The organism is candidate division WOR-3 bacterium (assembly GCA_039804165.1).
GTDB lineage: Bacteria > Hydrothermota > UBA3072 > UBA3072 > UBA3072 > JAFGHJ01.
The window spans coordinates 1-57,671 of the sequence record JBDRZZ010000004.1 but is presented as its reverse complement, the minus strand read 5'-3'; the positions used below and the strand labels follow the sequence as shown (position 1 = coordinate 57,671).

The window sequence follows — 57,671 nt, the reverse complement described above, 5'->3', positions numbered from 1 at the left end:
TTCCTTTTTGGAGAAACAAATATCTCTTATAACTCTAAGCTCTTTTATACTTATTATAGAGAAAGATTTAGAAAAAGTGGAGGATGGGATCTCGAAATATTAAGTGATTTTTATTTTTTATCCTTTATTCTAAGGTTTAAATATTTTAAGGTTTGCTTACTTGAAGGTATCCACACTTATTTTGGAAGTTTTAGAGGTTACCCTGGGATGCCTTTAAAAGAAGGAGCTGTTATTGGCCTTGAATATATAAATAAATTGGGTAGAATTGCTTTTTATCCTTTTATAGATGCTAATTTCTTTGAAGAAAGATGGCAATATTCTTATGGATTTGGAATTAAAATTAGAAAGTTTTCTCTGGAATATGGTGTTCCTTTTGAAGCCCCTTTTTCTGATGGAAGGGTGTATTTTAAGTTTAAAGAAAGATAACTATCTCTCCTTTTAATCAATTTAAAGGAGCTTTTATTTAAAAACACTCTTTGATTATATTTTTCCTTCTCTTACAAGTTCGGCGAACTTTTCGAAAGATCTATTATAAGTTCTCTCAACATCAGGTGGGAAGAAGCAAGCCGGAAGTTCCCTTCCGCTTAGATGGTAATGGAGACATTCGCAGCATCTTCCTTTTCTGGAACAGGGATTATAAGAGCAATTACATTTCTTTAAATTTGCTTCTTTTATACAATCCATTAAAACCTCCTTAAAGGTAATTATACTTCTTTATATTTTTTTACAATTTAAAAATATAATTCTAGGTTATATTCGCAATATCTTAATATTACTCGTTTAAGGTAAATCTTTAAGCTCTATATTTCCCCAATTTCTGTTATAATAAGGATTCCTCTTGAAATAAAAAAATTTTTTATTATTTTGAAAAAAGTAGATATGCTTTTTTTTATTATTATATCCTGGGGTTCTATAAGTAGTGAAAAATTTACAATAATTTATCCTGATGAATCATATTTGGGTTGTGCAAAAAGCCAACTTGCTTTGTTAGAAAGGTATAGAGAGAATGTTATAGATTTTACTCATAATAAGCCCATAAGGACTTTAATTTTTATTGATGATATTGGAGGAGTTGTTTCCGGATATGCTTTTCCTACTCTTAATACAATAATCTTAAATCCATATATCCCAACTCCTAACCCCGTTTTTGGGAGTTTTTCTTCTTGGTGGAGAGTTGGAGTTATTCATGAGTATACTCATATTGCAAATATGACAAGCGTAAAAGGCTTTCCTAAAATATTACAAAGGTTATTTGGGAAAATTATAGCTCCCAATGTTTATGTTCCTGATTGGATAGCTGAGTCTTACGCAGTTTATTCCGAAAGTAGGCAATTTCCTTTTGAAGGGAGGTTAAATGAGGGATTTTTTGATGCTTACGGTTTTGTCTGCGCAAGAGATGATAAATTTCCCGAAGTGGAGGATTTTACTTATAATCCCTACAAGTTTCCTTATAATAATTCATTTTATATTTGGGGAGGTTTTATTTCAAGATATAGAGGAGAAAAATATGGAGAAGAAAGAATCTCTGATTGGGCTGATAGATATGCTAGTTCGTTCCCTTTAATTGGATTAGAGTTAAGTCATAGAGCTGCCTATAAGAAGTTTTCTTTTGATATATATAAGGAGCTTAAGAATAGGATGAAGGAGGAGCTTAAAGATTATAATTTTTCTCAGGAATCAGAAATAATATATTCAGGAAAAGATTTTTTAGAATTTTTAACAAGTGATGGGAGTAATCTTTATTTCGTAAGGGGAAAAGTTATAAAGAGTTCAATTTATAAAAGTGTTTCATATTCTGAGATTTTAAAGTTAGATCCAAAGACAAAAGCGGTTCAAGTCATCCTGAGGGAGCCTGCCATTTCTGATTTTCCTATACGAATAAGAAATGAAAAGATTTTTTATGGAAAACGGGATGTATTTATAAGTGGTAAAACTCTAATTGGTTGCCATTTTAAAAATGATATATATAGCTTTGATATGAATACTAAAGAAAAGAAAAAGATTTATTCTGACAATGGCACTTTGAAGAGTTTTGATGTTCTTTGGGATGGTAAATTAATAATATGTAAACAAAATGGATGGAGAGGTGGCTGTATTGAAATAGTTGATAATAATAAAAGGGAAGTTATTTTTAATTCGGAGTTAGAAGTTCCTCTTGATGTTGTTGTGGGAGGGGAAAAAATAGCTATTCTTTTACATAATGAGGATAAAGGAAATAAAATATTCTTTTTTGGAGGAGATACTGTAAAGATTGAAGAGTCTTATTCAAAATGTGGATTAAATTTCATTAAAGAAGGTCTTTTGTTTTCTTCAAACAGGTTAGGGAGTTGGCAAGCTTATCTCTGGAAAGATTTTTTATATAGGCTTACCAATCTTCCTTTTTGTTCTTATCCTGTTGTTTTAGATAGAAAGATTTATTTCATTGGGATTTCACCAATAGGACAGACTATCGAAGCAGTGGAGCTAACAGAAGGGGAGAAAATATCAACTTTAGAAGAGCTTCCCCAGGCTTCTTTACCTACAGATGAAAATTTAAAATATAGAGAGGGAGGCTATATCTATAATTTTAGAAATCTACTTTGGGATCCAATTTTAAGGTATCCAACTTTCTATAAGAAAGAAAATGAAATGATTGTTAGGCTTAATGCTTTAGGGATGGATGCTTCAGCAACAAGAATTTTATCTTGGTATCTTGGAGTAAAGGAAAGCAATTTGGAAGAATACGAGGCGAAATATATTGAAGGTTTAAGAGGAGGTCCTTTTTTGTCTATTGAATTAAAGAAGGAAATAAATGAGAAAATGATCAACTTAATTTTTTCAAAGCCAGTTTTTCTTTCTTGGCAAAATGGGCTCCAAGGGATTTATCTCGATTTTATTGCAAGTTATAAGGATAGTCTTAGTATGATAAATTTCCCTATTACTTTTTCTCCTGTTTTTTTATTTGGGGATTATAATAAAAAGCATATTTTGTCTCCATCTATATTATTGGAGTCCAGAAAGTTATGGAGTGATGTTGAGAGAAATATTTTTGATATTTATTTTAAGAGTGTTTTCTTTTTCCCTGGTTTATCTTTAAATTTTTCGGGGATAATGGTTTGTAATGTTGGGAGAAGAGGTTCTGTTTATTTAAGACCTATTTGCGGAGAAAAGAGAGATATGCAAAATGGTATAGGAGGAAGATTTGGAATCGATTATCAAATTCTTAGTATTGGAAAAGGGAATAGTTTGATTCCGTTTTATTTAAATGATGGATGGTTTAGACCGTTTTTCGAGGTTATCAATTCTTTTGAGTGGGAGAAACCTATAATTACTATTGGAACAGTTTTTACTATTGAGACCTCTATCTTTTATATCTTAAGACTAGAACCAAGTATTGGTTTAGGGTATAGAGTTTTTGAAAGGAAATCTTATCTTCTTTGGGGAATTAAGGGTGGTTTTAACTCTACTAAATTGGTAGTTGGTGGAAAGTTATGTCATAATCCAAGGATAAATGATTTTTTTGATTTTAATATAGGTAATTTTGAGTTTTCATTTGAAAAAAGTTTTAATATACCTTGGAATTTATAAATGATTTGATGGAATAAAATCTTTGAAATAAATGGAACCTTTCAAATTTTCCTTCGTCTTTATATATGAAACTTGAGTAAAAAATCTTAAAAGGAGGTGTTTATGTTTAGGAAAGATTTAGTTAGTTATGATCCGTTGGATAAGTTTTTTGATATAAGGGAGGACTTTGACAATGTCATCAGAGATTTTATGAGAGGTTTCAGAGAGCTGGTTCCTGGTAGGGGTGTCTATCCTCTAATGGATGTTAAGGAAGACGAGAGCAAGTATACAGTGACTGTGGAGATTCCTGGAATTGACAAGAAGGACATAAAACTGAAAATGAAGGATAACACTTTGTATTTGGAAGGAGAGAAGAAAGAAGAGACCAAAGAGAAAGGCGAATCTTATATTAGGGTAGAACGCTCCTACGGGAATTTTAGGAGAACCGTGACCTTTGATTCTCAAGTAGATGCATCTAAGGTAAAGGCTGAATTTAAGAATGGAGTTCTTACGGTGATTTTGCCTAAGGTAGAGAAAGAGAAACCCAAAGAAATTGAAGTGGAGGTGAAATAAGGGAAGTAGGGCGGAATAAGAAGCGGGGGTTCCAGAAGGAACTTCCGCTTCTTATTTTAATTCTAAGAGGAATTCTTTGAAAGTTTTGTAATCATTTGGAAGAAGTTTTGGCTCTTTAACTTTACTTTCGATACCGATTAAGGAAGGATGGGGATTAGGGATTATATTTAGAGTTTTTTCTATTATTTCTGGAAACTTAGAAGGATGAGCGGTTTCAAAACAGATGGCAGGTTTATCAATTTTTTTATAATGGTTTAGTAAAGCTGCTACACCTACAGCTCCATGAGGTTCAAGTAAAACATTATATTTTTCGTAAATTTCTTTAATTGTTTCAATTGTTTCTTCGTCATTTATAGAAACAGAATACAAATATTTTCTCATTTCGTTAAGATTCGGATTTCTGTAAATTTTTCCTTTTCTATCTAAGATTCCTCCGTATAGATCAAAATATCTTGCAAGATTGCTTGGATTGCCGACGTTCATTGCATTAGATAGGCATTTTCGAGATGGCTCAAGTTTCTTATAAATTCCTGTTTCTAGGAATCTTGGAAACTCATCATTTTCGTTTGTAGCAATTATAAGAGGTGCTACAGGTAAACCCATTCTTCGAGCGAATTCACAACCCAAAGAATTTCCGAAATTTCCTGAAGGAACGGAAAAAATTGCAGGTTCAAATTTTTCTACTACATTTACATAAGTATAGAAATAATAAACTATTTGAGGTAAAATTCTTCCAATATTTATTGAATTCGCAGAGGTTAAATTCAGTTCCTTTAGTTCTGGATCGCTAAAAGCTTGTTTCACAAGATGTTGACAATCATCAAATTTTCCATCTATAGCTATAGTGCTAACATTTTCTCCTATAGCGTTTAACTGTTTATATTGAATTTCGCTAACTTCTTCTTTTGGATATAGAATGAACACTTTAATCCCTGGAAGATTCTTATATGCATTTCCTATTGCACTTCCAGTGTCTCCAGAAGTAGCTACCAAAATAGTGATTTTTTCTTCTTTTTCTTTTAAGGCTTCCATTAACCTTGACATTACCTGAGCTGCAAAATCTTTAAATGAAGCAGTTGGTCCTTCGTCCATTCTTGCAAGATAAACATTTTTAGTTATTACCTCAATAGGTATGCTAAAAGTGTAAGCCTCTTCACAAATTTTCTTTAATGTTTTCTGGTCTATCTCATATTTAATGAATTCTCTAAGGATCTCAAATGCTACTTCAAAATAAGGTTTACCTTTTAGAGAAAGGATTTTTTCTTCTGGGAATAAAGGTAAATAGGTTGGCATAAAAAGTCCGCCATCCGGAGCTTGCCCCATAAAGAGAGCTTCTTTAAATGTTACTTCGCCTTTAAAACCTTTTATTTCCTTAGTGTTTAATTCTCTATTTGTGCTATAGTATTTTATCATTTCACAAATTTACACTCTTTTAATTAGGTTATACCCATTAGATTTTATAGAACTTAACTCGAAAGTCAACATTTAAATTTCTATTTCTTTTGGGTCTTCTTTTTTGAAAGTGACTTTCCAATCTTCTTGATAATCGAAATTTGCTATCTTTTGAATAGGTATTTTCATATATTTTCCGTAGCCCACAGCTGCAACTTTTCCATTGCTTAAGACAATCTTTCCTTGTCCTTCGTAAGTTCTACTTGTTTCTTTTGTGAGCCATGCAATTGTTCTTATTTCCTCATTAAGAGGAACGGGCTTCTTAAAATTAACATTAATTTCTAAGGTGAGGAACCAAACATCCTCTTTAGAATTCATAAAAATAGTTCTTCCTATTGTTTCGTCTATAATGGCAGTAATTATTCCTCCGTGAAGTCGTTCTGGATAACCTTGGTGTTCTTCTTTTGGTTTAAAAATCCCAACCAATTTCTTGTTTTCTAATTCGTAAAAATTAGCTTTAAGACCGAGGTTATTTAAAAGACCGCAGACAAAGCACATTTTAGAATTTGGTTGTTTTCTTTTGACTTTTTGCTTCATTTTATGTTAACCCTTTATAATTTTTGAATTAATAACTATTTGAAGAGAGTTGTCAAGACCACTTTTCTAAACCTTTTAATTTAATTATGCTACAGGAAGATAAATATAGAAAGTAGTCCCTTCTCCGAGTTTTGAATCTACTCCTATATATCCGTCGTGTTTCTGTATAATTGAGTATACAAGAGAAAGACCTAATCCACTTCCTTTTTGTTTTGTAGTAAAATATGGTTCGAATATTCTTGGTAAGTGTTTTTTTGCAATTCCTAAACCGTTATCCTTGATTGTTATTTTTACGTATTTTCCTTCTTTAAGAGGTAGATTTGAATCTTTCTCTACAGTTGTATTTTCAAGATTTATTTTTATTATTCCGCCTTCTGGCATTGCTTCTTTTGCATTATTGAGTAAATTATTAATTACTTGCCTAAACTGATTTTTATCCACACTTACTTTCCAAATATCTTCTGGAAAATTATAAAGTAATTTCACGGTGGAACCTCTGAGATTGGATTCTGTTTCTTCTTTTATTATTTCTGAAATTTTTGTAATTTCTTTATTAGGGGCTCCTCCACTTGCAAATGTAGATAGTTTTTTTGTTAGATCTTTTGCAAGATTTACTGTTTCTTGGACCTCTTTTAATATATTAATTAATTCTTCATTGTTTCCGCTTTTTGTTATTGCAAGCTTAACATTCAAAGTGATGTCTTTAAGAAATTTTTCAAAGTTATTTGCAATTCCTCCTGTAAGGATTGCGATAGATTCAAGTTTTTGAATTTTTTGTCTTTCTTGTTCTATATTTTTTTGTTCTGTAATGTTATGAGCAGATACAAAAATAACTTCTTTCTTACCAAAAATTTGATAATCTACATGAATGTTTACGGGATAGGTTTCGCCATCCTTTTTGCGATAAGAAGACTCAAAGCTTAAGTGACCTTTTCTTTTGAGAGTGTTTACAAATCCTTTAAATTTTTCTTCTGTAAATTCAGGACATATATTGTGCCATTTTGTTGTCAATAGTTCTTTCTCAGAATAACCTAGCTCTTTGAAAGAATATTTGTTTGCAAATATAATTTCTCCAGAAGGAGATAACCAAATAATAGATTCAGAGGCATTGTCAATAGAATGTTTTATTAGTTTAAGTTGTTCTTCTACTTTTTTCCTTTGGATCACGTTTTCTATAATTGAGGGTAGAAGCTTTAGATAATTACTTTCAGGATCTTTTATTATATAATCATAAGCATTTGCCTTCATGCAGTTAACAGCTATCTCTTCATTTCCAAGACCTGTTATTATAATAACAGGTTCTTTTAAATTTAAATTTAGCACGTCAAAAGCTGTTCCATCTTTAAGTTGGAAATCTTGGAGAATTACATCAAATGTTTTTGAGTTTAGAGCTTCTTTACATTCAGAGATAGAACTTGCCGTTTCAATTTCATAAGGAAGATTGTTTTTTTCTACAAATCTTTTTAAAGCCAATTGGTCAAATTTATTATCTTCTACTAAAAGTATTTGATATTTTTTCTTTTCCATTATGGTGTCTCCGATAGAGTCCAATACATCTTAATTGTTCTAATTACTTCAACGAAATCTTTGTAATTCACAGGTTTCATCATATACCCTGCAATTCCAAGATTAAAACTTTCCATCTTATCTTTTTCTTCTTTTGAGGTAGTTAGAATAACAATAGGAATGATTTTCAATTTATCTTTCCTTTTTACAATTCTTAGAAATTCTATTCCATTCATCCTTGGCATTTTTATGTCTAAGAGGATAAGCCCCGGGCGCTTATTTTTTTCGTTATTTAGATAATTTAAAGCTTCTTTCCCATCATGGGTTACAATTAAAGGATTTGTAATCCTAAGATCGCTAAAAGCTCTTTCTACGCTTTTTATATCTACTTCGTCATCCTCAACCAGTAAAATTGCTTGTTTTTTCTTCATAAAAAATCTCCTCCTTTTTAAGTTATTATTGCTTTGGTAAGGTAAAGAAAAATGTTGTTCCTTTACCTAATTTAGATTCTACCCATATTTTACCTTTATATAATTCTACTATTTTCTTTACTATGGTTAAGCCAATCCCTGTGCTTTCTTCTTTTTTATTGCCCAAAGTTTGGAATATCTCAAAAATTTTCTCATGATACTTTTTGTCAATCCCAGGGCCATTATCTGAAATACTGAATTTCCAATAGTTTTTTTCTTCGGTGCATCCAATCTTTATGATGCCTTTTGGCTTGTCTATGTATTTTATTGCATTGCTTAAAAGATTTTGGAAAATCTGGATTAGGCGTGTTCTATCAGCCATGTAGATTGGTAATTTATTTTCTATTTTTATTTTTATATTTTTTGGGGGAGATAATATCTCAATTGTTTCTTTTACCAAGCTGTTTAAATCGACTTTTTCAACTTCGCCTTCGGTCCTTCCAATTCTTGAGTATTCTAATATTCCTTGAATCATATTGTTCATTCGCAAGGTCCTATCTTTAAGAAGTTTTAAATTTTCTTTTCCTTTTTCATCAAGTTTCTCATAATAGTCTTCAATGATCCACTCAGATAATTGATTTATACTTCGGAGAGGAGCTTTTAGGTCATGGGAAACTATATATGCGAAACTTTCCAATTCTTTTGTTCTTTCTGCGACTTTCTTTTCAAGCTCACGACCATAGGCTACTATTCTTTTTACGCGAATCCAGAATATAAAATGAATAAATCCGCCAATGAATATTAAGATAATAAGTCTAAACCATACTGTTTTCCAAAAGGGAGGGGTTATGATAATTTTGAGAGAAGTTCCTTCTTCATTCCAAACTCCATCGTTATTAGAGCCCTTTACTCTAAATGTATAAGTTCCTGGAGCTAAATTTGTATATGTTACCTCTCTTTTATTTCCAACATAGTTCCAATCTTCGTCGAAGCCTTCAAGCATAAATGCATACTGATTTTTTTCTGGGGCTAAGAAATTTAATGCCGCATATTCAAGGGTGATTACTGAATTCTTATAAGATAATACGATTTCTTTTAAAAGACTAATATGTTTTTTTAATGGAGAATCTTCTCTTCCAATTGGAACTTCTTTATTGAAAAGTAGAATATTTGTTATAACTACAGGAGGAACAAAATGATTTCTTTTTATGCTATCAGGATGAAAGATTGTAAGGCCGTTATTTCCTCCAAAGAATAATCTTCCATCTTTTCCTCTAAGACAAGCTCTACTATTAAATTCATTTCCTTGAAGTCCGTCACTTACATCATAATTTTCAAAAATTGGTTTTTTTGGACGATTAATAGCATTAATGAATTTTGATAAGCCTTTATTAGTGCTTACCCAGAGATTCCCTTTATTATCTTCACAAATTCCTCTTATTACATTGTTTGGCAGGCCATCTTCTTCATTATAAAGGATGAAATTATTACTATCTGGGTTAAAGAGATTTAATCCATTTTCCGTTCCAACCCATATATTGTGTTTACTGTCCTCAAAAATAATAACAATTGCATCAGAACTAATACTCCTTGGATCTTCTCTATTGTGGATGAAATGGGTAAAAACTTCTTTTTCTTTATTAAAAACATTGACACCCGCAGTTGTTGCAACCCATAACTCTCCAGAATGAGTTTCTATAACCATTTTTACCCAATTATTTGTAAGACTCTTAGGATCATCAGGATTGCTTTTATAATGCTTAAAACTTTTTGATTTATAATCAAACTTGTCAAGCCCTCCTCCCATTGTAGCAATCCACAAGTTTCCTTCTTTATCTTCTGTGATTCCAAAAATGTTGTTTTTACTAAGGCTGTTTTCGTCTTTTTCATTGTGTAGATAATGAGTAAATGTTTTCTTCTTTTCATTTAGAATACTTAATCCTCCACCCCAAGTTCCTATCCAGATATTATTGTGCTTATCTCTTAAGATTGCCCAAACAGCACCTGGGCTCAAAGAGTTAGGATTTCTTTCTTCATAAAATAAGTGTTCCCATTTATTGTTTCTTTTATCAAATATATCAACTCCTTTTTGTGTTCCGACCCACAGACGATCCTCTTCTTCATAGATCACGTTAACATTATTATCACTCAAGCTATTTGGGTTATTTGGAATACTCTTTATATGTTGAAATTTGTATAAGAGTTTGCTATAATAGTTAACACCACCATTATAAGCCCCAATCCACATTGTGCCTTCGTTATCTTTATAAATAGAGGTAATTCCGTTATTTGAAAGAGATGAATTATCATAAGGTATATTACGATAGTGGTGAAATATAGGATAATTATTCTTTTCAAAAATTTTCAGATTCATTAGGTTTAATCCATCTTTTTCTGTTCCTATCCATAAGAATTCATTATTGTCTTCCTCTATTGTTACAATTGCTCCTGGACTTAGGCTATATTCATTGTTATTTTGATGATTATAATTTTTGAAAACAAATTTTTTGGGATTTTTTTTATCATAAGTCATACAAAATAATCCATCTTTTTCTGTTCCTATCCATATTCTCCCTTTCGTATCTTTATATATAGATCTAATATCTATATCTTTCTTTACAACAGTAAACTGATTTGTAGTAGCGTCTAAAGATAAAAGTCCAGCTCTTGTAGCAACCAAGAATTTGTTTTTTTCGTATTGGATAATCCCCTTTTTTATAAATACATACGGCAATTTCTGATCTTCACTAATTAAAAGAGAAAAGGAGTCTTTTTCGGGATAATAAATGGCAAAATTATAAATAGTGGTGATATAGAAATTACCATCTTCCCTTTCGTAAATTCCCTGGACATAGTCGTCAATGAAAGAATTGACAGGAATAAAACGATCTAGTTCTCTATTATATTTATTAAGCCCTCTTTTTGTTCCAACCCACAAAATTCCCTTTTTATCTTCATATATAACATTAATCCCATTATCACTTATAGTTCTTTTATCATTTGGATCATTTTTATATATTGTGAATTTGTAACCATCGTATTTATTAATTCCATTATTTTCTGTTCCAAACCACATATACCCATATTTGTCTTTTAAGATAGTGACAATCCAACTGTGAGAAAGGCCGTCTTGAGCTGTAAGATGTGCAAACCTTATTCCTAAATCATTACAATATATAAGATAAGGGATAATTAAAACAAATAATAAATTTTTCTTCATAAAACACCTTTATTTTAATATAAAAAAATCATTCCAAAAATTAAGATATTGATTAGTAATAACTTATATTTTTTAAATGAGCAAAATTATAAATATGAGTAAAAATTATTTGACTCTAATTTGGTTTATATTTTTGAATTATTAAGTTTCCGATTCTATTCCATCTAACTTTTTGTAGAAAAGAAGAAAAGGGAATCTCTGGATCCCAAGACCAATAAATTAATATTGGGGAGCCTGAGATGTTATTTATAGGGACTGGTCCCCAGAATCTTGAGTCATCGGATTCGTCTCTATTATCGCCCATTGCGAAAACGCATCCTTCTGGAACTACAACAGGTCCAAAGTTATCCCTTAGGTAGGGATATTTACTTAATTTTCTTTCTTCCCATAGTTTTTGGAAAAGCTCTTTTTCTATATTTAGAGGGGGGTATTCATTAGGATCTCTATTTGTTGCATAGGGAGCTTCTACTTCTTTGTTATTTACAAATAATCTTTTGTGTTCAATATAGACAGTATCTCCTTCTAAGGCAATACATCTTTTGACAAAATTTAAATTTTTGAATAAGCCCTTACCTCCAAGTGGATAACGAAAGACGATTATTTCTCCTCTTTTAGGTTCTCTTATTCTAATTAAGTATTTATCAGTGAATGGGAGTTTTATTCCATATTTAAGTCTATTTACGATTAAAAAGTCTCCTATAAGAATTGTGTCTTTCATTGAACCTGTTGGAACATGAAAGGTTTGCACAATAAAACCACGCAAAAACAATATTATGCCTATTGCAATTCCCCAAGATTTAATTTCTTTAAGAACTTTTTGTTTGTCCATCATTTTACCCACTTTCCATGGCATTTTTTAAATTTGTTTCCACTGCCACAAGGGCATTTTTCATTTCTTCCAATATCTTTTAATTTTTTCCCTTCTTTAGCCAATTTTAAGACCTCCTCTTTAAACTTTTTATCCAATTCTGGATTTCCTATTGTAGGTATTTCTTCCTTTGCAGTCAAGACCTTCTTTGGAGAAACTTCCCCAGAGTCTTTTTGTATAAATTGTCCTTTAAATTCTTCTTTAACTTCAATTCCCTCGACTTCCTTTGGTCTTTCAACTGTTCCGGGAATAAATCTATAAAGTAATTTAATGGAGTTTCTTCCTATATTGTAGAGAAGATCTTCAAACATAGCAAATGATTCTCTTTTATATTCAACCAATGGATCTTTTTGGGCAAAGCTTCTTAGGTTAATTCCTTCTCTTAGGGCGTCTAATTCATAAAGATGATTTCTCCATTCTTCATCTATTACTCTTAAAAGGACAATTCTTTCAAATTGTCTCATATTTTCTTCCCCAACAATTTTCTCTTTTGCTTCATATTTTGAACGAACAAGTGCTCTTATTCTTTCTTCCATTTCTTTTTTTTCAAAATCTTTAAATTTCTCTTTTTCAAGGTCCACCAAAAAAAGTTCCATCAATTCAGATTTGAATCCTTCGGAATCCCATTCTTCAGGATCTCGTCCAACCAAATAAGAATCAAACAGAGAATTAAGGATATCTTCTATCCATTCCATCACTCTATCTTTTAAATTTTGTCCATCCAAAATTTGGTTTCTTATGCTATAAATGACCTCTCTTTGTTTATTCATAACATCATCATATTCTAATAATCTTTTTCTAATATCGAAATTCATTCGCTCTACTCTTTTCTGGGCATTTTCTATTGCTTTTGAAATTAAAGGATGTTTTATAGGTTCTCCTTCCTTAATTCCCATTCTATCCATCGCTCCAGCTATTCTTTCAGTTGCAAAGACCCTCATTAGATCGTCTTCAAGGGAGATGTAAAAACGAGAAGCTCCAGGATCTCCTTGACGTCCAGATCTACCTCTTAGCTGATTGTCAATTCTTCTAGCTTCGTGTCTCTCTGTTCCAATTATGTGTAAACCACAAGGGACGTCTTCTTTACATTTATTAATGTCTACATTTTCGCAAGCTTTTTGATTTTTTTCCATTATAATACAACATTCTTTACATTTGATTACTTCTTTCGCCAATTTTATATCTGTCCCTCTTCCCGCCATATTTGTGGCGATAGTCACTTGGCCTTTTTCTCCTGCGTGGGCGATAATCTTTGATTCTTTTTCATGATATTTTGCATTTAATACTTGATGTGGAATTCCTTCTCTTTGTAACATTCTTGAGATTAATTCAGATACGTCTACAGAAACAGTTCCAACAAGAACAGGCAGTCCTTTATTGTGTAATTCTTTAATTCTATTAACGATTGCGTTATACTTTTCTCTTTTTGTTCTATATATTAAGTCATCATAGTCAATTCTTCTTACAGGTTTATAAGTTGGAATTTGAACTACATCCAAATTATATATTTCCATAAATTCTTCTGCTTCTGTAGCTGCTGTTCCAGTCATTCCTGCAAGTTTTTTATACATCTTGAAGTAGTTCTGGAGAGTTATTGTTGCAAATGTTTGTGTTTCTCTTTCTACTTTTACATTCTCTTTAGCTTCTAATGCTTGATGAAGTCCATCCGAATATCTTCTTCCCGGCATAAGACGACCTGTAAATTCGTCCACTATTACAACTTTTCCGTCTTGCACAATATATTCTACATCTTTTTCAAAAAGTGTATATGCTTTTATCAATTGGTTTGCAGCGTGAATTTTTTCTGATTTTTCTGCGTATTCTCTTTCAATAGCTTCTTTTCTTACTAATTTTTCTCTACTTGAAAGAGAGGGGTCTTTTTCAATTTCTTCAAATGCGATTGAAAGATCAGGCAACTGGAAGAAATTTTCGGACTCTCTTTGGACGATTAGCTCCTGACCCATTTCAGAGATATTTATTGAGTTTTCTCTTTCGTCTATTGCAAAATAAAGTTTTTCATCTATTTCATGTAGTTTTTTTTCTTTTAAGAAACGAGATTCTGTCTCTTGTAGGAGTTTTTCAATCTCTCCGTCTTGGAGAAGCCTTAGAAGTTGTTTGTTTTTGGGATTTCCTCTTTTTGCTATTAGTAATTTTTCTCCCGCTTCTTCTTTTTTATTCTCTTCTAACAATTTTTTTGCTTCAGCTATTATTCTATTTACAAGAAGGGTTTGTTTATGAGTTAAATTTTGGATAACAGGTTTCAAATCACTATAATGTCTACTTACGGAATGTTGAACTGGTCCTGAAATTATAAGAGGTGTTCTCGCTTCATCAATTAAGACAGAGTCCACTTCGTCAACTATTGCATAATTATGTCCTCGTTGCACTCTGTGTTCTGGAACAGTAGCCATATTATCACGGAGATAATCAAAGCCAAACTCATTATTAGTTCCATAAGTTATATCGCAGTTATATTCTTTTATTCTTTCTTCGGTGCTCATCTCTGTTAGAATAACTCCTACTGAAAGGCCGAGGCTCTCGTAAATGGGTCCCATCCATTCTCTGTCTCTTCTTGCAAGGTAGTCATTTACTGTAACCAAATGAACACCTTTCTCTGTAAGAGCGTTAAGATATAGAGGCATTGTGGCCACAAGTGTTTTACCTTCTCCTGTTTTCATTTCTGCTATTTTCCCTTGATGTAATACTATTCCTCCTAATAATTGGACGTCATAAGGAACCATATCCCATTCCCATTCCAAGCCAGTTACACTCCATTTTTTTCCAAGGAGAAGCTCACAGGTTCTTTTAACAAGAGCAAAACTTTCTATAAGAAGGTCATCAAGAGATTCTCCTTCTTTTAGTCTAATTTTAAATTCCTCAGTAAATTTTGGAAGTTCTTCTAATTTTAACTTTTTGTATTCGGTGTATTTTTTATTTATCTCCTCTACAATAGGATATAATCTCTTTAAAACTCTTTCATTATGGGAGGGGATAATTTTTCTTAGAAGGTTAAACACAGATTAAGTCTCCTCTTTCTTCACCTGTAGAAATATAGCGAACTTTTACTCCTGTGGAATTTTCTATAAATTTTATAAAGCTTTTAGCATTCTTTGGTAAGTCTTGGTAGGTTTTTATGTTTTTTGTATTATTCCACCCAGGAAAGCTTTTGTATACAGGAACTACTTTTTCTAACTGCCAAACTTCCGGAGGAAAATAATCTTGTTTTTTGCCTTCTATTTCGTAGGCAACACCTATTTTCACTTCTGGTAAGCCATCCAAAACATCTATTTTTGTAAGAGCTAATTCTGTTGTTCCAGTTATCCATATAGCATATTTTAGAGCAACGAGATCCAACCATCCGCAACTTCTCGCTCTTCCTGTTGTTGCTCCAAATTCGTTCCCAATTTTTCTTATAAGTTCTTCTTCTTCTTCTTCCATTTTTGTTGGTAAGGGGCCTTTACCCACTCTTGTTACGTATGCTTTTGTAACACCTATAATATTAGAAATCACATTTGGTGGAATCCCACAGCCTGTTAAAATTCCTCCTGGTGTAGGATTAGACGAAGTTACATAGGGGTATGTTCCAAGATCAATATCAAGAAGAGCACCTTGAGCTCCTTCAAATAGTATTCTTTTATTTCTTTTTAGTAGATTTTTTAGAAGTTCGACCGTATCTGTTACAAGATGTCCATATTTATCTTTGAATATTTTTAATATTTCTAAGTAAGAGGATGGAAGATTAAATTTAGCTAAATATTCTTCCGAGAAGATATCGCACAATCTGATTCCTTTCCTTAAGATTTTGTTTGCATAAGCAGGCCCTATTGCCCTTCCAGTTGTCCCAATTTCTTCTTTCATCTCTTTTTCTTCTTCAAAGTAGGATGGTAAAATCAAGTGGCTTCTTTTACTTATTTTTAAATTGTTTTTTATTTCTATTCCCCTTTTCTTTAAATTTTCTATTTCTTCAATTAATTCAGAAATTTCAATTACTACTCCGTTTCCAATTATAGAAATTTTATCAGGGTGAAAAATTCCTGATGGAATTAGATGCAAAGCTATTCTCTCTCCTTTATAAATTACTGTATGTCCAGCGTTTGCTCCACCTTGATATCTACAGACGACGTCGAAAGACTCTACAATATTATCTATTAGTTTTCCCTTTCCTTCATCTCCCCATTGAAGACCAATTATTGCTACATTTCCTTTTTTCATAATCTTTAAAAACTTTCTTTGTAAAAGATTTGGAGTTGTCTCCCAATTTCATTAGAGAATAAATTTTTAAGAGAAAATTGAATTCCTATGCTCCCTGAGTGTATTCTATATCCTAAACCAACTCTATGCTTTTCCTGGTCGTTTGTTCCCATTATATATTCTAAATGAAGAAAGTTTACTTCTCCCAAACTTAAGGCGAGATTTCCAAATAAATCCAAATTCTTTTTTTCTTTTTCGTAATTATAATTTGTTCCACAAGAAAGTAGAAGCATAGGGAAAAGATGAGTTCCTAAAGTTATAAATATATATTTTTCAGCATAATTTTCAATTGGTTCGTTATTAAAACCTATTACACTTTCTAATATTTCGTTTTTAAACAGTCTTATCCTGAAGTCAATCGTGGGTTGTTTTTCCCATTCAATATCTCCGAATCCAACAATATTTCTCCCTCCATAGCTAAGACTTAAAAAAATGCCATTCCATATTCCAGCTCCAAGCTTAGCTCGTAGTTTTCCAATTGGTTCTTCTTTCACTTCTAAAAAGACCTCTCCATGGTAAAGCATATTAGGAAGTGGATTGTCAATTCCTATTATTCCTTCAGAACTTGCCAAGATGGAGAAAATAAAGAGAGTCATTTAGGCCTCCTTTTATATGGTGAAACGAAGATTTCCCTCACCTATTATGTTGTTAACTTTTTCTATCATTTCCTCATCAGGATTTATTTTTATATCTCGGGATCTCAGTTTGATTTCTTCATAGTTATTTCTGCAGAGAATTATTAGAGGTATTTTCCCAGGATATTCTGTTAAAATTTTCTTTATGCCTGTTATATCTTCCTCACTTATTTCTCCTATATTAAGAATTAGATAAGCATTCTTAATATGTTCTTCAATTTTTTCAAGTGGGATAATTTTTTCTGCGGTGATTTGTTTCTGATTAGTACTTAAGTCCTCTTTTATTCTTCCTTTTATTACAATAGAGGAAAAATTGTCTATTTTGGTTCCTATCTCTTCAAATAATTTGGGAAATATAAGAACATCAAACGAGCCATTTTCGTCTTCTACCTTTAGTTTTGCCCAACGTTGATTCTTTTTGGAGGTTTTTTTCTCACAGTTTATTATTGTCCCTCCTGTAATTATTAATTTATTAGAAGGAAGTTCCTTAATTTTTTCTGAAGGGGTAAAAAGTGCTTCTGCAAGTTTTTCATATTTATGTAGAGGATGATTTGAAAAAAAGAAACCATAAGATTCAAGTTCATATCTCAATTTTTCGTCTTCTTCGAATGGAGGTGCAGGAACAAGTTCCATTTTTTTCTCTTCAAATAGAGAACCCATTTTTCTTTTTTCTTTTGATCTTGCATAGTCCACAGCATTTTGTAAAGTAGAAAGAAGAGAATTCCTATTGGGGTGAAGGGAATCAAAAGCCCCAGCTTTTATTAGGCTTTCAATCACTTTCTTGTTTACTAGTCTTCCACCTGCTCTTTCTACAAAGTCAAAGAAGTCTTCAAATTTCTTTTTTTCTCTCTCTTTTATAATTTCTAAAACAGCACTTTTCCCAACATTTTTTATTCCTCCTAAGCCATATCGGATTGCATTTCCTTCTGGAACAAATTCATACTTAGATATGTTTATACAAGGAGGTTTAATTTCTATCCCATGTTCTTTCGCATCTTTAATGAATTTCCTTATTTCTTCTACATCTTCTCCTATGCTGCTTGTAAGAGAAGCTGCATAAAATTCTACAGGATAATGAGCTTTTAAGTAAGCAGTTTGGTAAGCTATCTCTGCATAGGAGACAGAATGAGCTTTGTTAAATCCATATTTTGCGAAAGAACTCATCTTTTCAAAGATTTCTTCCGCCTGTTTTTTTGAAAGTCCATTTTTTAAGCAACCCTCAATAAATTTTTCTTCCATTGATTGCATCACTTCTATTTTTTTCTTTCCCATTGCCTTTCTTAAAATATCAGCTTCTCCTAAAGAAAATCCACCAAGAATATTTGCAATTTTCATCACCTGTTCCTGATATAGCATTATCCCATAAGTTTCTTCTAAAATAGGTTTTAGTTTTGGATGGATATACTCTGGCGTAATTTTCCCCTTTTTTCTTAAAGCAAATTCGTCCTGATCTATGTTTTGAAGAGGCCCAGGTCTATACAGAGCAACTGAAGCAACAAGATCAGAAAAATCTGTTGGTTGGATTTTTCTAAGCATTTTTTTCATCCCTTCTGATTCAAGTTGGAAAACTCCAGTTGTGTCTCCTCTTCTTATAAGTTCAAAAGTCTTTTTGTCATCTTTTTCTAAATTGTAAATGTCTAAATGATGGGGAATGTTTTTTAATGTTTCCTGAATAACAGTGAGGGTTTTTAACCCTAAAATGTCTACCTTTAAGAGTCCTAACTTCTCTAATATTTCCATTGAGAATTGAGTTGAGATAATTTTTTCTTCTCCATTTGTATTCACAAAAAGAGGAACATAATCTGTTATGTCTCCCGGAGCAATTACCACACCGGCTGCATGTGTAGAAGTTTGCCTTATTAAGCCTTCAAGGGTTTTAGCAATTTCAATGAGTTCTTTTAAATCTTTTCTGCTTTCAATTTTCTCCTTTAGTTCCTTAGAATTATTTATCGCCTCTTCAATGGATTGTTCTCTTTCTATTTCTTTGGCTAATTCGTCACAGTCAGAATAAGGTATCTCAAGAACCCTTCCAACATCCCTTATTACGGATCTTGCTTTTAGTATACTGAATGTAACAATTTGAGCAACGTTTCTCTCTCCATATTTTTCTTTTATATATTGAACCACCTCATCTCTTCTTAGATCAGAGAAGTCAATATCTACATCTGCCATAGAAATTCTCTGGGGATTCAAAAACCTCTCAAAAATAAGACCATGTTTTAGTGGATTAACATTCGTTATCCCTAAACTATATAAAACAAGACTACTTGTTGCAGAACCTCTTCCTGGTCCAACAGGAATCCCTTTTTCTCTTGCGAAATCAACGATGTCTTTGATTATTAAGAAGTAGCCAGATAAGCCTAATTCTTTTATTACGGAGAGTTCATATTCTAATCTTTCTTCTTCTCCTGGGGTAACCCTTTTCACTTTTTCAAGCAGCCCTGTTTTTGCTAAATACTCAAGATATTCATCAGGACCATTAAAACCTTTTGGAATTTCTATTGAAGGCAGTAATCTTTTACCTATTTCAAAAGCCACAGGTACGCATTTTTCTTTTAAATATTGAGTATTTTCAATGGCTTCAGGGATGTCTTTAAAAAGCTCTTCCATTTCGGAAGGAGAACGAAGATAGAAATTATCTGTAGGTAATTTTAAGACATTTTCTTCACTAATAGTTTTTTTTGTTTGAAGTAAAAGTAGAATTTCATGGGTTTTAGAATCTTCTTTTTTCAAGTAATGCACATCATTTGTTGCAATTATTGGAACGTCAAATTTTTTAGAGAGTTCTATTAACTTTTCATTTACTTCTATTTCTTTTTCTAATCCCACTCTCATTATTTCAATATAGAAATCATCCTTAAATTCTTTTTTAAAGAATTTAATCTCTTCTTCTGCTTCCTCTAACTTATTATTAAATATAAGAGCAGGAATTATCCCATTTCTACAAGAACTTCCAACAATTATTCCTTCTTTATATTTTAAAAGAAGTTCTTTATCAAGCCTTGGCTTTTTGTAAAAACCCTCAATGTATGCCAAAGAGGAGAGCTTCATTAAGTTGTGATAACCTTTTGAATTTTTTGCCCAAAGAGTTATATGATAGTTTTCTGACTTCTTTTTTCTCCCTTCTAGAGAGAAATAACCTTCCATTCCAATAATTGGTTTTATTTGGTTTTTTACTGCTTCTTCGTAAAACTCAAACACCCCAAAGAGATTTCCATGATCAGTAATGGCAACAGCATCCATATTTAAGTTTTTTACCTGAGCAATTAAATCCGGGATTTTTATTCCACCGTCTAATATTGAGTAGTGGCTATGGACGTGAAAATGTGTAAATTCCATTCCCTTTTTGCCTTTTATACACTAAAATTTCCTTCCTTTTGGTAAAATTACTCCGCCAGAGGCTATTATTTTAAATCCGTCTTGGATTGAAATGTCGGTTTCTATAATATCAGAAGCAGGGTAAATAAGATAATATCCAGAAGTTGGATTTGGAGAGGTTGGTAAGAATACATTATAAAATTCTTTTTCTCCAATTTTCCAAGGTTCTTTACTGGTCAAAAATGCAAGAGTATATGTATTTTCCCATGGATACTTTATTATAACCACTTTACTGAAAGCAGAGTGATCTATCATTATTGCATTTACAAGTTGTTTTGTCGCATTATAGATTCCTTTTGCAAAAGGAAGTCTTTCCATTATTTTATCAAGAGTTTTCATAGACCATATTCCTATAAAACTAGATGTAATAAAACCTATTAAATAAATACCAATTATAACTACAATAAATCCTAAAATGGAAGAAATGGAAATTGGAAGTTTTGAAAATAAAGGGATTTGAGCAAAATGTCTTCCCAAAAGCCCTCCTATTTTTTGAATTAAAAACCATATAATACCTAAAGTTAGCCCTAAAGGAAGGATTGCAACAAGACCTGTTATGAAATATCTTTTCATTCTATTCTTGAAACTCATCTTTTTAATAATAAAGTTTTTATTTAATTAGTCAAGTACTATTTAGAGGAAGAGAGAGTAGCATAAGCTAAAACGGCAATAGCTACTTTATAAAGAACATCAGCAACATTTCCTATTGTTTTCCAGAAACCTGTTTCTATTTTGACTTTTGCTGGAACTACAATTGTGTCTCCAGGTTTTATTTCAGGAGACCCTTTTAGAATTTTACCTGAAGCTCTTCTAACATATATTTCTTTTTTGTTTGCAGAGGGTTTTAATCCTCCTGCAATATTTAAATAATCTTTTAGTGAAAATCTCTCTTTGTAGATTATTCCTGTTGGATTGTAAACTTCTCCTATTATTTGGACAATTTTTGGTATCTTTGGAACTTCTATTCTATCTCCATCCTCAAGAGGTGTTTTTAATTGAAGGGTATCCAGTAAATTTATTATAACCCTTCCGGGAATTTGGATTTTTTTAAGTTCTGGTAAAAGTTCCTCTCCAAACTTAATATATTCCTGGGCTGCTGTGGCGATTTCTGGTTCAAAATTTCCTAAGACTTCTCTTTGTTGTAAAATGAGATCCGAATGTGTTTCTATTTTTAAATTCTCAAGAGCTTCTTTTTGAGATTCTTCTAAGGCCTTTTTTATAAATATAGTTCCCTCCGGATAAGCGTTTTCTGTAAAGCCCCCAGCTCTTTCAATAACTTCTTTAATTGTTGTTACTCCATCTTTTATTTGATATTTCCCTGGGTATAAAAATTCTCCATCTAAGTAAACGTAACTTTCTTTTCTTTCTTTTGATAGAACTTTTAATTTATCGTATTCTTTAAGTTCAATATTTCCTTCTACTGGATCTTTAAGATTAATTCTCATTATTTTTTCCGGTTCTCCAGGGCTAATGAAACGAATAAGTTCTGCTTCTTCTAAGGTTGTTCCTTTGCTTTTTGGACCCCCTGCTTCTTCAATTAGTTTTAGAATAGTCATTCCTTTTTTGAATTCATATATTCCTTCCTTCTTTACATCTCCATAGATTTCTACATAATTATGGTAATATGGAAAAATCTCAAACACAGAAATAAGATCTCCATTCTCTATTTTGAATGTTTTTGAAATTTTTTGAAAATCATTTACATTTTCAAAATTTAAGTCTTCCAGAAATTTTTCATCTTTTGAAGAAATTCTTTCAATTTGAATTCTTTTTCTCCCAGCTATTGGAGAAAACCCCCCTGCCATTTTTATTATATCTTCTAAGTATTCTTTCCCTTCTAATTCATATATACCAGGTTTATTAACAGCTCCTTTTATTCCTACAACAGATCCAATTGGAGGGACATAGATAATATCTCCAGATGAAAACTGTATTAATGGTAAGGATTGCCCTTCAACAAAAAGTTTGTAAAGATCAATGTTTTTATTCCCATTTTCAGAAATATATTTTATTTTTCTAAGACTTCCCGATTTTTTTACTCCTTCTGCTTCAAAAAGCGGAGATAGAGGATTTGATAAAACAGAGATGTTATAAATTCCTGGGTTATTGACTTCTCCGAGAACAAAAACACTTACACTTTTTAAATTTCCTAAGCTTACGTTAACCTCAATATTCGTAAACTCCTTTTTAAAAGCCTCTTCAATTATTTTTTTGCTCTCTCCATAAGATATACCCCAAAGATTTAAACTTCCTACATAAGGAAGGACAAGTTCTCCATTACGATCGATATTTTTTGTAAATGAAGTATTAAGATCTTTTCCTGAAATTTCTATATAGAGTTCGTCTCCTGGACCTAATATGTAATTATCAGCAATTGGAGCAAAAATTGGGGGTTCTAATAGATAAGCTTCAAACATATCATATCCAAATTGCTTTAAATTCGGCGATATAGAATCAAGTTTTTTATTCACTTTTAATAATTTCTTTCGGAGACCGAAGTATGTTGTATCTGCTGAGATTATATATTTTAAATATTTGTCTATTGATTTTTCATTTACGTCTTTTAGGTATTTACCCCTCATTTCAATCTTTAAAGATTCTGTTTTTACTTCTTCTATTAAAGAATCCCTTAATTTTTGTAGTTTTTCTTTTTGGGAAGTAACAAAATATTTTTCGTTAAACATTTTTTCTATTGTTGAAAGTGTCTCAGCTTCTGGAATTTTAATTAATCTTTTTTCTCTAATAGTGTCTTTTTGAATAGGTTGTGGAGTTATTGTTTTCTTTGGAGTGAGTTTCTCTAAAAGATTTTTGTCTATTGTTTGTCCAAATGAAATTAAAGAAAACAGTATAAAATTAAAAATTATCATTATTTTTTCTTTTCTCATTTTCTATCCGTTTTCCTCATTCTATACTTTTTTTTAAGTTTGTCAAGTGTTTACTAAGTTCTTTAAATATTGACAATTTAAAAAGAAAAAATATAATAACCAGAGATTTATGATTTACATTAACGAGAATTATTTAAAATTACAATCTTCTTATCTCTTTGTAGAGATAGAGAGAAGAGTGAGAGAATATAAAGAAGCGAATCCTAAAAAGGAGATTATTAGCCTTGGTATTGGTGATGTTACAAAGGCCTTACCAAAAGCTTGTATAAAAGCTTTAAAAAAAGCGGTAATGGAGATGGCAGATGATAAGACTTTTAGAGGATATGGTCCATCTAATGGTTATTCTTTTCTTAGAGAGAAAATTGCTGAAGTGGATTTTTGCTCTAGGGGAATAAATATTTCTCCAGATGAGATTTTTATAAGTGATGGAGCAAAATCTGATACTGCTAACATTCAAGAGCTTTTTTCTCTGGATCTAAAGGTTGCCGTTCAGGATCCTGTTTATCCAGTTTATGTTGATACAAATGTTATGGCAGGTAGAACAGGAAGATGGGAAAGTGGCAGATATAAAGGTTTGATATATTTAGAAGCAACAGAAGAGAATGATTATATTCCTTCTTTACCGAAAGATAAAGCAGATCTAATTTATCTTTGTTTTCCTAATAATCCTACAGGCGCTGTTATTACGAAGGAAAAACTTAAAGAATGGGTAGATTATGCAATGAAAAATAAAGCTTTAATTCTTTATGATGCTGCTTATGAAGCTTTTATTCGTGATAGAAATATCCCAAAAAGTATTTATGAGGTAGAAGGAGCAAAAGAAGTAGCGATAGAGTTTAGGAGTTTTTCTAAAACAGCAGGGTTTACTGGAACTAGATGTGCATATACTGTTGTGCCAAAGAATTGTATGGCTTTTGATAGAGAAGGGAGAGAGCATTCATTAAATGAATTTTGGGGTCGTCGCCAGACTACGAAATTTAATGGGGTTTCTTATCCTGTTCAGAGAGCCGCTTTTGCAGTTTATTCTAAAGAAGGACAAAGGGAGGTGAAGAATTTAATTGATTATTACCTTAATAACGCTGGAATACTACGGAGAACGTTTGAAGAATTGGGTTATAAATGTAATGGAGGGGATAATTCTCCTTATATTTGGGTAAAAATTGGAAAAGATTCTTGGGAATTTTTTGATTTACTTTTAAAAGAAGCAGGAGTTGTTTGTACTCCTGGTGTTGGTTTTGGGAAGTGTGGGGAAGGTTATATAAGATTAAGTTCTTTTAATACAAGAAGTAATATAATGAGGGCTGTGGATCGGATTAGAGAGGTTCTAAAATGAGATTTTGTTTAATTTTGCCCTCTTGCGTGAACTTTAATTATTAATTATATATAACTTCAAAGAAAGGAGATGAGATATGGGGTATTTTTTGGGTATAGATCTTGGCACAAGTGGTGTTAAGGCTCTTGTGATGGATGAGAGAGGAGAAAAGATAGTTACTTCCACAGTTGAATATCCTCTTTATACACCAAAAGTAAACTGGGCTGAGCAAAATCCAGCTGAGTGGTGGGAAGCAACAGTAAAAGCGATAAAACAAGTTATTAGTAAGGCTTCTATTTCTTCTTTTGATATAAAAGGGATAGGGCTTTCCGGTCAAATGCATGGGCTTGTGGCTTTGGATAAGGAGTATAAAGTCCTTCGACCTGCAATCTTATGGTGTGACCAAAGAACAGAAAAGCAATGTAATTATATTACAGAAAAGATAGGGAAAGAAAGATTAATTGAGCTTGTTTCGAATCCTGCTCTTACAGGATTTACTGCTGGAAAATTGCTTTGGGTTAGAGATAACGAGCCTGAGATTTATGAAAAAATTTATAAGATTCTTCTCCCAAAAGATTATATTCGTTTTTGTCTTACTGGAGAGTTTGCAACAGAAGTTTCTGATGCATCTGGGACTCTTTTTTTGAATGTTAAAGAAAGGAAATGGTCAAGGGAGTTATTAGATGAACTTGATATAGATATTGATATTCTTCCTCGTTGTTTTGAATCTTCTGTTATAAGTGGAAAAGTTAGTTCTATAGCGAGTAAAGAAACAGGTCTTAAGGAAGGAACACCTGTTGTTGGGGGTGGGGGAGATCAGGCAGCCCAAGCTCTTGGGACGGGAATTGTAAGAGAAGGAGTGATCTCTTCAACCATTGGCACATCTGGAGTTGTTTTTGCTGCGAGTGATACTCATCGTCTTGATCCTGCACATACATTACATACATTTTGTCACGCTGTAGATGGAAAATGGCATTTAATGGGTGTTATGTTATCAGCTGGAGGTTCTTTGAGATGGTTGCGAGATAGTTTATTTGCGCATTTAAAGATAGAAGCAGAGAAAAGGGGTATAGATCCTTACATTTTGATGGAAGAAAAAGCTGTTAAGGTTCCTGTTGGGAGTGAAGGTCTTATATTTTTACCATATCTCACAGGAGAAAGAACTCCTTATCCTGATCCTAATGCAAGAGGAGTTTTCTTTGGCTTGAGTCTTAGACATACAGATGGACACTTTATTCGTTCTGTAATGGAAGGAGTTGCTTTTGGCTTAAGAGATTCTTTAGAGATAATTAGGAAACTTGATATTACTGTAAATGAAATTAGAGGCTCAGGAGGAGGAGCAAAATCTCCTTTCTGGAGACAGATTCAAGCAGATATAAACAGTTCTCCCATTACCACTGTGAATATAACTGAGGGTGGAGCTTTTGGTGTTGCACTTCTTGCTGCAACAGCTACTGGGGTTTATTCAAGTATTCAGGAAGCCTGTGATGCTGTGATTAAGGTTACAACGAAAACGAATCCTATAGAGGAGAATATTAAGAAGTATGATGAATATTACGCTATTTATCGTTCGCTTTATCCTGCTCTTAAAGATAGATTTCTCCATTTAAGTGAGATTCACGAAAAACATGCTTGAGATTGAATAAGATTTTTAAATTTCGGGAAGCTGGGATTTTATTCGCCCTTATAGGGATTTGGGTAATCACGGCAATCTTTAATCCTCGTTTTCTTTCTTTTTATAATCTCCAAGTTCTTTCAAGACAGATTGCGGTTTTTGGCCTTATAGCAATTGGAGAAACTTTTGTAATTTTAACGGGAGGGATCGATCTATCTCCTGGATCTGTTATTGCGTTAACTTCAGTTCTTGCTGCTTTTTTTATCAATAACGGTTTTGGTATTTTTGGAGCAACTTTTATTACAATTTTAATTGCATTTATGATTGGGCTTTGGCATGGACTCTTTATTACAAAACTTGGCATTCCGCCTTTTATTATAACTCTTGGAACTTTCGCTATAGGAAGAGGATTTGCCACAGTTTTAACTAAAGGCTGGCCTATCATAAATATTCCAAATTCTTTTTCTTTTATATGGGATGGAATTGTATTTAGGTTCATTCCCTTCCCTGTTCTAATTCTTTTAGTTGTTTCTGCAATCTCTATTTTTATTTTGACAAAGACTATTTATGGAAGACACATCTATGCGGTTGGGGGAAATATTGAGGCTGCAAGGCTTTCTGGTATTGATGTTGATAGTATAAGGGTATTCACATATATTTTTTCTGCAGTTTTATCTGGAGTTGTTGGCGTAATGCTTACTTCAAGATTAAAGCAAGGCAATCCGAATGTAGGTGTTACTTATGAGATGTATGCTATTGCAGCTTCAGTGATAGGAGGAACAAGCTTATTTGGAGGAATTGGGACTATAGTTGGAGCCTTAATAGGGGCAGGAATTTTAACGGCCGTTTGGAATTCTTTGGTTTTGCTTGAAGTCTCTTCTTACTGGCATCAAGTGATTCTTGGTTTTATAATTGTAATCTCTGTAACTATTGATGTTTTACGTGAAAAACTAAAGGAGGTATAAAATGAGTAAAATATTAAAATGGTTGTTTTTTATTTTAGGGATTTTAGCTTTTACTTTTGGTTGTCGTAAAAAAGAAATTCGTTATGGGGTAATTGGGAAATGTGTAGGACCTTATTGGGATGTTGTAAGAAAAGGAGCAGAAGATGCGGGTAAAGAATTGGGAGTAAAAATAACTTTTTTTACACCCCAAAAAGAAGATATTCCTCAACAGATAGAAACTCTTGAGACTTGGATTTCTATGGGCTTTAGCGGAGTTGCGGTTGCTCCTTCTGATCCTGAAGCTCTTACATCTCCTATAAATTCTGCTATAGAAAAGGGTGTTCCTGTTCTTACGATAGATACAGATGCCCCAAATTCAAAGAGAATTTGTTACATAGGGACTGACAATTATATTGCTGGTAAACTTGCAGGAGAAAAAATGGCAGAAATACTTAAAGGCGAAGGTAAGATTGCAATAGCAACTGGTTCGCTTACAGCAATGAACTCTTTACAGAGAATGAAAGGTTTTGAAGATGCAATCAAAAACTTTCCCAAGATAGAGATAATAAAGCCTATTCTTTGCGATAATGAAGAAACTTCTAAGGCTGTAGAACTAGCAGAGACTATTTTACTTAACAATCCTCATTTAAATGGATTTTTTGGAGTTTATGCTTTTAATGGTCCATCTGCCGCTAAAGCTGTAAGGTCTGCAGGAAAAAAAGGAGAGGTTCATATTGTTTGTTTTGATGTTACAGATGAGCATTTGTTTTTGATAGAGGAGGGTTTAATTGATGCTACAGTAGCTCAACGACAGTATATGATGGGTTATGAGGCTGTAAAGATCCTTCACAGTATCAACGAAAAGGGTCTACAGGCCACCCTAGATTCTTTACCGCGAAACGAAAATGGTGATTACATAATTGATACAGGAGTAGATATTGTTAGTAAAAATAATATTAAAGAATATCTTAAATTAATGGATAAGTGGGGAGTTCCGCACACTTTTAGGCTGTGAAGAAAGAAATCCTTCTTAGAATGGAGAAGATAAGTAAGTCTTTCCCTGGAGTGAAGGCTCTAAGTGGGGTAGATCTTGAAGTTTATAAAGGAGAAGTTCTCGCTCTTGTGGGAGAAAATGGAGCTGGGAAGACTACTCTTATGGAGATTCTTAATCCCCATCCTGCCCCTACAGGCTTTTACATTCAAGATGAAGGAAAAATTTATTTTGAAGGGAAGGAAATAAAACCTAAAAATCCTTTAGATGCTCGGAAGATAGGAATAAGTTTTATTCATCAGAACTTTAACTTGGTGCCAAACCTTTCGGTTTATGAGAATATGTTTTTGGGAAGAGAATTACGAAAAATGGGTTTTTGGGGAGTGGTTGATAAAGAAGAAATGAGAAAGTTGTCTAATTTTTATCTTAATAAGCTTGGGGTAAAAATATCTATTGATCTACCGGTGAGCAAATTAACTGTTGCTCAAAGACAAATGCTTGAAATCGCGAAAGCTCTTTCTTTTCAAGCGAAGCTTATAATAATGGATGAGCCGACAGCTTCTCTTACGGAAAATGAAATTGAAAATTTGTTTAGAATTGTAAATAAACTTAAAAAAGAAGGGGTTTCTTTTATTTTTGTGACCCATAAAATAGAAGAGGTTTTCAAAATTGCAGATCGAGTTGCAGTTTTAAGAGACGGGAAAATGATTGGAGTTTTAAAGATTAAAGAAGCCACACCGAAGAAGATAACAAAGATGATGGTTGGAAGAGAATTAGAAGAATTTCCTGAAAAAAAGCGAGAGTTTGGGAAAGAAATCTTAAAAGTAAAGGATCTTACTAAGGAGGGTGTATTAGATAGAATTAGTTTTGAGGTAAAAGAGGGTGAAATTCTTGGTTTTTATGGTCTTGTGGGAGCAGGAAGGACAGAGACAATGAGGGCTATATTTGGATTAGATAAGTTAGATGAAGGCGAGATTTATGTAGAAGGAAAGAAAGTTCAAATAAATTCACCAAAAGATGCCATAAAAAAAGGGATTATTCTCATTCCTGAGGATAGACAAAAAGAAGGTTTTATACCCCTAATGAATATTAAAGAGAATATAACTCTTTTGGTTCTAAGAGAAATTTTTAAACAGAAGATTATTAGAGAAAAGAAGGAAAATGCTATAGTTAGGTATTACATAAATAGATTAAAAATAAATCCTCCAAATCCGTTTTCTATTGTAAAAGGTTTATCTGGAGGAAATCAACAGAAAGTTATTTTTGCTAAGGGACTTGCGTCAAAGCCAAAATTGATTATATTAGATGAACCCACTAAGGGGATTGATATAGGGGCAAAAGGAGAGATACATTTTTTAATTTATCAACTTGCTGGAGAAGGGTTAGGGGTAATTGTTGTATCTTCTGAATTACCAGAAGTAATAAAAATAAGTGATAGAATTATTGTAATGGCAGAAGGGAAAATAAAAAAGGAATTTTTGAAGGGCGAAGCCCGAGAAGAAGAAATTGTCCGTTCTGCTGTGATGGGTTAAACAAAAGAAAGGAGAAGAATATGGGGAAATATTTAAGTGGTATAAAAAAGGTAAAATTTGAAGGGAAAACCTCTAAGGATCCTTTAGCTTTTAAGTTTTATAATCCAGATGAAGTCATTAACGGGAAGAAAATGAAGGATCATCTTAGATTTTCAGTTGCTTATTGGCATTCGTTTAGAGGGACAGGAACTGATCCTTTTGGGAATGGAACAATTGAGAGGCCTTGGGAGAAGTTTTCAGATGAAATTGATAGAGCTAAAGCGAGAGTGGATGCGGCTTTTGAACTTTTCGAAATTCTTGGAGTTCCATTTTTCTGCTTCCATGATAGAGATATCGCTCCAGAAGGAGAAACTCTTGCAGAAACAAACAAGAATCTTGATATAATTGTAAACCATATAAAGGAACATTTAAAAACAAGTGAAACAAGAGTTCTATGGGTGACCGCAAATCTTTTCTCCAACCCAAGGTATATGCATGGAGCAGCCACTTCTCCATATGCGGATGTTTTTGCTTATGCTGCAGCTCAGGTTAAAAAAGCTCTTGAGATTGCGAAAGAACTAAATGCCGAAAATTATGTATTTTGGGGAGGTAGGGAAGGATATGAAACCTTACTAAATACAGATATGAAGCTTGAGTTAGACAACCTTGCTCGTTTCCTTCACCTTGCTTGTGATTATGCAGAAAAGATTGGTTTTGATGGACAATTTTTAATAGAGCCAAAACCTCACGAACCTACTTCACATCAATATGATTTTGATGTTGCTACGGTCATAGGGTTTTTAAGGAGTTATGATTTATTTGATAAATTTAAAATAAATATAGAGGCTAATCATGCAACTTTGGCAAGGCATACATTTCATCACGAGTTGAGGATGGCTCGAATTAATGGAGTTTTGGGAAGTATTGATGCAAATCAGGGAGAACTACTTTTAGGATGGGATACTGATCATTTCCCAACAAATGTTTATTGGACAACTTTAGCTATGTATGAAGTGATTAAAAATGGTGGGCTTGGAAGAGGAGGTCTAAACTTTGATGCAAAGGTAAGAAGGGGTTCTTTTGAAGTAGAAGATCTTATATATGCGCACATTTCAGGAATGGACTCTTTTGCTAAAGCTTATAAGGTAGCAGATAAGTTAATTAAAGGTGGAGAGATTGATAATTTTATTAAAGAAAGATATTCAAGTTATTCCACAGGGATTGGAAAGTCAATTGTTGAAGGGAAAGAGGATTTTGAATCCCTAGAAAGATACATCCTTTCTAAAGGAGAGCCAAAGGTTCAATCTGGAAGACAGGAGCTTCTTGAGATAATTCTTAATAGTTATCTCTTTGATTAAATTCTATTTAAGTTGAAAAATTAAGGAGGCTCTACTTTCCGGTAGAGCTTCCTTTTTTTATTCTATAAAAACTTTCAGGGGGTCCTAAGTAAGTAGGTGGGATTTCTTTTGTTTCCACCACTATTTTTTGAAGAACAAGACCTGGATCAACCATCCAAAAATTCAAGGTGTGGTATCCAGGGTGTTCAATATAATGTTGAGAAGTTGAAATTTTTATATTATTTGATACAGCTTCATTCCATGTTGGTGGATATTTCCAATCAGGAATTGTATCATTTTTATGAACATTTATTATTTGTGGGGATTCATCGTCGAAAGAAATTCCATAATGTAATCCTTCTGTATTATGAAAATTCTGAGTGGGGGAGAAATAAACCTTTACTTTCACTTCGCCCTTATTAAAAAGAAACATTTTATATTCTAATTTAGGGCTATCTTCTCCTAAAATTTGCCTTTCAGCTGTGACAGGGAAAGGTGTAACTCCAGATAGAGTTCTACTTAAATCAGGGATGACTATCCATTTTATATTATCTTTTTCAATAGCTCCCGTATAATGTTCTGCTTCTATTGATACATATCCATTACTTTCTATAAAGCCTTCTATTTCTTCTATTTTTGGAGATTCTGGATTCTTTACAATTGCCTTTACTTTTACTTCTTTTTTTAGAGCTTTTATATTAATTGGTATTATGTGATTTCCTTTTGGTGTTCTTTCCCAATCTATTTCAATCCATATGCGTTTTTCCTTTTCAATTTTGCCTTTTTTCTCTGATATGATTACCCACGGTTCTTTACATATTATTTTATAATCAAAAGGGATCTTCCCACGGTTAAATATTTCTATATAATATTTCTGTTGATTATAGCAGTCAAATTCTGGCAATATTGCTTCACTTTTTTCTTCTGGCCACCAATTATCACTTCCTTCGATTGCAACACCCATTTCCGCAGTATTAGGAAGTTTTATTACCTTTATTTTTGGCATAATATTTTTTTCCGGATCTTTCCAAGAGGAATAACCAATATGTGGTTGCCCTATTATGTGATTCCATTTTCCATTTGCTATTTTTTTATGATAGTATTCGGTTAACTCAGTGTCTTTTCTAAATAACTCTTTTACTTTATCTGCGAGATCATTTGTGCTTGCACGTCCTTGCTTTGCATATAGATAATTTTTCCCTAACGTAACATACATTTCGTTTAAATTTGCAGAAGCTATGGTTGGGAAAAGGACCAACTGGTAATAGGCATCTTTATATTCTTCCTGTAAATTTTCGTAAATTCTTAAGGCTTTATCTCTCATTTTATTATATTCCTCTACGATTCTTTCGGCTTCTTTAAAGTGGATAAGACTGTAAGTGGTAGAATCAAGTAATTCCGGTTTTCTTCTGGAATTATACTTTGTGTATTTTGTGAGAATTTCAGCTATTTCTTCAGCGAATGCCTCTCCAAATTGTTGCTTGACCCAAAGTTTTGTATATTCTGGTAATTTATCAATGGTCAAGGCTTCAGGATTCCATGCATAGTCTAAGAAGAATTGAGTGGGAAGTTCCATTTGTTTTATGTCCCCAACATTTACAATCCAGATCTTTCTTACCCCATATTCGTAGCAAAGATGCATCTGTTCCCAAATTCTTGGAATTAAATTTGTATTTATCCATTTGTAACTTCTTGGACCTCCAACAAAGTCAAAGTGGTAATACATGCCATAACCGCCAGCGTGGAAAGATTTATCTAATTTTGGTAGTCTTCGAACATTGCCCCAGTTGTCGTCACACAAAAGTAATGTAACGTCTGGAGGAACTTTCATCCCTTTATCATAATAATCTTGGACTTCTTTATATAGAGCCCAAACTTGAGGAACCTTATAAGCTGGCTTTCCTAATACCTTTTGAATTATTTCTCTTTGGTCTTTTATAATTTTTTCAAGTAAGGCAATCTCAGTTTCTTCACTCATAGGTTCATCTCCATCTCCTCTCATTCCTATCGTAATAAGGCTTTCATATCCATTCATCCTTTTTATCCCTTCTTCCCAGAATTCTTTTAATTTTTCTTCATTTAATCTATAATCCCATCTTCCAGAACCGAAGCGTCTCCACTCATCATGAGCTCTCATCATAGGTTCGTGATGGGAAGTTCCTATTACGACTCCGTATTCATTTGCTAATTTTGGATTTAAGGTATCATCAACATAGAAAGCTTTACCCCACATAGCAGGCCAAAGGAAATTTCCTTTTAATCTTAATATTAGCTCAAAAACCTTTTCGTAAAATTTAGAATTAAACCCTCCAAAATTTTCTCTAACCCACTCTCCGAGAGCTGGTTCTTCATCGTTGATGAAGATACCTCTATATTTTACCTTTGGCTCACCTGAAATGTATCTATTTACTGAAATAAAAAGATTTTCCTTCTTTTTAGGAGGAACATCAGCCCACCAATACCAAGGAGAAACACCTATTTTAGAAGAAATTTCAAACATCCCATATATTGTTCCACGTTTATCACTTCCTATTATAAAGAGAGCCTTTTCTATTTTAGGGAAAGGATTTTCTAAAACCTGAATTAAGAATGCTTCCCATTTACCTTTAATTCCACTAATATCAATTTTTTTCTCTTTTATTAGATTATCAATAAATTTGTTTTTTCCAACCGTTCCAATTATAATGAGTTCTCTTGCCTTTGGTATAGTGTCGACAAAAAGGAGAGGCTTTCTATTAGTTACTCTTTCAATATCTTCTTGAAAAATTTTTGCTATTTTAATTACACCTGGGTAATCAGAAGAACTTATTAGTAAAGGAGTAGTTTTCTTAGAGGAAGAAAGAGGAAATATTTTCCCTTCTTTTTCTAAAAATATGGAAAAATTAGACTCTAAATTTGCTTTTGAGCAAAATGAAATAAATAAAAGAAAAATTATACCTTTAAGTTTATTTAATTTCATTATTAAATTTTATTAAATTGTTTGAAGGAGTCAAGGTTTTTTAAACTTTTCCTCTTCGTTTTTCAAGAAGTTTTCTAATCTCTTCACATTTTTCTTTTGTGAGTGTTATCCTTAAGACAAAAAAGATCACAAATAATAAACCAATTACTGGAATTCCAGCAAGCATTCTTCTTATCCATAAGATGGTTTCTGGAGCTTGTAGCCTTTGAGAAGCATCAAAGCCTGCTAAATTTAGGATTAAACCGGAAATGAAATATCCTAAGGAGTTACCCAATTTAAGAATATATGAACCACAAGAGGTAAAAGAGCCTTCTCTGCGCTTTCCTGTAAGGAGTTCGTCGTAATCTATAATATCTGCTCCAATTGATCCGTGTAACATCCATAAAGCTGAAGCAGCCATTCCCATTGTTCCAGAGGCAATTGTTTGTAACCAGGGCACAAGAGGGGTATAGAGATACCAGGAACCTCCATATCCAATAATACCAATAATTGCAGCAATAACAACGGCGTTTCTTTTTCCTATTTTATGAGCAATTCTGTTTAATATAGGTGCTCCTAAAAATCCTCCAATCATAAAAGCAACTCCCATCCAAAAATTCCAATTGTCTCCAAGAATTGTGTTTCCTTTACATACGTAGTAGATAGTCGTGTAATAACCTAAGGACCCCACCATACTTGTTCCGAGAGTGAAAGCCCCTCCAAAACTCATCAGCATCCTAAATGGTTGGACTTTCAGTGTTTCGTAAAAAGAGCTTTTTATTGAAATGCGGTCTTTTATTTTTATAACAACCTTATCATAATAACGTTCCTTCACCTTAAAAAAAATTGTTATGGCAAATATCGCCATTAGAGTTCCGAGAATTGAGGTATAAACTTGAATACCCTTGAGAGTATTTTTTCCTCCTGTAGGAAGCAAAAACCAAGCTAAATTTGTAAACCTAAGAGCGTAAAAGTTTCCAACCTCAAATATTTTTTGCATTGCACTTCTATATGTCATAACATTCGTCCGTTCTTCGTAATCGGGTGTTAATTCTGCTCCTAAGCTGTTATAGGGAACAGAAAAAGCACTTATAATTGGAATATAAATTAACGAGGAGAAAGCCATATACCAGAAAACTGCTGATGCTCCTAAGAATTTAATCTCTGCCCAGTTTGGAGAAACAGCAAAAAGAAGAGGTAGCCCTATTCCGCTTAGGATTCCAGCAATTAAAATAAAAGGGCGTCTTCTTCCAAGAGGAGAACGAAGATTATCTGATAACCAACCAATTACAGGATCCAAAATTGCATCGTATATCCTTATAAGAGTCAAAGCTAATCCAATAAGCCAAGGTTCTACGCCAAGATAAATGTTGAATACTGCAAATGCAACACCAGGATAAAGCCAAAAACCCCACATATCTAAGGCGGTTCCAAGACCATAAGTTAATTTAGTAGGAATCGAAAGTTGATCTTTAAAAGACTTTTCTTTGTTTTTCTTCATTTTAGAAAGATAATTTTTATTTTTTCTCTGTCAAGCTTTTCTTAAAAAAAATAAAATTATTCCAATTCCTCCGCTCGAGAAATCTATAAGGAGATCAAAGTAATCTTTCAAATCTAATGGACCTTCCCCAGCTAACATTTGAATTAACTCTTGGGAAGTTGCTATGCCCAAAATAATCAAAAATGGAAGAAATCGCAATTTCTTTTCACATAAGATAGAAGAGATTAGCCAACCTAAAATTCCATAGAATAAGAATCGAATCGCTATATGAAAAAACTCTTTTTTAAAAAGCCAGTAAAATTCAGTTTTCCAAAAAGGGAATAGTTTGGGTATAAAAGAAGTTGGGAATAGAGTAAGAAAACATAGTAAAATCAATAATAAGACTTTTTTCTTCATTTTTCTCCTTAAACAAGATTATAAAATGAAGAAGTTTGTCAAGTCTCATATAATTATTTTTGTTGAATTTAGAGTTTTTAGGGTTGACTTTTTTAATTTTTTTATAATTTTTAAATATGAGAAAAATAGGATTTACCTTAATTGAACTTATGATTGTAATTGTGATAATTGGAATTCTTGTTGCAATTGCTGTTCCTAATTTTGTGAGAGTTTTAAATCGAGCTAAAGAAGCAGAGGTTGAATCAAATATGCATATAACTCAACTTGAGGTAGAGTTTTATGCTATTGGTCATTCTAGTGTATATCCCCCAACTGTAGACTCTATAATAAATAATTTTCCTGATTATATGAAAAACCCATTTAATCATTCTGCACCAGCCGTTCAAGATGGAAGGGAAGAAGATATTGAGGGAGTTGTCGAATACGAGACTTCTGAACCATATGAGCATTACAAAATTAGAGGATTGGGAAGAAATGCTGCCCCCCTTCCACTTATTCTCTCGGAAGGACTTGTGAAATGAATTTACGAATTCGTAAAAATTATTTTACTTATTTTGCAAAAATTTTTGCGGTTTGCAAGAGGTAATAAATACAAGTTCTTGAAGAATAAGAACTTAAATTTTGGAACGTTTTTTGAATGTTAAAATATAAATAATGGGAAATGTTTAACTTAAAAAGGAGGTTTTATATGAAGAAGCGTGGTTTTACCTTGATTGAGTTAATGGTTGTGGTTGTCATCATTGGTATTCTTGCAGCTATAGCCATCCCGAACTTTGTAAGGGTTGTAGATAGATCTAGAGAAGCTTCTGTAAAGTCGAATATGCATACTTTGCAAGTAGCTGTTGAAGCATTAGCTGTAGATCATGATGGAAATTATCCTGGAACCGCGAATACTGACGATATTGAGGATGAATTACCCTTAAATTACAAAAATCCTTATACAGGAGCGACGTTAGAGGATGATGGTCTTAACGCATGTATTTCAGTAGGAGCACAAGCTGGTAGCCCTGGCATGGTTGGTTATGAACCTGAGGATGCAAATCAAGCTCAAGCTACAGATTTTAATGGAGTATATTATGAAATAACGGGGTACGGGAAAAATAGGTTGATTGATCTCACTTTGAGACCAGGAACGAATCTTCCACAAGGCGGAGGTGGTGGACAGCCTTAGGGTTTTATTTTTATCTAATGGAAAAAGAACGGCAGTTGCCGTTCTTTTTCCATTTTTATAGATTCTTTCTTTTAATCCAATAGTGGTAGGAAATAAATCTACCTTCGACTTTTAGTGTGATTGGATCTTCTTCAGCTTCGTTTAAGAGAGGAATATTTATTAACTCATAATCTTTTTCTATTTTTTTAGTGTAAATCTTTCTTCCTTTATAAAATATTTCAAAATAAGAGTCAGAAAGGTCAATTTTAATGGGTTGAAAGAAAAGTGTTTTTCCTAATATTGGTTTTTCACCCTTAAAAGTTCTTCCTATTAAACAGATTAATTCAAGGTCTTTATTTTTAGATTGTCTTAGAGTAAAAGTTTCATATCCTTCTGTGATTCTACCGGCATCATAAAAGCTTTCAATATTAAACAAAATCTGAAAATATTTTGTTGGCCCAAAATTAACTCTTTTATAGTTATGGAGTTTTTCTGAAGAAGGATCTCCAATGTCAAGTTCATCTATGACATCTTTTTCAAAAAGTTGCTTTTTTAATGGAGAAAGCTCAATATAATAGAGATTATAAATTTCATCTTCCTCAACCCAAAAAAAAGTTCTTTCTTTTTTAACAGAAAATCTCTTTAACCATTTTGTTAAAGGATTATCTTCAAAATTCTCTTGAGTTAAAAGATATTTTACATTAGAATAATATCTTTGGACCAGTTCAGATATTTCTGTGTATTCATAAAAAGAAGAAATATATTTTCCAAGAATAGGGTCAAAGTTTGGAGTAAGAGTAATAAACTTTAGTTTCTTCGCTTCAAAAATGGTCGAGGTAGACCCACTTGTTCCATCGAAAATCTCTGTTTTTTCTGGTAAGATTTTTTGTAAATATTGAGCAACTTCTTTTTCTCTTTTTGCTTTTATGACATTATTTCTTATGTATGACAGTAAAATAATTTCCTGAGATATGAAGAATAAAGAAAAAAAAGATACAATTATGAAGTAAGAACCTTTTAGGAGTTTATTCATTTTCATAAAACCAAGGAAAGAGAAAGCAAATATAATGGGAAAAGAAGGTAAAATATGCCTGTGGCAACCCATTCCTGTGAAGAGAGTAAAGGAATCTCCTAAAAGAAGGATTAAAAGAAAGAGAGCGGTTTTTATTGCAATTTTTTTATTCCCTTCTAAAAACCCTATTAAAGTAAAAAAGAAAAATAATGGTGGAAGAGAAAAGACTACATAAGCTTGATTATAAAGACCAAAATCTTCTCCTATTTTGTAAAAACCTAAGATTGTTGATTTTAAATGATTAAGAAAATTTTCTGTCGCAATAATAATCACATTATCAAAACTGTCGTAGTGGAAAAGTATTTGTGAAACTGTTCCCTGAGTTACTCTTTGCCCAATTAGGATTTTGTTTATGAAGAAAGGAGAAAGAAGAGGTAAAAATCCAAGAGCGATTTTCCAAAAGTTTTTTCTGTTTATTCCAAGATGAATTGAAGAGAGGAATAGGTAATATAAAATTCCTTCATTTCTGGAAAAACCAGAGAGAATTGCAAATGTAATAAAAAAAGGGAAGCTTTCTAAAAAAGCAAGTCCCCCTGAAATTGTGAGAAATATTAAAGGCATTGTTGTGCAACTAAAAAAGTTATAGAAAATTGGAGCAAAAAGCGTGCTTAGTAATGTGGAAGGAAAGGCAACCTCAGGGAAGAATCTGTTGAAGAATCTATAAAGAAATAGAGCTGAAAATATAAGCATAATTAGATTAATTAAATAAGTCCAAAAAATAAAAGAGTTATTAGTTTTAAAACCTAACCAGTATCCAATTGATAATAACATTGCATAAGGGATTGGGCTTATTGGAGTTGGAGGATCCTCTGGATATATCCTTAAAGGGTGTCCTTCGTACCATGTTCTTGCGTGAATTAATGTGACATATCCATCGCTTGAAGTTAAAACAAATTCTTTATTTCCAGAAGCATAAACGATTTGTAATAAAATTACCCATAAAAGGATAATAAATAAAACAACTAGATGAAACTTTTTATCTTTGAATATCTCTTTAAAAGAAAGCCATCTTCCTTCTTCTTTCATTTTTGTTTCATCTATTATTAGTAAAGATAGGAAAATTTGTCAAGATAAATTCAATTGACTTTTTAATAAATTATTTTTAATTATAGATGTGATTCTTAACAATAAAAATATTGAAAATTTATATGAGATGATTCCAAAACAAATTGTTGTTAAGGAAGATCTTTCTTTTTCTCCTATAAATGTTGTAGGTTGTGATGTGAGTTATAAAGAAAAAGCGAAAGTTTCTTGTGTTGTTTTTAACATAATTGAAAATAAAGTTATTGAGGAAGTAACTTTTGAGAAAAAGATTCCTTGGGATTATATACCTGGAAAATTCGCTTTAAGAGAACTACCTCTTATTGAAAAAGCTCTTTTAAGAATTTCTAAGGTTTTTGATTGTATAATTGTGGATGGACATGGTATTGCTCATCCAAAGAAAGCAGGTCTTGCTTGTTTCGTTGGAGTCCTTTTTGATTTACCCACAATTGGATGCGCTAAAAGTCTTTTGGTAGGAGATTATGTCCAGGTGGATAGAAAAAGGGGTAAATGGGCAAGTATTTTTTATAATGGTGAGAAAGTTGGAGAAGCTATCTGCACTAAAGATGGAACAAAACCAATTTTCTTTTCTCCAGGTCATAAAATAGGGTTTGAAAGTGGAAGAAAGTTAATATTAAATCTTACAAGAAATAGCAAGTATCCAGAACCTCTAAGAATTGCAGATAGAAATACAAGGAAGTATTGACTATTAGAAAAATTTTATCATATTAATATAAACTAAAGGAGGTTTATATGAAAAAGCTCTTTTTATTTTTAGTTTCTTTTCCCTTTTTTGCTGAAGAATTTACAATTTCTTTTGTGAATAAAAAATTTGACCCGCTGAAAAGTGTTCCAAAGGTTAGAGAGCTTTTACAAGCTTCTGAAATAGAAGGAGAAAATTACTACATTTTGCAATTTAAAGGTCCTATCTATTCTGAGTGGAAAGAAAAAATTGTCGAAAAAGGTGGGGTTTTCCATTCTTATATTCCTAATTTTGCTTACATAGTTCGGATGACTAAGGAAGAAAAAAAAGAAATAGAGAAGCTCCCTTTTGTGCGTTGGATTGGTCTCTTTCATCCTGAATATAAGGTTCATCCGGGAGTGTATAAAAGAAAAGATAAACATAGAGAGAATAAAAACTTACCAATTTTAATTGGCGAAATTGAGAATAATAAACTGAGAATATTGGAAAGTAGAGAATGTCCTTGTGGTAAAGATGAACTTTGGGTGGAAAATGATCCTCTTCTCCATCTTTTGGTAAGATTCTTCCCAGAAAGTCCACTTTATGAAATCGCAAGTAAATTAGAAAGCTGGGGCTCGGTTATCCAAGAAGTTCAGGAAAATAACAATTTAATGATAATAAGAATTCCTCCAGACTCTCTTTTTGCTCTTGCAAGGATAAAAGAAGTTGAATCAATAGAGCCTTATGCAAGAAGAGTTTTATCTTCTTCAACCTGGAGATATTCGGTTCAGGTTCCAAAAGATAGCTTCACAATTGAGGAAGACAATGATTTAGGACAATCATGGGATACAGTAACAAGTGGAATAACTCTTGCAGAGAAAGGAATAACGGGTAAGGGAGAGATTATAACAATCTTCGATACGGGTCTTGATTACTGGAGTGGTTTTTTTCAGGATCCAGAAAGTGACCTTCCAGGTTCTTCCCATATAGTAGTTGAGGCTTATACTCCAGAGGGAGGGGATGATAAGGAGGTTGTTACTTCTAAGGGAGGTTGTTCCCATGGCACAAATGTTGCTTCTATTATTGCAGGGAATCCTTCCATCGCGGACAATTATCCTGGAGGGAAAAATTTAATGTCTATCTACGACTGGGGTGGGCAGACAAGGGGAAATGTTCCAGATTCTTTTCCTGTAAGACTTTATATCCAAGATTTTGGTTATAACAAAGGAGATTCCTGTAAACTTGGCTCTTTTGATTTAACCTTAGTTATGAATAAAGCATATAATAATAATTCAAGAATCCACCAAAATTCCTGGAATTATAGTGAGTACCTTGGAGAATATATTGGTGGGGCAATAGAGATAGACAATATGGTTTGGAATAAAAAGGATTTTGTTGTTGTTTTTTCGGCAGGAAATTTTGGACCTAATGACACTACAGTTGCTGCTCCTTCAACAGCGAAAAATTGTATCTCAGTTGGAGCATCTTGGGTTCCTTCTTTTGATGTTTCTCCAGATTCCGTGGCTAGTTTTTCTTCAAGAGGTTGGACAACCGATAACAGGATAAAACCTGATGTTGTTGCCCCTGGAGGAACAACAATTGGAGGTTCATCTTATCCTCATAGATATTATCTTTGGGGTGCACGACCAGATACTACTTGGGGAACTCATCCTGCTCATAGCTGGATAGTTGGAATGATAGGAACATCCCAGGCAGCTCCTCAGGTTTCAGGGGCTTGTGCGATGATTAGGCAATATTTTAAAGATGGTTTTTATCCGACGGGTGACCCTTTGACAGGGACTCCTTTTAATCCTTCAGCAGCTCTTGTGAAAGCTGTTCTAATTGCCTCAACAATTGATATGGGAATTGGAGGAGGAAAAGGAAATCCTGTGCCGAATCGGGCTGAAGGTTGGGGGAGAGTTGTTCTTGATAATGCTCTTTTCTTTTCTGGAGAATCGAGAGTTTTGTTTGTTTCGGATAATTCCTCTGTATCAACAGGGGATTCTGTCGTTCATACTGTCACGGTAGAAAATCCATCTGAACCTTTAAAATTTGTTCTCGCTTGGAGTGACTATCCGGCAAATCCTCTTGTAAATCCAACTCTTGTCAATGACCTTGATTTGACTGTTATAGCTCCAAATGACGAAGAATACAAAGGTAATGTTTTTTCAGGAGGTTATTCTCAAACAGGGGGTGACTTTGATAGGAGGAATAATGTTGAGGTTGTCTGGCTTCCTAATCCTACTCAGACAGGAACATACAAAATAAAAGTCAAAGGATACAATTGTCCAAATGGTTCAATTCCCTATGCAATTGCAGCAGTTGGAGGATTTACTGGAGGATCTGGAATTAATGAACCTTTAGAAAAGAAAATAGAAGAGAAAAATTTGATTCTTCCAAGTGTTTTTGTAGGTAAAGTAGATGTTAAGTTGAATATTGCAACACCAGGTAAAGTGAATTTATCTTTATATGATATTACTGGAAGAAAGGTAAGGACTTTAGTGGATGAAAGGTTGGAAAAAGGAATTCATTTGGTGAAATTTGGTGAGAACTTATCTTCTGGAATTTATTTCTTCGTCTTAAAGATTGACGGAAAGAAAATAGAAGAAAAAAAGATAGTAAAACTTGGGAATTAAAGCTTTTTAGATTCTCGTTTTAACCTTGACTTCTTCTTAAAAGGTTATATAATGATGGACTAAAAGGAGTATTGATGGAAAGCTCTATTAGAGTTAGAATTGCGCCTTCTCCCACTGGTTATCTTCATCTCGGGACAGCAAGAACAGCCCTTTTTAATTATCTTTTTGCAAAATCTAAAGGAGGGAAGTTCCTTTTGCGAATTGAAGATACGGATTTGAAGAGATCAAGTGATGCAATGGTTGATTCTATCTTAAGAGGTTTATTATGGCTTGGCTTGGAATGGGATGAAGAAATTTTGTTTCAATCTCATCATTTTGAGGAATATAAAGAAAAAGCTTTGGAATTGCTTAGGATGGGAAAGGCTTATTGGTGTTATTGTAGTTCTTCGGAGCTTATGGAGCGGAAAGAAAAATGTCTAAAATCCAAGACGAGATGGATGTATGATAGAAGGTGTTATTATCTTTCTGAAGACGAAAAGGAGATTTTTGAAAAAGAGGGAAGACCAAAAGCTTTGCGTTTTTTTGTTCCGCCTGGAGTTACAGAATTTGATGATTTAATTCACGGAAAAATTAAAAGAGAAAATTCAGAGATTGAGGATTTTGTTTTATTGAAGTCTGATGGTTCTCCAACTTATAATCTTGCTGTTGTTGTGGATGATCATAGAATGGGAATAACCCATATTCTAAGGGGGGATGATCATATATCAAATACTCCAAAACAAATTCTTCTTTATCAAGCTTTTGGTTGGGATATTCCTTTTTTTGGGCATCTTCCTTTGATTTTAAGCAAAGATAAATCGAAACTTTCTAAGAGAAAAGACGCTGTTGACATTTTTGATTATAAAAAAGCAGGTTTTTTACCAGAAGGAATGATAAATTATCTTGCACTTCTCGGGTGGTCTCCAAAGACAGAAGAGGAAATTTTTTCCATTCAAGAATTAAAGGAAAAATTTACAATTGAAAATGTTAATCCTACTCCTGCCATTTTTGATCTTGAGAAACTCGAATGGATTAATGGAGAGTGGCTTAAAAGGTTAGGTGTCCAAGAAGTTGCGAAAAGACTAAAGGCTTATTTAGAAGAGCAGAATTTTAAGATAAGAGATGTTGATTATCTTGTTAAAGTGGTTAAGGTTATGGGAAATAGAGTCAGAAAACTGAAAGATTTCATTGAAATAGGATATTATTTCTTTAAAGAAGATTTTACATACCAAGAAGAAGGCATAAAAAAATATGTTTATCCAGGAGTGGAAGAGAGACTTAAAAAATTAATTTTAAGATTTGAAAATTTAGCTTATTTTGATGAGAAGAATATGGAAGAAGCTTTAAGAAGTCTTTCTTTAGATATTGGTTGTAAGGCAGGAGAATTAATTCATCCTGTTCGACTTGCAGTGAGTGGAATGACTTTTGGTCCCAGTTTATTTGAACTCTTAGAAGTTCTTGGGAAGGAGAGGACAATTCAAAGAATAGAGAGATTTATTAAATATATTAATATTAAAAAAGGAATAAATAAGGAGGAAAAAATATGATGGTAATGGAAAGGGTGAGAAGAGTAACTAAATATTTTCTATGGTTCATTGCAGGATCTTTTATTCTTTTTATCTTTTTTGGTTTTGGTTCTAACATTTTAAGTGGAGGAAAAAGAGAAGAAAATATAGTTGCGAAAGTGGGGAAAGAGGAAATTCCTATAAGCGAATACGGAAATCTTTTAAGAAACGCTCTTAGAAATATGAGTGGTGCTATTGGCTTAGATCCTATAAAAGAAAGGCAAATTTCTGAAGAAATAATAAATCAACTGATTAACGACAAGATTATTAATGATCTTCTTAAAAAAAGAAAAATTTCAATTTCAAGTGAACAAGTTATAAGTCTAATTAAGGAATCTCCACCCACAGAAATTCTTCAAAATCCAAATTTTTGGAAAGAGGGGAATTTTGATTATGAGGCTTATTTACAGCTTCTTAAAGATCCGAGAGCAGAAGAGTTCATTAGTTCATATGCTTCTTCAATAATGAAAAACTTTCCTTTACGAGTTCTTCGTGGAGAAGTTCTTTCTATGGCAAGGGTCTCTGGAACAGAAGCAGTTGAGAAGTTATTAGAAGATTCTCTAAAAATTAAGATTGAATACATAAAATTACCTCTAAGAGAATGGGGGGCAAAAAATTTTTCTATTTCTCCGGAAGAATTTTATTTGAATAATAAAGAACTCTTTAGGAGAACCGGAGAGATAAAATTAGGGTATGTGTCTTTTCCTGTTTCTATTAGTGAAGAGATGGTTAAAATGACAGAAGAAATTGCTAAGGAACTTGTGGAAAGGGCAAAGACAGATTCTTTTGATTTATTAATGCGGAATTATTCTTATTTTCCATATACTAGATCTTTATTTAACGGATGGGTTAAAAGGGAGCTTTTGGAGAAAGAAATCTTAAATGTTTTAGACAGAATGGGAAAGGGTGAGGTTAGCCATCCAATTAAGAGAGAGGAAGGCTTTCATATTTTTAAACTCTTAGAGAAAAAGAAGGATTCTCTCCATATTAAAGAAATTTTTCTACCGTTTTTCCCAAGCGACGAAGATTTTGATAGAGTCTTAGAGGAAGCTTGGAAATTTGTAAGAGACCTCCGTTCTGATTCTAATTTTAGAATTCCCGAGAAATACAATGTAGCCTATATTACTCTTAAAAAAGGAGAAATTCCTGATTTACCTGTAAATTTTGGGTCTTTTCTTTTTGAGCTTCAGAAGGGGAAGGTTTCTTATCCTCTTATAGGGAAGGATGGATTTTATGTTTTTTGGGTAGAAGAAAAGGAAGAAGGTATTCCTTCTTTTTCGGAAATAAGAAAAGAAGTCGAAGATTCTCTTCGGATAATTGAGGCAGCTAAAGAGGCAAAGTTATATGCTTTTGAGCACTTTTATAAGAAAGGAGAAATACCTCATAATCCACCAAAAGGAGAATGGGGAAATACCCCTTACTTTACTTTAAATAATTCTCAAGAATTTAACATTCCAGAAAAAGTTGCTCTCCTTGCTTTTACAGGTAAGAAGGGAGAGATTTTTCCACCCATAAGAGTGGGTGAATATCTTTATGTTGTAAAGATTGTTGATGTTAAAGTGCCTAAAAATGAAGAATTGAAAGAACTTGTTCCTACTTTTGCTTTTAACCTTCAAAAAGAGAAGGAAGCTTTTTATTTTCAGAAATGGTTTCAAGAGGAGAGAAAGAAATATAAAATTTTAGATTTAAGAGAAAGGTTATATGAATAAAAGGCTTTATTTATATTTTTTTCTATTGTTTGTTTCTTGTAGTTATTCTTTTAAAAGTGGTTATTTTAAAGGAAGTTTATCTATTTCTTCCTTAAACAACAATACAGGAAATCCTGATATTGAGAGGTTATTAACGGAAAGATTAGTAGATGCTTTTATAAAAGATGGGAGAGTGGAACTTAAAATGGATTCTAAGGGAGATTACATTCTTGAAGGTGTGATTGATGATTACAAAAGGACGCCTGAAGCGTATACTCCAGGGGGAGAGATAGAGAGTTATCGATTAAGTATTGGCGTTAGGTTTTCTCTTAAGAAGAAGGATAAGGATGAAAGTGAATGGGAAAGATCAATTTTAGAGTCTTTTGTTTATTCTGTAAATTCGCGAGAACTAGAGGCAATAGATTCAGTTGCTTCAAAGATAAAAAGTTCTCTTCTTAGGATAATGCTTGAAGAGTGGTAAAAATAATTTTAAATTGTAAAAAATCAAAATATTAGTGTATTTTGAGCATGAAATATTCAAATTATCTTTATACCATATCTCATCTACATAGAAAGCATGAGACAAACCAAAAATTTTTCTCTCTCTGTTTCTTTTCTCCTAACCTATCCACAGCCCTTCAATACGTACACGAAAGCCGTCCTTTGTTTTAACAATCTGATTTATCAAACCACAATGTCTCCACTGGAGCATACAATATCTTGGTAAGAAATAGTATCTTCTGCCAATTTGAAGCTCTTTTCGGGTATATTTCACCAAACCTTCATATGCAGTAGTATTATAATATCCAATGTTGATACCTCTCTCTCTTGATACCATAGGCCCTACAATACACCAAACGACAGTCCCATTGAAATAATCAGGATCATCTACTACTATGCCGACATGAGTAACTGGACAACCACATGATATCCAAGCAGGACGACCATATAAAATATCACCTTTTTTGATTCCGAGTTTTTCTACATTGGTTGGATTAAATAATATTATAGTCTCTCTTGGTCCCGGTTCTCCTGGAAATTTATCCAGAATAAAGTCATAATCTCTATCCAAGTTGTCCTTCCATGTAATATTTTCTTCTTCAAACTCTGAACTCATCGGACGTATTTTTCTTTCGTCTAAAAAAATACACCTTTTCATTGCATCTGGATCTTTCGATGCTATTTCGGCAAATTCCTTACAGGTTTTTAACCCACATAAGCCACAATTTTTCCCGGGCAATTTCTCTATTATTTCTTTTTTATTCATATCATTCACCTCTGTAAAATATGTCAGCTTCTAAAGTTCTTAATACTCCAAAATGAGATTTTGCACCAATCTCTTTTTTGCCCACACAGATAGTGCAGGTTCCCACAGGTGGATTACCTCTGAGCAATAAAGGCTCTTTTATCTCTTGTGTTTTTTCGATTTTTCTAACAATGTGCTCTATATTTATACCGTGTAATGCATCAGTTTCTATGATAACTACTTTTGCTGCATCATTAATATTAGCTCTAAAAACTTCTCTTTCGGCTTGTGATACAAGATCAATTTTTGTAACAACGGCTATGTCTGCTAAAGATAACATGGGGCCGATCTTTCGAGGTAAGTTCATTCCACTTGTTGCTTCTAATACAACAATACCTAATGAACCCTCGATGTAAGGTGAACATCTAAGACACAACCCTGCCGTTTCAACAAAAAGCGCATCAGTTTTTTCTCCTTCGGCCCATTTTATAGCATCACCGAGTACCACTACATTGCAATGGTCTGGGCATAAATCTGTTGAATAAACTTTCTTGGTAGGTATTCCAAACTCTTTTTTAAAGATTTCATCTTCATCGGCAAACTGGACATCTATTTTTAGATATGCAAGTTTTTGCCCTTTAGCTTTGAGTTTTTTGATAACTTGTTTTAATACAGTTGTTTTCCCACTCGTTGGAGGCCCAGCACATATTATAACTTTCATATTTTTACCTCTCTTTTTTTTAAGAAATATACCCTAATGCTCTTAATTTATTCTCAAGATCCTTTTCACTAATCCGCTCTCCCGCCCTTATTTGTGCTCTAAAATCTAGCATAAGATCATCTATTTTCTTTATCTCCTCAGCCACCCTCTGCTCTTCATCTTCAGTTATAATTATCTTCTGCATTGCTCCATTTTTCATAACGATCCTGAAATCCGAAAGGAGGGCTATTCTTGGGTCGTGAGTAACGAAGATAAAGATCTTCTCGTATTTTTTCAAAAGTTCTATAGCTTTTGTTCTATGGATACCGGCATTTTCTATCTCATCTAATAAAATTATTGGTGAATTCCCTATTATTACTGCATCTGCTATTAAGAGTGCACGAGTCTGACCCCCTGACAACTCTGTCATTGCACTTTCTAAAAGTATAGGTTCTCCTGTTAGTTCATTTGCAAAATCTAAAGTTTCTTCTATGACAGATTTACTTCTAGTAGTCTGCCTTATTTTAGCGTGCGTTTCTAAGAATCTCCTTACAGGTAAATCTGATAGAAAATTAGTGTGCTGAGTAATCAATGCAATAGGATTTTTAGAAGGATCACTCATAAATTCTTCCGGGGGGGTAGCATTGTTAATGAGCACTTTTCTTCCAGAAGGAGTATTTTCATTTGCAAAAAGTTCTATATCGTTAATTAAAGTTGTTTTCCCTGAACCTGTTGGTCCTACAATGCTTACTATATCACCCATTTCAAAATTTACTTCATTTATAAGTTCCTTTTCTCCTGTTTTTCCATACCCACCAATTATTGTTATTTTTTTTATCTCAATATCCATATATCTCCTCCTATATTTATTAACACTACATATTTTTTCCTTTCTGGTTCAGACTAGATCGGAGAGCTTTAAATTTTCTAGCCTATTTGAAACATAATCTCTTATTTCTTTAAGTACTTTTAAAAGCTTCTTTTCTTTCTCTAAAGGAGTATGTGAAAAAAAATATTTGCTTACTGACTCCGTTGGCGCTAAGGCTCCATCCATTAACCTTATTATTTGAGCTATATTTATTTTTTGAGCTGGCATTGCCAATTTGTATCCACCACTTGCACCTGTTCTTGTTTTTATATATCGATTTTGCTTTAGGATTAAAAATAATTGTTCTAAATATTTCTTGGGGATATCGTATTTAGAGCAGATATCATCTATCTTTATGAAGCCTTTCTTTTCATATCGGGCAATAAAGATAAGTGCTAAAAGTGCATATTCGCTTTTTGTAGTTAATTTCATTTTATTATCCTCTACTTTGTCTATAGGAATTATAGAGAAATATATTCATTTTGTCAAGGGCCAAGATTTAAATTTGTTATTATTATAAATAATAAATGTCAAATTTTAATAGATGAAATATGATATTTATTTATAACGTTGCATTGAAAAGTATAGAGAAAGGGAATATCCTTGGAGACATATTTTCTTAGATTGGTAGATATTAAAAGGCGTAAAATAAATTAAAAATTAATATTTGGCTTGAAAGAGAAAAAAGAGAGAATTTTTAGGGATTATTTCAAAGAAAGAACCGAAAGAAAAGATATTTCAGACTATAACTTATAACACTATGATATTCTAACTTCGCTTTAGGTAAAAGACTCTGTTTCTTTTAAAAATTATACTCTTGACATAAAAAGAAGGAAGGGTATATTCCCTTTATGAAAATAAATGAAGAAAAAGTGCTTGGAGTAATTGGACTTGGTTATGTTGGGCTACCTCTTGCTATGGAATTTGTGAGAGCCGGATATAAGACTCTTGGTTTTGATATAGACACAAGAAAGATAGAAAAGCTTTCACAAGGAGAGGTGTATTTAAAACATATTGAAGAAGTAAAAAGAAGGAATTTTTTTAGTTCTGGTCTTTTTACTCCAACAACTGATTTTTCCAGACTGAACGAAGTTGATTTAATCTCTATTTGTGTTCCAACACCTCTTGATAAGTATCGTCAACCAGATCTTTCTTTTGTTGAGAATTCGGCAGAGATAGTATCGGAGAATTTAAAGTATGGAGCTATTGTTGTTCTTGAATCTACAGTTTATCCAGGAGCTACAAGAGAGGTTGTCCTTCCTATTTTGGAGAAGAGCAGAAGAAAAATAGATAGAGATTTTTATCTTGCTTTTTCTCCAGAGAGGGAAGATCCTGGTAATAAACAATTTACTACAAGAAACATACCGAAAGTTGTTGGAGGAATTACGGAGCAATCCAAGAAGAAAGTGGTTGAGATTTATAGTAAGATCTTTGATAAAGTTGTTGAAGTTTCTTCTGCAGAAGTAGCTGAAGCGACAAAGCTACTTGAAAATACATATCGTAGTGTGAATATTGCTCTTGTTAATGAACTTAAGGTAATATTTGATAAAATGGGTATAGATATATGGGAAGTAATTGAGGCTGCAAAGACAAAGCCTTTTGGTTATACACCTTTCTATCCTGGTCCAGGACTTGGAGGACATTGTATTCCAATAGACCCTTTCTATCTTTCTTGGAAAGCGAGAATGTTTGGAATTAATGCGAGATTTATAGAACTTGCAGGAGAGATTAACATGATGATGCCTGAGTATGTAGTGATGAAGACCATTTCTGCTTTAAATAAAAACAGAAAATCATTAAGAGGCTCTAAAATTCTTATTATTGGAATAGCTTACAAGAAGGATATTGATGATTGTAGAGAATCCCCCGGGATAGAATTAATAGAACTTCTTAGAGAAGGTGGTGCAGAGGTTTCTTATTATGATCCTTATATTACAGAAATATACAATTTAAGGCAAACAGATTTAGTAATGAGTTCTGTGAATTTGACCGAGGAATTACTTAGAGAGCAGGATGCTGTTATTATTGCTACTGACCATTCTAACATAGATTATAAGAAAATCGTTGAAAATTGCTCTATTATTATAGATACAAGAAATGCCCTTTCAGGAATTAAAAGTGACAAGATCTTTAAAGCGTAGTTTTTAGGAGAGTTAGACTAAGTCCTATCCCTTTTGAAAGACTTAATATTCTCCAGCTCTTTAAGTATAACTCGTAACTTTCAAAGGTTATTAAACTCTTTTTCCAAGAGCTCAAATGGCATAAATTATATTGTATCCTAAAACTCAAGAACTAATTTTTTAGATTATGAAGATTAGAGTTTTTCGTCTCTTTTGCTCTTTGATTTTGTATTTAGCTTTTTTAAATTCTGAGGAACCCATATCCAAAGCTCCTATTTTATCCGTAACCAGATAGCTTTAATTCATTCTCAGATTTTATCTTTTTAAGGATCTCAATCTAACCTTGCTTGTTTTCCCAAGTTTTTATATCTCTTGATGGATGTTTTCTTCTTTAATTTTTTTAACTATATTCTCGATAACTTGTGTTTTAGAGATTGACAAATGATGGAAATCGAATAAATTTCGGAAGGAGAAAGGAGAAATTTAAGAAGGAAGAGACAGGGAGAATTTTGAGGTCATAAAATTTTGTTTCTTAATGCGGTGTGAGAAGCTATCCAAAGAGAAGTTATTATTGGAGGAATTTATTGGATAATTATAGGAACATTGGAACTAATAAAGAACCTAGAAATAGAATATAAGCTTTTGGCTTTATAAAATTCCAGATATCAAAATATGTTAGTTTTTGAAGGAAAAACTCGATTCTCTATTTTGAAAATTTTTAAAGACTTTACAAAAGTTAGTTTGTCAAATTATATCTCAAGAGCTATCGCAGCTTTGATCTCTATTATCCTTGCAAGGTGGTTAGGACCTATTGATTTTGGTGTTTTCTCTATAGGATTTTATATCCTGACAATTTTCGGCTTAGGTTTTACAGGATTTGATCAATCTTATGTATATTTTACAGTTCGATTTCCTAAGGAAGAACAAGAAATATTTTCAACTTATGTTACATTAAAAGTTATCCTTGCGATTTTTTTTATATTTATTTTTATTTTATTTTGTTTTTTGCCTATTTCTTGGAATTTTGAACATATTGGCGAGGAATTAATCCTATATGGATTAATTGGAGGCTTAGGTATGAATATACTAAATATTGGCTTATCATTTTTTCAAGCAAAGGAGGAGTTTAATAATTATAGTATAGTTCAATTAGTTTATTATTTAACTCTTTTATTTCTGGTTTTTCTGGGTGTTAAGTTTAACTTAAGGCAAGTTAATTTTTATTTGTTGATGTATTTATTCCCTTCCGTTTTTATTTTAAATATGATATTTAGAAAAGGATATTTTTCTATACTTAAGTTTAAAATTAAAATAGCCCAAAAATTTTGGAATTATGGCAATTGGCTCATTCTTAGTCATTTTGTTAGATTAATTAATCTCAGGGCAGATTTTTTTTGGCTTGGTAAGTACTTTAAAGGTGAAATTCTTGGGCAATATTCTGTAGCTCTTAGCCTTATTAATATATTTGTTCTTTTAATAGGAACTTTTTATGTTATACTTCTCCCTAAAGCTTCCGCAATTGAAACGGATGGCGATTTGAGAAAATATTGGTTAAATAATAGGTGGTGTATAGTATTTCTATTAATCTCTTGGTTCATGATTTACTTTCTTTCTCCTTTTTTTATTGAAATACTGTATGGTGCTCGGTATAAAGAGGCAACATTGATATTTAAAATGCTTTTGTATTCAGTTATTCCCTTGATTTTCACACTTCCAATAGAATGTTTTCTTTTAGGTGCGGGTAAAACTATATATGTTTTTTTGGCTTATCTTGTTCAGGGTATATCCCTTATTTTAGCTCCTCCCATTTTAGTTGGGACTTTCAGATTAAATGGAATTATATATGGAAGAGTTATTTCTTTCTGTATTTTATTAATTTTTTATTTTATTGAATATAAATTTGTAAAAGAAAAATTTTTGGAGAATTAATTAAATAAAAGTTAAATTGGATTATTCGGTTTTCAAAATGATAGGTAATTTTTTATTCCTAAGTTGATTTTATGGAGGAAGATTTTTTGTTTTATAAATATCTTCTCTTTTCAAGAAAATAGTATTTCGACTTGAATGAGTTAAATAATTCTTTGGAAATAAAGATTTAAAAGTTTGGCTTTTTAATTATAAAATCCTTTTAAAGTATATTTTTGCTTTTTTGCAAGTCTTTATATTAAACCGAGATTGAAGAAAATTAGATACTCTTTTTAATAGAAAGTCACTCAATATAGGTTTTGATTATTTGACTCCAGTATATTTAAAAAAAGGAAATGCGAAGTCACCTTCTTCATCGAACTTAAGCCAAAAACCTATGAAAAGAAACATATAACTACCTAATATTATATGCCAGAATATGTTGTTTGACATAGATTGGAGGAAAAAAGCTATTATACCGGCAAGAAGGGAAATATAAAAATTTCTATTTTTTGAGACTTTAATTTTAGGGTATATATCCTTTAATCTTATTATTATTGCTATTAATAGATATAATAGGCTAAGGAAAGAAAATATTCCTGTAGTAGCAAAAGTAGTTATGAAGAGGTTATGTGGAACACACCATCCAGAACCGAAAGGAGTATATAGTAAATTTGGGTGTGATTGGATAATTTCACCTAATTCACTCCCTGCTCCAAACCAAAAATATCTTTTTATCATTACTAGACCGGTATAATTTGCTATAATACGATCTATTATTCTTTCTGAAATAATGGAAAATTTACTTATTATGGGAGGGTAGAGAAAGTAAACCCCTATGGATATAATAATACTTAGAAGAATTAAAATAGCAAAATTTCTCAGTTTATTTTCATTTATTAATATTAAGAACAGAATTCCTCCTATTATTCCTAAAATTCCTCCTAAAGTAAGAGATGCCAATTGAGCTATTATAGATAATCCAATTGCCAAGATAAGGAAAACTTTAAAATATATATTATTAGAATTTAAGTAAAGTCCCAAGAGAAAAAAGAATATCAACACTTCATATGCAGATAAATGATTAAAAATTAAAAAGGTTCCCGAAATTCTTAAGTTTTCAGTATCAATAGCCCATGCTGGTTTTAATGCCATAAGTGTATAGAGACAGAAAATACCTAACAAAAAAGAAGAAATAAGGATAGAAATAATAATTATATCTATTGAGATATTTTTTTTGAATCTACATATAAATACTAATAGAATTAATGCAATAAATATAGGTTTTAGAACGAGGGAAGTAATATTAGGGATCAAATTTTTACTATTTAGAAGTGCGATAGAGGAGAGAAAACAAAAGAAAGAAAAGATTAACATTGAAATAAAGATATGTTTATTTTTATATAGAATTTCTGAAGCTGCCTTTTTATTCCCTGTTAATAGAGAAAGAAGGCAAAGAGCGAAGGCGGGAATTGCTAGTATCTCAGCAGGTGTAAGGCTATTTTGATGAAGGACAACTGGTGGGATTAGAGGCGTTAACAAGAAAAATAAAACAAGAACTGAAGAAGGATTCTCTATAAGATATAATATAAATATTAAAAAGAGAGGGAAAGTTCCAGCTGTAATTTTGGTCAATTGAGAAGTAGTAAGGCAAATTGTTGCTACACCAATTAAAAGAATAAATAGGTAGATGGTTAAATCTTGGAGGCTTTTATATTTAAAGGTCTTTAAGGGAAACATTTAAATAAGTTCGTTTCTCAGCCATAAGAACATCAAATAAAGAAAAATTCCAAAAAAGCTTGAAACAATAATTGATATTTTTGTTTTTGGAAAGCTTTTTTCTACTGGTGGAATAGGAGGATCTACAACAATCACAATTGGCCTTCTTTCTGTTAGGTTGTGTTGGAGATTTAGAGTATCCAAATAATTAATGTAAAAGTTTACTACGTTTGCGCTTAATATAGGATCTTTTGACTCAAAAAAAATATATATTAAACCTTCTTTTTCAGAATAAACGACGTCTGTTCTGCGCTCCACTATTTTCTCTGCTTCTACTTGAGGATATCGCGTTCTTTCTAATCTATAGTGTTTAATTAAATCGAATTTTTTCACAATTTTAGTTCTCATTGTTTCACTATTTAAAAGCGATATTATTGTTAAAGAAGATAATTTTCCTTTTGGAGTTAATCCTGAACTTATATAACCCAAGGGAGTAGAAATACTGCCAGATAATGCCTCGGGAGCAAGTATTACTGCTTTAGCAGTATACCTTTTTGGAAGAAACAAGCAGATGATTAAAGTTATAACGGCTGGGGCAAAACCAGATAAAAAAAGACTTATTTTTCGATTCCAAATAAATTTATATATCTCTTTTAATTTTAGCCCTTCCTCTTTATCATTCATATTTAATTTTCACTTTTTATATAGTATAATAGCTAATTAATGTAGGATGTCAACTCCCTTTACCTTTAAAAAATAATAAAATATATTCACTGAAAGCACTCTAAAAGGATTTTAGATATCTTATTTCTATCATATTCAAGAGCAGTAAGGCGAGCGCATTTTTTCATTTGTTTTTTATACCTTTTATTTAGTTGCATATATTGAATTATTCTTTCGGAAAGGGATTCTGGTGATCCTGGCTGAAAAATATAACCATTTACTCCATTTTTAATATAAGTAGTTAAGCCTCCAATATTGCTACCAATAACTGGCACCCCACAGGCCATAGCTTCAAGCCCTACTAGACCAAGACTTTCCCTCTTTGTGGTGGGGAATATGAAAACGTCAAAACAGTTATAAAAAAGAGGCAAAAGTTCATAATTTTTGCTTCCAAGGTATTCAATAGTATCATTCAATTGGAATTTTCTTATAAGTTTTTGCATTAACGTTACTTCTTTCCCATCTCCTATTATTACACCTAATAATGACTCTTTTGTTTTTTCTTTTGTCTTTTTTATTCCCTCGAGAAAGACATTCCATCCCTTTCCTCTTTCAATTCTAGAAACAAAACCAAGTACAAATTGATTTGTATAGCTTTTTAATAAATTTTTTCTATTTATTTTTTTAGGTTTAAATAGACTTGTGTTTACTCCTCCGGAAGGAAATACTTTGATTTTCTCTGGATTTATTTTATATATATTTATTATTATTTCTTTAAAATAAGATGAGGGTGCTATTATTATATCTGAAATTTTTAAAGTTTTAGATGTAATAGGCTTGAGGAACGGTTCTTCAAGGATATCTCCTCCGTGGACATGAGAAACTATTTTAATTTTCCTTCTAAAAAATTTTATAATTAAAACAGGGATCGCACTGTGGGCGATATAGTGGACATAAATTATATTATATCTATAAAATAAACCTTTTAGTATACTAATTAGAAAAAATTTAATATATTGATAGAACTTTATTAATGGATTTTTGGAGTTTCCTGCTTTAACTGCGAGCAAAATTGTAAATCCATTTTCGAGAAGTAAGTCAACCACATTTTTTACAAAAGTGCCGTATATTTGTTGATTTCTATGTGGATACATATTTGAGATTAGGAATATTTTAGGTTTATTTTTGCTAAGAGTTTTCTCTTTTTGATTTATTTTTCCCTTAAAGAACATATTATTAATTAATTTTTATATTTAGTAATTTTTCTGTATATAAATTTAATAGTTTCTCTTTTTCTATATTCCATTGCAAGACCTTCTTAACTCTCCTTTTTCCATACTCACCCATTTCTTTTCTTCTTTTTTTATCTTTAAGGAGATAGATAATTGCATCACCAAAGTTTCTTTCGTCATTATTTTTTATAAATAGAGAAGCCTTTCCTGCTGTAAAAATTCCTTCTAAAGAGTTATACTGAATTACAGGTTTACCCAGAGCCATATATTCCATAACTTTTGTTGATGTAGATTTGCTAAATTTCTCTGTTTCTCTACTCGGTTCCACTCCAATGTCTATTTTTGAAAGTAAGGAAAATAATTTCTTTCTATTATACTCAGAGCCGTAGAAAATGAAATATTCTTGAAGGCTCTTTTGTTGAACAATATCTTCAATTTTTGTTCGGTAGTTTCCGTCCCCAATTATTAATACTCTAAAATCATCAAACTTTCTTTCTTTTACTATATACTCTATAGATGCCACAAGCTTTTCTAACGAATCTTGGCTATCTATATTTCCTACATATCCAATAAGATATTTTTTTCCTCTTCTTAGATTATCTTTAACCCTATATAGATTTTTTATTTCGTTTAGATCCGGTCCATTTCTTATTACAAAAACTTTATTTTTAGAAACTTTATTTCTTTTAATACAAGTGTCTTTTATAGAATTGTTTGTTGTAATTATAACATCAGCCAGTTTGTAAGATAGTTTCTCGCATATAAGTAATAACTTAAAGAAGAAGTTCTTTTCTCCAAATTTTTCGATAAATAACTCAGGTGATAGATCGTGATGATCAAACACTATTTTAATACCGAATAGTTTAAATGGTAAAAAAAGAATAACTAAAAAATCAGGTGGATTAGCAATATGTATAATAGAAAAAGGCTTTTTTATATATATTTTTAATGAGTAAAATAGAAGAGGAAAAATAGTAAATAAGTATTCTCCTAAAATACTTAATATTGAAGTTCCTTTAATAAAAGGATTATAATATTGATGAATTTCGACCTCTCCTAATTTTTTATAATTTTTGTCTTTATTCTTATTAGGACAAATTACTGAAACATTAAATCCTTTTTCTCTTAAAGCTTGTGCTTCCTTCCATACTCTGGTATCCATTGGAACTTGGTTATTTTCTACTACTAATAATATATGAATATTATTCCTAATCCTTTTCATAAAAAATATATACTTCATTTAGAAATTTTTTCAAGTGTAAGTTTTTTAAGACCAAACTACACGATTCTAAACAACGAATGGTTTTTAAAGATGTAAAAAATTGAACCAATATGAAAATCTAAAAGAAATTATGGAGAATATATAGGGTATATACTACTATGCTGCTCCCCATAGGGAGTGGATACTTGAAGTGTGTAGAGATATAATAAAAATTATAAAGAAGGGGGCAGAGAATGAAAAGAAGGAATTGGTCAGTTGATGAGAAATTAGCGATAGTTCTTGAGGGTTTGAGGGAAATGCGAACAGTTTCTGAGATATCTGGGGAGCATGGAATCAGTCAGATGAGGTAGAGAAACTTCAAAAGATAATTGGCAAGC

The 57,671-nt window shown here is 32.2% G+C and carries 43 protein-coding genes (1 of these 43 running past the window's edge); 18 read left to right on the top strand and 25 right to left on the bottom strand.

What is annotated here, in order from left to right; all coding sequences use genetic code 11:
* A protein-coding gene (locus tag ABIN61_02980) for a POTRA domain-containing protein (GenBank protein MEO0293171.1) crosses the window boundary here: on the top strand, positions 1–426 show its 3' end. Its footprint begins 864 nt before the window's first position; 426 of the gene's 1,290 nt are visible here — the last part of the coding sequence; the start codon falls outside the window, past its left edge; its stop codon occupies positions 424–426.
* A 54-nt stretch (positions 427–480) separates the two neighbouring features.
* Here the strand turns inward: ABIN61_02980 and ABIN61_02975 are convergent, their stop codons facing one another.
* A complete protein-coding gene (locus ABIN61_02975) occupies positions 481–684 on the bottom strand; it encodes a DUF6485 family protein (GenBank protein ID MEO0293170.1) in 204 nt (67 codons plus the stop codon).
* A gap of 180 nt (positions 685–864) precedes the next feature.
* On the opposite strand from ABIN61_02975, the gene ABIN61_02970 reads away from it, so the two are divergent.
* Both ABIN61_02970 and ABIN61_02965 read left to right on the top strand, forming a co-directional pair.
* Positions 865–3,567 (top strand): hypothetical protein, encoded by a 2,703-nt coding sequence (locus ABIN61_02970; GenBank protein ID MEO0293169.1) that lies wholly within the window; start codon positions 865–867, stop codon positions 3,565–3,567.
* Between the two features lie 102 nt (positions 3,568–3,669).
* A complete protein-coding gene (locus ABIN61_02965) occupies positions 3,670–4,119 on the top strand; it encodes an Hsp20/alpha crystallin family protein (protein MEO0293168.1) in 450 nt (149 codons plus the stop codon).
* A 51-nt stretch (positions 4,120–4,170) separates the two neighbouring features.
* On the opposite strand, the gene thrC is transcribed toward ABIN61_02965, so the two are convergent.
* The 12 genes from thrC to ABIN61_02905 form a co-directional block, all read right to left on the bottom strand.
* The gene (gene thrC / locus ABIN61_02960) at positions 4,171–5,532 is read right to left on the bottom strand and encodes a threonine synthase (GenBank protein MEO0293167.1); all 1,362 of its coding nucleotides are present in this window, start codon (positions 5,530–5,532) and stop codon (positions 4,171–4,173) included.
* A gap of 72 nt (positions 5,533–5,604) precedes the next feature.
* Entirely contained in the window at positions 5,605–6,108 is a 504-nt protein-coding gene (locus ABIN61_02955) for a PaaI family thioesterase (protein MEO0293166.1), read from the bottom strand.
* Positions 6,109–6,192: 84 nt separating this feature from the next.
* Positions 6,193–7,635: an ATP-binding protein gene (locus tag ABIN61_02950; GenBank protein ID MEO0293165.1), complete on the bottom strand. Its 1,443-nt coding sequence runs from the start codon at positions 7,633–7,635 to the stop codon at positions 6,193–6,195.
* Positions 7,635–8,045: a response regulator gene (locus tag ABIN61_02945; GenBank protein ID MEO0293164.1), complete on the bottom strand. Its 411-nt coding sequence runs from the start codon at positions 8,043–8,045 to the stop codon at positions 7,635–7,637. Before ABIN61_02945 ends, ABIN61_02950 begins: the two co-directional genes overlap by 1 nt.
* Positions 8,046–8,070: 25 nt before the next feature.
* Positions 8,071–11,244, bottom strand: coding sequence for a two-component regulator propeller domain-containing protein (locus ABIN61_02940; protein MEO0293163.1), 3,174 nt, complete (start codon positions 11,242–11,244; stop codon positions 8,071–8,073).
* A gap of 115 nt (positions 11,245–11,359) precedes the next feature.
* Positions 11,360–12,076, bottom strand: a complete 717-nt coding sequence (gene lepB, locus ABIN61_02935) for a signal peptidase I (protein MEO0293162.1) — start codon at positions 12,074–12,076, stop codon at positions 11,360–11,362.
* Complete coding sequence (gene secA / locus ABIN61_02930; protein ID MEO0293161.1) at positions 12,073–15,129, bottom strand: preprotein translocase subunit SecA; 3,057 nt, start codon at positions 15,127–15,129, stop codon at positions 12,073–12,075. Before secA ends, lepB begins: the two co-directional genes overlap by 4 nt.
* Positions 15,122–16,324, bottom strand: coding sequence for an adenylosuccinate synthase (gene purA / locus ABIN61_02925; GenBank protein MEO0293160.1), 1,203 nt, complete (start codon positions 16,322–16,324; stop codon positions 15,122–15,124). The genes secA and purA overlap by 8 nt, the downstream gene beginning before the upstream one ends.
* Positions 16,325–16,329: 5 nt before the next feature.
* Entirely contained in the window at positions 16,330–16,959 is a 630-nt protein-coding gene (locus tag ABIN61_02920; protein MEO0293159.1) for a hypothetical protein, read from the bottom strand.
* Positions 16,960–16,971: 12 nt separating this feature from the next.
* Entirely contained in the window at positions 16,972–20,337 is a 3,366-nt protein-coding gene (dnaE, locus tag ABIN61_02915) for a DNA polymerase III subunit alpha (GenBank protein ID MEO0293158.1), read from the bottom strand.
* A 21-nt stretch (positions 20,338–20,358) separates the two neighbouring features.
* A complete protein-coding gene (locus tag ABIN61_02910; GenBank protein MEO0293157.1) occupies positions 20,359–20,967 on the bottom strand; it encodes a DUF502 domain-containing protein in 609 nt (202 codons plus the stop codon).
* 38 nt (positions 20,968–21,005) lie between these two features.
* Positions 21,006–23,261, bottom strand: a complete 2,256-nt coding sequence (locus tag ABIN61_02905; GenBank protein ID MEO0293156.1) for an SLBB domain-containing protein — start codon at positions 23,259–23,261, stop codon at positions 21,006–21,008.
* Positions 23,262–23,370: 109 nt separating this feature from the next.
* Here ABIN61_02905 and ABIN61_02900 point away from each other — a divergent pair, with 109 nt between their 5' ends.
* From ABIN61_02900 to xylA, 6 genes are all read left to right on the top strand, one after another.
* On the top strand, positions 23,371–24,594 hold the full coding sequence (locus ABIN61_02900; GenBank protein MEO0293155.1) for an LL-diaminopimelate aminotransferase: 1,224 nt from the start codon (positions 23,371–23,373) through the stop codon (positions 24,592–24,594).
* Positions 24,595–24,670: 76 nt separating this feature from the next.
* Positions 24,671–26,209 carry a xylulokinase gene (xylB, locus tag ABIN61_02895; GenBank protein ID MEO0293154.1) on the top strand — a complete coding sequence of 513 codons (1,539 nt, stop codon included), beginning with the start codon at positions 24,671–24,673 and terminating at the stop codon, positions 26,207–26,209.
* Between the two features lie 2 nt (positions 26,210–26,211).
* Complete coding sequence (locus ABIN61_02890; GenBank protein ID MEO0293153.1) at positions 26,212–27,153, top strand: ABC transporter permease; 942 nt, start codon at positions 26,212–26,214, stop codon at positions 27,151–27,153.
* 1 nt (position 27,154) lies between these two features.
* Positions 27,155–28,147, top strand: coding sequence for a sugar-binding protein (locus ABIN61_02885; GenBank protein ID MEO0293152.1), 993 nt, complete (start codon positions 27,155–27,157; stop codon positions 28,145–28,147).
* Complete coding sequence (locus ABIN61_02880) at positions 28,144–29,655, top strand: sugar ABC transporter ATP-binding protein (GenBank protein MEO0293151.1); 1,512 nt, start codon at positions 28,144–28,146, stop codon at positions 29,653–29,655. The genes ABIN61_02885 and ABIN61_02880 overlap by 4 nt, the downstream gene beginning before the upstream one ends.
* Positions 29,656–29,675: 20 nt before the next feature.
* Positions 29,676–30,992, top strand: coding sequence for a xylose isomerase (gene xylA / locus ABIN61_02875; GenBank protein ID MEO0293150.1), 1,317 nt, complete (start codon positions 29,676–29,678; stop codon positions 30,990–30,992).
* A 31-nt stretch (positions 30,993–31,023) separates the two neighbouring features.
* Here the strand turns inward: xylA and ABIN61_02870 are convergent, their stop codons facing one another.
* From ABIN61_02870 to ABIN61_02860, 3 genes are read right to left on the bottom strand one after another with little or no spacing between them, the layout of a single operon-like run.
* A complete protein-coding gene (locus ABIN61_02870) occupies positions 31,024–33,930 on the bottom strand; it encodes a glycosyl hydrolase 115 family protein (protein MEO0293149.1) in 2,907 nt (968 codons plus the stop codon).
* Positions 33,931–33,970: 40 nt separating this feature from the next.
* Positions 33,971–35,410 (bottom strand): MFS transporter, encoded by a 1,440-nt coding sequence (locus ABIN61_02865; GenBank protein ID MEO0293148.1) that lies wholly within the window; start codon positions 35,408–35,410, stop codon positions 33,971–33,973.
* Positions 35,411–35,440: 30 nt separating this feature from the next.
* On the bottom strand, positions 35,441–35,806 hold the full coding sequence (locus tag ABIN61_02860) for a hypothetical protein (GenBank protein ID MEO0293147.1): 366 nt from the start codon (positions 35,804–35,806) through the stop codon (positions 35,441–35,443).
* 116 nt (positions 35,807–35,922) lie between these two features.
* On the opposite strand from ABIN61_02860, the gene ABIN61_02855 reads away from it, so the two are divergent.
* On the top strand, positions 35,923–36,327 hold the full coding sequence (locus ABIN61_02855; GenBank protein MEO0293146.1) for a prepilin-type N-terminal cleavage/methylation domain-containing protein: 405 nt from the start codon (positions 35,923–35,925) through the stop codon (positions 36,325–36,327).
* Positions 36,328–36,494: 167 nt separating this feature from the next.
* Positions 36,495–36,977, top strand: coding sequence for a type II secretion system protein (locus tag ABIN61_02850; protein ID MEO0293145.1), 483 nt, complete (start codon positions 36,495–36,497; stop codon positions 36,975–36,977).
* 55 nt (positions 36,978–37,032) lie between these two features.
* Here ABIN61_02850 and ABIN61_02845 read toward each other — a convergent pair whose 3' ends face one another.
* Positions 37,033–39,054, bottom strand: a complete 2,022-nt coding sequence (locus ABIN61_02845; protein MEO0293144.1) for a hypothetical protein — start codon at positions 39,052–39,054, stop codon at positions 37,033–37,035.
* A gap of 88 nt (positions 39,055–39,142) precedes the next feature.
* On the opposite strand from ABIN61_02845, the gene ABIN61_02840 reads away from it, so the two are divergent.
* The 5 genes from ABIN61_02840 to ABIN61_02820 all read left to right on the top strand — a co-directional run bounded on the left by ABIN61_02840 (position 39,143) and on the right by ABIN61_02820 (position 46,100).
* On the top strand, positions 39,143–39,775 hold the full coding sequence (locus ABIN61_02840; protein ID MEO0293143.1) for an endonuclease V: 633 nt from the start codon (positions 39,143–39,145) through the stop codon (positions 39,773–39,775).
* A gap of 47 nt (positions 39,776–39,822) precedes the next feature.
* Positions 39,823–42,387 (top strand): S8 family serine peptidase, encoded by a 2,565-nt coding sequence (locus ABIN61_02835; protein MEO0293142.1) that lies wholly within the window; start codon positions 39,823–39,825, stop codon positions 42,385–42,387.
* 74 nt (positions 42,388–42,461) lie between these two features.
* Positions 42,462–43,913, top strand: coding sequence for a glutamate--tRNA ligase (gene gltX, locus ABIN61_02830; GenBank protein ID MEO0293141.1), 1,452 nt, complete (start codon positions 42,462–42,464; stop codon positions 43,911–43,913).
* The gene (locus ABIN61_02825; protein ID MEO0293140.1) at positions 43,910–45,640 is read left to right on the top strand and encodes a SurA N-terminal domain-containing protein; all 1,731 of its coding nucleotides are present in this window, start codon (positions 43,910–43,912) and stop codon (positions 45,638–45,640) included. Before gltX ends, ABIN61_02825 begins: the two co-directional genes overlap by 4 nt.
* Entirely contained in the window at positions 45,633–46,100 is a 468-nt protein-coding gene (locus tag ABIN61_02820; GenBank protein ID MEO0293139.1) for an LptE family protein, read from the top strand. Before ABIN61_02825 ends, ABIN61_02820 begins: the two co-directional genes overlap by 8 nt.
* A gap of 138 nt (positions 46,101–46,238) precedes the next feature.
* Here the strand turns inward: ABIN61_02820 and ABIN61_02815 are convergent, their stop codons facing one another.
* The 4 genes from ABIN61_02815 to ABIN61_02800 are packed head-to-tail and all read right to left on the bottom strand — an operon-like array spanning position 46,239 to position 48,865.
* On the bottom strand, positions 46,239–46,886 hold the full coding sequence (locus ABIN61_02815) for a (Fe-S)-binding protein (GenBank protein ID MEO0293138.1): 648 nt from the start codon (positions 46,884–46,886) through the stop codon (positions 46,239–46,241).
* A 1-nt stretch (position 46,887) separates the two neighbouring features.
* Positions 46,888–47,586, bottom strand: coding sequence for a GTP-binding protein (locus ABIN61_02810; GenBank protein MEO0293137.1), 699 nt, complete (start codon positions 47,584–47,586; stop codon positions 46,888–46,890).
* Between the two features lie 19 nt (positions 47,587–47,605).
* Positions 47,606–48,415, bottom strand: a complete 810-nt coding sequence (locus ABIN61_02805) for an ATP-binding cassette domain-containing protein (protein ID MEO0293136.1) — start codon at positions 48,413–48,415, stop codon at positions 47,606–47,608.
* A 48-nt stretch (positions 48,416–48,463) separates the two neighbouring features.
* On the bottom strand, positions 48,464–48,865 hold the full coding sequence (locus tag ABIN61_02800; protein ID MEO0293135.1) for an Rrf2 family transcriptional regulator: 402 nt from the start codon (positions 48,863–48,865) through the stop codon (positions 48,464–48,466).
* A 419-nt stretch (positions 48,866–49,284) separates the two neighbouring features.
* On the opposite strand from ABIN61_02800, the gene ABIN61_02795 reads away from it, so the two are divergent.
* Positions 49,285–50,574, top strand: coding sequence for a nucleotide sugar dehydrogenase (locus ABIN61_02795; GenBank protein MEO0293134.1), 1,290 nt, complete (start codon positions 49,285–49,287; stop codon positions 50,572–50,574).
* 651 nt (positions 50,575–51,225) lie between these two features.
* Positions 51,226–52,482 carry an oligosaccharide flippase family protein gene (locus tag ABIN61_02790; GenBank protein MEO0293133.1) on the top strand — a complete coding sequence of 419 codons (1,257 nt, stop codon included), beginning with the start codon at positions 51,226–51,228 and terminating at the stop codon, positions 52,480–52,482.
* Positions 52,483–52,782: 300 nt separating this feature from the next.
* On the opposite strand, the gene ABIN61_02785 is transcribed toward ABIN61_02790, so the two are convergent.
* The 4 genes from ABIN61_02785 to ABIN61_02770 all read right to left on the bottom strand — a co-directional run bounded on the left by ABIN61_02785 (position 52,783) and on the right by ABIN61_02770 (position 57,294).
* Entirely contained in the window at positions 52,783–54,198 is a 1,416-nt protein-coding gene (locus tag ABIN61_02785; GenBank protein ID MEO0293132.1) for an O-antigen ligase family protein, read from the bottom strand.
* A complete protein-coding gene (locus ABIN61_02780) occupies positions 54,199–54,861 on the bottom strand; it encodes a Wzz/FepE/Etk N-terminal domain-containing protein (protein MEO0293131.1) in 663 nt (220 codons plus the stop codon). It abuts the gene before it with no gap.
* 86 nt (positions 54,862–54,947) lie between these two features.
* A complete protein-coding gene (locus tag ABIN61_02775; protein MEO0293130.1) occupies positions 54,948–55,994 on the bottom strand; it encodes a glycosyltransferase family 4 protein in 1,047 nt (348 codons plus the stop codon).
* A gap of 82 nt (positions 55,995–56,076) precedes the next feature.
* Positions 56,077–57,294: a glycosyltransferase family 4 protein gene (locus tag ABIN61_02770; GenBank protein ID MEO0293129.1), complete on the bottom strand. Its 1,218-nt coding sequence runs from the start codon at positions 57,292–57,294 to the stop codon at positions 56,077–56,079.
* Positions 57,295–57,671 lie beyond the last annotated feature (377 nt).

Coding starts and splice junctions, on each gene's coding strand:
- ABIN61_02975 (MEO0293170.1), bottom strand. CDS start 684: ATGGATTGTATAAAAGAAGCAAATTTAAAGAAATGTAATTGCTCTTAT.
- ABIN61_02965 (MEO0293168.1), top strand. CDS start 3,670: ATGTTTAGGAAAGATTTAGTTAGTTATGATCCGTTGGATAAGTTTTTT.
- thrC (MEO0293167.1), bottom strand. CDS start 5,532: ATGATAAAATACTATAGCACAAATAGAGAATTAAACACTAAGGAAATA.
- ABIN61_02955 (MEO0293166.1), bottom strand. CDS start 6,108: ATGAAGCAAAAAGTCAAAAGAAAACAACCAAATTCTAAAATGTGCTTT.
- ABIN61_02950 (MEO0293165.1), bottom strand. CDS start 7,635: ATGGAAAAGAAAAAATATCAAATACTTTTAGTAGAAGATAATAAATTT.
- ABIN61_02945 (MEO0293164.1), bottom strand. CDS start 8,045: ATGAAGAAAAAACAAGCAATTTTACTGGTTGAGGATGACGAAGTAGAT.
- ABIN61_02940 (MEO0293163.1), bottom strand. CDS start 11,244: ATGAAGAAAAATTTATTATTTGTTTTAATTATCCCTTATCTTATATAT.
- lepB (MEO0293162.1), bottom strand. CDS start 12,076: ATGATGGACAAACAAAAAGTTCTTAAAGAAATTAAATCTTGGGGAATT.
- purA (MEO0293160.1), bottom strand. CDS start 16,324: ATGAAAAAAGGAAATGTAGCAATAATTGGTCTTCAATGGGGAGATGAA.
- ABIN61_02920 (MEO0293159.1), bottom strand. CDS start 16,959: ATGACTCTCTTTATTTTCTCCATCTTGGCAAGTTCTGAAGGAATAATA.
- dnaE (MEO0293158.1), bottom strand. CDS start 20,337: ATGGAATTTACACATTTTCACGTCCATAGCCACTACTCAATATTAGAC.
- ABIN61_02910 (MEO0293157.1), bottom strand. CDS start 20,967: ATGAGTTTCAAGAATAGAATGAAAAGATATTTCATAACAGGTCTTGTT.
- ABIN61_02905 (MEO0293156.1), bottom strand. CDS start 23,261: ATGAGAAAAGAAAAAATAATGATAATTTTTAATTTTATACTGTTTTCT.
- ABIN61_02900 (MEO0293155.1), top strand. CDS start 23,371: ATGATTTACATTAACGAGAATTATTTAAAATTACAATCTTCTTATCTC.
- xylB (MEO0293154.1), top strand. CDS start 24,671: ATGGGGTATTTTTTGGGTATAGATCTTGGCACAAGTGGTGTTAAGGCT.
- ABIN61_02885 (MEO0293152.1), top strand. CDS start 27,155: ATGAGTAAAATATTAAAATGGTTGTTTTTTATTTTAGGGATTTTAGCT.
- xylA (MEO0293150.1), top strand. CDS start 29,676: ATGGGGAAATATTTAAGTGGTATAAAAAAGGTAAAATTTGAAGGGAAA.
- ABIN61_02870 (MEO0293149.1), bottom strand. CDS start 33,930: ATGAAATTAAATAAACTTAAAGGTATAATTTTTCTTTTATTTATTTCA.
- ABIN61_02865 (MEO0293148.1), bottom strand. CDS start 35,410: ATGAAGAAAAACAAAGAAAAGTCTTTTAAAGATCAACTTTCGATTCCT.
- ABIN61_02860 (MEO0293147.1), bottom strand. CDS start 35,806: ATGAAGAAAAAAGTCTTATTATTGATTTTACTATGTTTTCTTACTCTA.
- ABIN61_02855 (MEO0293146.1), top strand. CDS start 35,923: ATGAGAAAAATAGGATTTACCTTAATTGAACTTATGATTGTAATTGTG.
- ABIN61_02850 (MEO0293145.1), top strand. CDS start 36,495: ATGAAGAAGCGTGGTTTTACCTTGATTGAGTTAATGGTTGTGGTTGTC.
- ABIN61_02845 (MEO0293144.1), bottom strand. CDS start 39,054: ATGAAAGAAGAAGGAAGATGGCTTTCTTTTAAAGAGATATTCAAAGAT.
- ABIN61_02835 (MEO0293142.1), top strand. CDS start 39,823: ATGAAAAAGCTCTTTTTATTTTTAGTTTCTTTTCCCTTTTTTGCTGAA.
- gltX (MEO0293141.1), top strand. CDS start 42,462: ATGGAAAGCTCTATTAGAGTTAGAATTGCGCCTTCTCCCACTGGTTAT.
- ABIN61_02825 (MEO0293140.1), top strand. CDS start 43,910: ATGATGGTAATGGAAAGGGTGAGAAGAGTAACTAAATATTTTCTATGG.
- ABIN61_02820 (MEO0293139.1), top strand. CDS start 45,633: ATGAATAAAAGGCTTTATTTATATTTTTTTCTATTGTTTGTTTCTTGT.
- ABIN61_02815 (MEO0293138.1), bottom strand. CDS start 46,886: ATGAATAAAAAAGAAATAATAGAGAAATTGCCCGGGAAAAATTGTGGC.
- ABIN61_02810 (MEO0293137.1), bottom strand. CDS start 47,586: ATGAAAGTTATAATATGTGCTGGGCCTCCAACGAGTGGGAAAACAACT.
- ABIN61_02805 (MEO0293136.1), bottom strand. CDS start 48,415: ATGGATATTGAGATAAAAAAAATAACAATAATTGGTGGGTATGGAAAA.
- ABIN61_02800 (MEO0293135.1), bottom strand. CDS start 48,865: ATGAAATTAACTACAAAAAGCGAATATGCACTTTTAGCACTTATCTTT.
- ABIN61_02795 (MEO0293134.1), top strand. CDS start 49,285: ATGAAAATAAATGAAGAAAAAGTGCTTGGAGTAATTGGACTTGGTTAT.
- ABIN61_02790 (MEO0293133.1), top strand. CDS start 51,226: ATGTTAGTTTTTGAAGGAAAAACTCGATTCTCTATTTTGAAAATTTTT.
- ABIN61_02785 (MEO0293132.1), bottom strand. CDS start 54,198: ATGTTTCCCTTAAAGACCTTTAAATATAAAAGCCTCCAAGATTTAACC.
- ABIN61_02780 (MEO0293131.1), bottom strand. CDS start 54,861: ATGAATGATAAAGAGGAAGGGCTAAAATTAAAAGAGATATATAAATTT.
- ABIN61_02775 (MEO0293130.1), bottom strand. CDS start 55,994: ATGTATCCACATAGAAATCAACAAATATACGGCACTTTTGTAAAAAAT.
- ABIN61_02770 (MEO0293129.1), bottom strand. CDS start 57,294: ATGAAAAGGATTAGGAATAATATTCATATATTATTAGTAGTAGAAAAT.